This window comes from Micromonospora sp. C31 (assembly GCF_018070575.1).
Taxonomy (GTDB): Bacteria; Actinomycetota; Actinomycetes; order Mycobacteriales; family Micromonosporaceae; genus Micromonospora.
Genome location: NZ_JAGPXN010000007.1, coordinates 169,749 through 227,419, shown reverse-complemented (window position 1 = coordinate 227,419; position 57,671 = coordinate 169,749). Strand labels below are relative to the sequence as shown.

Here is a 57,671-nt window from a genome sequence, read left to right as displayed (position 1 = left end):
AGAGGGCGCCGTAGACGAGGTACATGGCGGCCGAGGGGTAGAAACCGCCGCGCAGCAGCAGCGGCACGCCGACCGCGTCGACGGCGATCCAGATGAGCCAGAAGTCCACCCAGCCGCGCGCCATGCCGTAGGTGGCGAGCAGGCTGCCGGTGAGGATCCAGGCGTCCGGCAGCGGCCCCCAGGAGCCGAGTGCGGCGAGCACCGGGTACGCCGCGGCGGTGCCGACCACGGCCGCGACCAGCAGGCCCAGCCGTTCCCGGCCGGTTGCCCAGCGGGGCGCCACCGCGACCCCGTCGCCGTCGCCGCCCCGGCGGCGGTGGCGCGACCAGCGCCACCAGCCGTAGACGCTGACCGAGAAGAAGAAGACCTGCCGGCCGGCCTGCCCGTAGAGGTCGTGCGCCTGCGGCGTGGCGAAGACGCCGCCCAGGAAGACGGTGAGCAGCAACGCGTTGCCGACCATGCCGACGGGCCAGGCCCAGACCAGCCGGCGTAGACCGAACACCGCCGACGCCAGCCCGAAGCCGTTGCCGACGATCTCGCGGACCAGCACCGGCGAGCCGGCGATGCTCACCTGCGCGTCGAGCAGCCATCCCAGCGGGCCCATCAGGCCACCCCGCCCGTCGCGGCGGTGCCCGGCAGCCCGGCGACCGGTGGGCCGGCGTCGGGGCGGGCGGGATCGGCCAGCCGGGCGCCGAGCAGCCGCTCGACGTACTTGGCGAGCACGTCCACCTCGAGGTTGACCGGGTCGCCGACGCGGCGGGTGCCGAGGGTGGTCAGCTTCAGCGTGGTGGGGATCAGACCGACCGCGAACCAGTCCGGGCCGACCGCGGCGACGGTCAGCGAGACGCCGTCGACCGTGATCGAGCCCTTCTCCACCACGTACCGGGACATCGCGGCGGGCAGCCGGAACCGGAAGGTCTCCCACTGCGCGGCCGGCTCCCGGGCGACGACCTCGCCGACGCCGTCGACGTGCCCCTGCACGAGGTGCCCGCCGAGGCGGCTGCCCAGCGCGGCGGCCCGCTCCAGGTTGACCGGGTCGCCGGCGCCCAGCACGCCCAGCGCGGAGCGGCGCAGGGTCTCGCCCATCACGTCGGCGGTGAAGGTCCCGTCGGAGACGTCGACCACGGTCAGGCAGACGCCGTTGACCGCGATCGAGTCGCCGTGCCGGGCGTCCGAGGTGACCAGCGGGCCGCGGATCGCGACCAGCGCCGAGTCACCCGCCGTCGGCGTGATCCGGACGACCTCGCCCAACTCCTCGACGATGCCGGTGAACATGTCAGCCCTCCCTCTTCCGGGGCAGCGCGGTGATCCGCAGGTCGGGTCCGACCTGCGTGACGTCGACGTACTCCAGGTCGATGGCCTCGGCGATGGTGGTCACACCGGCGTCGACCAGGGCGGTCGGGCCGGCGCCGAGCAGCCGGGGCGCGACGTAGCCGACGATCTTGTCGACCAGGCCGGCGGCCAGGAAGGCGCCGGCCAGCTTCGGGCCGCCCTCCAGCAGCACGGCCCGGACCCCGCGCCCGTGCAGCGCGGCAAGCAGCGCCGGCAGGTCGACGCGGCCGTCGGGCCCGGCGCCGACCTCCGCGGCGGTCGCGATCCAGGTGCGGGCCGCGCCGTCGCGGACCCGGGCGTCGGCCGGCGTACGCCCCTCGGTGTCCACCACCACCCGCAGCGGCTGCCGGATGGCGAGCGTGCCGTCGCGCAGGTTGCGGGCGGTGAGCCGGGGGTCGTCGGCGAGGACCGTGCCCACCCCGGCGAGGACCGCGTCGACGGTGCCGCGCAGCGCGTGCACGTCCATCCGGGCGGCCTCGGAGGTGATCCACATGCTGGTGCCGTCGGCCGCCGCGGACCTGCCGTCCAGCGTCGCGGCGAACTTCCAGATGACGTACGGCCAGCCGCGGCGCATGGAGGTGAGCCAGGCGATGTTGCCGGCCTCGGCCTCAGCCTCGCGTACGCCCGTGTCGACCTGGACCCCGGCGGCGCGCAGCGTGGCGGCGCCCCCGGTGGCGAGCGGGTTGGGGTCGGGCACGGCGATGACGACCCGGGCGACGCCGGCCCGCACCAGCGCGGTGCTGCAGGGGCCGGTGCGGCCGGTGTGGTCGCAGGGCTCCAGGGTGACCACGGCGGTGCCGCCGCGGGCCCGCTCCCCGGCCTGGGCGAGCGCGACGATCTCGGCGTGCGGCCCGCCGGCGTAGGCGTGGAACCCCTCACCGACGACCTGCCCGTCGGCGTCGAGCAGCACGCAGCCGACCACCGGGTTGGGGCTGGTCGTGCCGAGACCGCGCGCGGCGAGTTCCACCGCGCGACGCATCGCCTCGTCGACGGAGACGCCGGCCATGCCCTGCCCTCTCACTCGCCGGTCGACGCGCGGGCGGTCACGGGAGACAACGGCATGGGGCCGCGGGCGTGCGGCGGCGGAGATCCGGGTACGGCGGGGCCGCCCCGGGAGGCGCGCACGGCACGCTGAACTCAGCGGCCGGGCAGGCCCGTCCGTCCCGCGCGCTGTCTCCCATCCGGACTGTCTGGGGGCGGGGGTTGCCCGCTCCCAACCGTCGGCCCCGGATTCTCACCAGGTCCACCGGGCGGCACGAGGCCGACCGGGTCGCGGGCTTACCACGGTCACGCCGTGGATCACCGCCGGTTCGGAATTACACCGAGTCCCGCCAGCGCGTGGTGGGTACACGGGAAGTGTTACACGCCGCACGGGGGTTCGTGCCACCCGGGCGGGCTAGTTCACAGCAGGAGCGCACGAATCAGGTAACGCCGCGCCGCCGGTCCACCGCCACGTACGAGCCGGGCTGGCTCTTGGCCACCGTCTTCATCTCGGAGGCGACGGCGATCGCCTCCAGCGGGTCGGTGAAGCGCTTGCCGGAGTCGGAGAGGCTCACGCCGATCGAGAGGGTGACCAGGGCGGCTCGCCGGATGTTGCCCCGCCGGTCCTTCAGCTCCACGTAGCCGCGGGCGGCGTCGACGGGGTCGTAGAGCGAGTCGGCGGCCTTCTCGAAGTCGGCAGAGACCCGGGAGGTGAGTGGCCGGACCTGCTCCGGGGCGCAGACGATGACGAAGTCGTCCCCGCCGACGTGCCCCAGGAAGGCCGGTGGCAGCCCCACCGAGACCACCGCCCGGTGCAGGCTGCGGGCCAGGGCCGAGATGAAGTCGTCGCCGCGGACGAAGCCGTAGCGGTCGTTGACGCTCTTGAACCGGTCGATGTCGATGTAGCCGACGGCGTAGTCGACCCCGCTGCGGACCCGGTCGGAGATCTCCCGGCGGATCCGGCTGTTGCCGGGCAGCCCGGTCAGCGGTGAGACCTCGCGGAACTCCTTGTTGCGGCGCAGCGTGGAGCTGACCCGGGCGACCAGCTCGGCGGTGTCGAAGGGCTTGACCAGGTAGTCGTCGGCGCCGGCGCTGAGCCCGTGCACCTTGTCCACCGTCATGCCCTTGGCGGTCAGCATGATCACCGGCAGGGCCGAGGTCATCGGGTCGGCCCGCAGCCGCCGGGTCAGTTCCAACCCGTCGATGCGGGGCATCATCAGGTCCACCACCGCCAGATCGGGGCGCTGGCGCTCGATGACCTCGAGCGCCTCCTGCCCGTCACTGGCGTGGATCACCTCGAAGCCGTGCAGGCGGAGGTTGAACTCGACGAAACGCGCGATGTCCTCGTCGTCGTCGACGACGAGGATCACGTCCTGGCGGTCGCCGGCAGGTTCCACCTCAGGCCCCGGGGGCGGCGCGTTCCGCGAGTGCCCGCAGCTTCCGTACGGCCTCGGCGGGGTCGTCGGCGCCGTAGACGGCGGTGCCGGCGACGAACGCGTCGGCCCCCGCCTCGGACGCCTGTGCGATGGTGTCGGCGGCGATGCCCCCGTCGACCTCGATGCGCAGTTCGAGGTGGCCGGCGTCGACGTGCCGGCGGGCCGTACGCACCTTGTCGAGCAGTTGCGGGACGAACCGCTGCCCGCCGAAGCCGGCCTTGATCGTCATGATCAGCAGCGTGTCGAAGCTCGGCAGCAGTTCCAGGTAGGGCTCGATCGGGGTGTCCCGGTCGATCGCCAGCCCGGCCTTGGCGCCGGCCGAGCGCAGGTCCTTGGCCAGGGCCACCGGGTCGTCGCACGCCTCGGCGTGGAACGTCACGTTGTACGCCCCGGCGTCGGCGTAACCGGGGGCCCAGCGGCGCGGGTCCTCGATCATCAGGTGCACGTCGAAGGGCAGCTCGGTGGCGGCCCGCAGGCTCTGCACCACGGGCAGCCCGATGGTCAGGTTGGGCACGAAGTGGTTGTCCATGACATCCACGTGCAGCCAGTCCGCGGCGTTCTCGACGGCGCGGACCTCCTCGGCGAGGCGGGCGAAATCGGCGGCGAGGATGCTGGGCGCGACGATCGGCGGCGGTACGGTCACCGGGCCAGTGTACGAACGCGCCCGACGGCCACCCACAGCGCGCCACCAACCGGGACACCCGGTGACCCGAAGGTGACCAGTGGTGCAGAATTGGCCCTCCCGGCGTGGCGGAACCGGACGAAGGGCCATCCGTGACTGGCCGAACGACCGAAATGCGGCAAGACACCAGTTCGCCCGTGAGGTGCTCGGCGGCGACTGGCACGCCGCCCGCATCACCCTCACCGTCGCGCTGCCCGCCACCTCCGCGTGGCATGCGGGCGCCCGCTGGTTCCGCTGCGACCTGAGCGAGACCGGCAGCATCGACAACACCCGGCCGGTGAACCGCACGGGCAGCCTGCGGAGCGCGATGATCGGCGATTCCCCGCTGCTGCCCAACAACAGCGACCTGCCGTACCGGGCCGGCTCGATCTTCTATCCCGTCGCAGCGGGAGTGGCAGGAGGGTGACCGGGGGGTGCGGTGTTTCCTGTGGAGCGACGACCGGAGGTTGACCCGCTCCATGCGGGGCGCCGGCCCGCAAGGGTTGCCCGCTAGCTGAGCGAGGGTGCCGTATGCTGCCGCACCGTGGCGTGTCCGGCCGCCTCCGCGCCGGTGTGACCGCCGCGCCGGCCGCCGTCGGGTGCGGCCCACGAACGGCGGGAGGTCGGGATGCGACGGTGGTGGACGGCGGCCACGGTGGGCGCGGTGGCGGCCCTGGCGCTCACCGGTTGCGCCACCCCGGCCGGCACCGACCGCGACCTGACCGACGACTGGCCGGCACCCGCCGCGCCGCAGGCGTTCGTCCCCGCCGCCGGGGTCTGCCACGCCGGCGTGCAGGACGTCGGCTACCTCACCGCCTACCGCCCCGTCGACTGCGCGCTGACGCACCGCACGGAGACCGTGCACGTCGGCACGCTGACCGGCGCGGGAGCCGACCGGGCCACGCCCCCGCCGGCCGGCTCGGCCGGCATGCGCGCCGCCCGCGCCGAGTGCGACACGAAGGTCAACGCGGTGCTCGGCGGCGACTGGCGCTCCGGCCGGCTCGGGCTGAACGTGGTGCTGCCGTCGCCGCAGGCGTGGGGCGGCGGGGCCCGCTGGTTCCGCTGCGACCTGAGCGAACAGACCAGCCTCGACGAGGCCGGCGCGAAGGACCGGACGGGCAGCCTGAAGGGCGCGCTGACCGGTGCCGCCCCGCTCGCCCACCGCTGCTTCAACCCCAGGACGCGGGCCGACGAGGTGCGCCAGATGGCGCCGGTGGCCTGCACCAGCAAGCACCGCGCCGAGTTCGTCGGCGTGTGGCAGGCCCCCGACACCGACTACGACGCCTTCGGCCGCGACACCCGCAAGGTGCACCGGGCGTGCCGCACGCTGATCGCGAGGTACGCCAGGGTGCCGGACAACGGCGAGCTGCAGTACCGGGCCGGCTCGATCTACTACCACCCCTTCGAGCGGGAGTGGCGCAACGGCAACCGGGGCGTGCAGTGCTTCCTGTGGGTCAGCGACCGCAACCTCACCAGGTCGGTGAAGGGCGCCGGCCCGAAGGGCCTGCCGGTCACCTGAGCCGGGGCGGCCACCACTGGGGGCCGCCCCGACCCGCCGCCCCTGGCCGGACCACCGGACGAGGTGGGTCGGGGCGACCAGGCGCCGCCCGCTCAGGTGCGGCGGAGCATCGCCAGGAACATCGCGTCGGTGCCGTGCCGGTGCGGCCACAGCTGCACCGTCGGCCCGTCGCCGAGACCGGGCATCCCCGCCGGCAGCAGCGGCCGGGCGTCGACGAAGTCGACCGGCACCCCGGAGCGGCGGGCCGCCTCGGTCACCGTCACGTGCGTCTCCACGGTGTGCGGGGAGCACGTCACGTAGGCGACCAGCCCGCCCGGGCGGGTCGCGCGCAGCGCCGCGGCCAGCAGCTCGCGCTGCAACCGGGTCAGCGGCGGCAGGTCCGAAGGCTGGCGTCGCCAGCGGGACTCCGGCCGGCGGCGCAGCGACCCCAGCCCCGTGCAGGGCGCGTCGACGAGCACCCGGTCGAAGTGCGCCTCCGGCAGCTTCGGGTCCGCGCCGACGGTCCGGCCGTCGGTGTGCAGCACGGTCACCGGCAGACCGCGGGTGGCCTGTTCGACCAGCCGGGCCCGGTGCTCGGAGACCTCGACCGCGGTCAGCCGCGCGTCCCGCTGGGCGGCGAGGGCGCCGAGCAGGCCGGACTTGCCGCCCGGGCCGGCGCAGAGATCCAGCCAGCGCCCGTCCGGGCCGTCGAGCGGAGCCTCCGCCAGGGCGTTGGCCACCAGTTGGGAGCCCTCGTCCTGCACGTGGGCCCGCCCCTGCGCGAGCGCCGGCAGGTCGCCGGGCGCCCCACCGGAGAGATAGACCGCGTACGGGGAGAAGGCCCCCGGTGCGCCGCCGGCCTCGTCGGCCAGCTCCGCCGGGTCGGCCAGTCCCGGCCGGGCGCACAGGTGCACCGGCGGGCGCTCGTTGTCCTCGATGAGCAGCCGGGTCGTCTCGCCGAGGTCGCCGCCGAGTGCCTCGGCGAAGGCCCGCACGATCCACTGCGGATGGCTGTACGCCAGGGCGAGGTGCCCGATCGGGTCGCTCTCGGCCGACGGGGCCAGCCTGGTCACCCAGGCGTCGGCGTCCCGGCCGGCGACCTCGCGCAGCACCGCGTTGGCGAAGCCCGTCGCGCCGACCCCCACCGACTTGACCAGGTCGACGGTCGACGAGACCGCGGCGTGCGCCGGCACCCGTGTGTGCAGCAGCTGGTAGGCCCCGAGCCGCAGCGCGTCGCGCACCGGCGGATCGATGCGCTGCACGTCGCGCCCGGCGGCGTCGCCGAGGATCGCGTCGAGGGTGCCGAGGTGGCGCAGCGTGCCGTAGGTCAGCTCGGTGGCGAAGGCGGCGTCCCGGCCGACCAGCCCCGCGTCGCGCAGGAGTGACGGGAGCACCAGGTTGGCGTACGCGTCGTCGCGGTGCACCGCCGCGACCGCCTCGTAGGCCACCTGGCGGGGCAGGTCCACAGTCGGGCGGGGCGGGGGGCGCCGGCCGCCGTCGCGGCGCTCGCCGCCGGCCCGGTCACCCCACTGGCCGCCCCGCGCCGGCCGTTCGCCGCGCTGGCCGCCCGAGGGACGCTGGTCGCGCCCGCCGAACCGGTCGCCGCCGGAGCGCTCGGCACCGAACCGGTCGCCGCCGGAGCGTTCGCCACGTCGTTCGCCGGCGAAGCGGTCGGTCGAGGGTCGTTCCGTTGGCCCGGTCACGCGAGTTCCTCCCCCGCGGCGACCCGGACGCCGCGCGCCCAGTCGGTCGCCGGCATCGCCCGCTTGCCCGCCGCCCGGACCTCGCCGAGCCGCACCGGGGTCGTGGCCGTGCCGGCCAGCACCCGGGACTTCTCCACCAGCAGCTCGCCCGGCTTCAGCTCCGGGCCGTCGGGCGCCGGGGTGACCGGGCCCAGCTTCACGCGCTCGCTGCGGAACGTCGTCCACGCCCCGGGTGCCGGGGTGCAGGCCCGCACCCGCCGGTCTACCGCGAAGGCGGGGTCGGACCAGCGCACCCTCGCGTCCTCCACGGTCAGCTTCGGCGCCAGCGACACCCCGTCGGCGGGCTGCGGCTCGGCCCGGGCGGTGCCGTCGTCGATGGCGTCGAGAACGGCCACCAGCAGGCCGGTGCCGGAGTGGGCCAGCCGCTCCAGCAGGTCGCCGGACGTGTCGGCGGGCCGGATCTCGTCGGTGAGGGTGCCGTAGACCGGGCCGGTGTCCAGCCCTTCCTCCAGTTGGAACACGCTCGCCCCGGTCAGCTCGTCGCCGTGCAGCACGGCGTGCTGCACGGGTGCGGCCCCGCGCCAGGCGGGCAGCAGCGAGAAGTGCAGGTTGATCCACCCGTGGCGGGGGATCTCCAGGGCGGCCGGCGGCACCAGCGCGCCGTAGGCGACCACGGGCACGCAGTCGGGGGCCAGCTCGCGCAGCCGGTCCTGGAACTCCGGCTCGCGTGGCCGGGCGGGGGTGAGCACCTCGATCCCGTGCTCGTCGGCCCACGCCCCCACCGGGGAACGGGCCAGCCCGCGACCGCGCCCCGCGGGCGCGTCCGGCCGGGTGACCACGGCGAGGAGTTCGTGCCGGGAGGCCGCCACGGCGGCCAGGGCGGGAACGGCGACGGCCGGCGTGCCGGCGAAGATCACACGCACGGGCTCACCTACCCAGACCGAAAGGGCTGCCGACGGCGTGCGGGCTGAGCTTGACCGTCGGCGGGGCCGCCGCGTCGTACCACTCCGCCTGGCGGATCGCCTTCATCGCCTCCTTGCGCCCGGCCGGGTCCAGCCGGTCCACGAAGAGCACCCCGTCGAGGTGGTCGGTCTCGTGCTGCACGCAGCGCGCCATGAGCCCCGTGCCGACGATCTGCATCGGGTCGCCGTAGCCGTTGAAGCCCTTGGCGACCACGTTCTGCCGGCGCCTGGTGTCGAAGTAGAGGCCGGGGATGGACAGGCAGCCCTCGGGGCCGTCCTGCTCCTCGGCGTCGGGAAACTCCAGCACCGGGTTGACCAGGTGGCCGACCACGTCGTCGACGTCGAAGGTGAACACCCGAAGACCCACACCGAGCTGCGGCGCGGCCAGGCCGGCGCCGCTCCGCTCACGCATCGTGTCGGTCAGGTCGGCGATGAGCTTGCGCAGCTCGACGTCGAAGTCGACCACCGGATCGGCCGGCGTGCGCAGCACCGGATCCCCGAACAGACGGATGGGCTGGACGGTCACTCGGCATGGCTCCTTCGGCGGGCGGGCTGGTGCCGTACCAGTCTACGGAGTGCCGCCGGCCGCCCCGGCCGGCGTACCGCGACGCGGCGCGGACGGTGGGGTGTCGATGGTCACCCGCAGCCCCGGGTAGCCGCGCCGGGCCAGCCGGACCCGGCGCCGCGGCGGACGGCCGGGGCCAGCCCGGGCAGCGCCGGCCGACCGCGTCGCTGTCCGGGGCGGCGCGGTACGGGCGGGCTCAGACGCCGGTGCCCGGCTCCCCGGCCAGGACCGCGTCGCCGCCGAGCAGGGCGTGCTCGGGCAGCGGCAGCTCGATGGAGTGGGCGGCCTCCCAGTCGTGGATCAGGCCGGGTCGCGCCTGGGCGGCGAAGTAGTCCACGGCGCTCATCCCGCCGACCACCGGCTCGTTCACCTCGGCGACGAGCTGCGCCGGCACCAGGTGGAAGCCGCTCTGCAGGGCGGCGCTGAGACGGCGGTGCCCGTCGACGACGAAGAAGTACTCCCCGGTGTAGCCGATCCGCAGCGGCTCCAGTGCCTCGTCGCCACCGGCGGCCACCTCGCCGACGAACTCCGAGCCCCACAGGTCGCGCAGGCCGGTGACGTCCTCGGTCGGATAGACGCGGGCCGGGTCGAGCAGCAGCAGCGGCGGCGCGTCGCGCAGCACGTCCGCGCACAGCCGGCCCTCGTACGCGTCGACGATGCGCTCGATGACCTCGGCGGCCGAGGCACGGGTGGTGTCGCAGACCAGGTCGTAGTTGCGCAGTCGGGCCTTGTCCACGCCGTAGCGGACGATGAACCGGCCCCGCTCGCTCTCGCTGCGCTCCCGCAGCTTGGCCTTGGCCTCCTCCATGGAGGCGTAGCTCTCGGCCGGGCCGGAGGGGCGGGCCAGCACCCGCCGGGCCGCCTCGCCCGGCTCGGTGATCATGTGCACCTTGAGCGCGTCGGTGAAGAAGTGCCAGGCCAGCCGGGAGTCCATGACGAGCCGCTCGCCCGAGGCCGCGATGTCGCGCTGGAGCTGGTCGACGTAGCCGTCGACGGCCTGGTCCAGCTCGGCGTGCAGGTTGAGCTGGAGCGCGGTCATCTGCCGCTCCTGCGCCATCTGGCGGTAGAGGTCGCCGACACTGACCCGGCGCAGGCCGAGGCGCTCGGCGATCTCCACGGAGACGGTGCTCTTGCCGCTGCCGAGGTCACCATTGAAGACGATCGACTGACGAACGGTCACGACTGGTCCACCTCTGATCACCGGCTGTTATGACATCATCGACATCGCGCCGAGTCGACGCGCTCCCGCCACCGTCGCGCGATCCGGCCACGACCCCAGCTCGGCGCGGCTGGTGCCGCGCCGCGACCTGGAGCCGTCGTACGCCCGGGCATGACGGGCGATGCTATCACCCGCGCCCCGTCGCACCGCCGGACACGGCGTGCGACGACGGGCCAGGTCGGGCGGTGCGAGCGGCACCGTGGCGACCGGGTCGTCGGTCAGAAGAGAGCCAGCGGGTCGACCTGGAGACGGACCGGGTCGGCGGCCTTACGGGCGGCGCGCACCCCGGCCGCCGAGTGCAGCGCGCCGGCCAGCGCGGCGGCCCGGGCCCGGGGCACCCGGACCAGCATCCGCTCCCGGTCCCCGTCGGCCGGCACCGGCCCGAGCAGCTCGGCCTCCGCCGGTAGCCGGGCCTCGGCCAGCAGGTCGGCCACCGCGGCGGGCAGGCCGGTCACGCTGGCCATCCGCACCGCCGGCGGGAAGCCCAGCTCCCGCCGCTCGGCCAGCTCCCGGGCGGCGAACCAGCCGGCGTCCCAGCGCAGCAGCGCCTGCACGGGGGCGAGCGCCCCGTCGGCGACCACCACGACCCGACCGCCGGCGGCGGCGGGGCGGGCCAGCGCGGCGGCCGTCAGCCAGCGGCGCAGCGCCTCCTCCCCCGCCCGCAGGTCGGCCCGGGTGAGCAGGGCCCACGAGTCGAGCAGCAGCACCGCCCCGAAGCCGCCCTCGGCGACCGGCTCGGCACCGGGGGTGGCGATGACGAGGCCCGCGCCGCCCGGGACCACGGCCAGCACCTCCTCCCGCCCGGAGGTGCGCACCGGCACGCCCGGGAAGGCCCGGCCCAGTTCCTCGGCGGTGCGCCGGGCGCCGGTGACGGAGGCGCGCAGCCGCCGCCCACCGCACTCCGGGCAGGCGTACGCGGCGGTGACCCGCCCGCACCAGCGGCACGCGGGAGTGCCCTCGGCCGACGGCAGCGCGAGCGGCCCGGCGCAGTGCGGGCACCGCGCCGGGGTGCGGCACTCGGCGCAGGCCACCGAGGGCAGGTAGCCGCGGCGGGGCACCTGGACCAGCACCGGCAGGTCCGCGCGCAGCGCCTCCCGGGCGGTGGTCCAGGCCAGGCTGGGCAGCCGGGCGGTGGCCGCACCGGGGTCCCGGGCCAGCTGTGGGTCGTCGCCGGTGGGCGCGATCGCGGGCATCCGGGCACGCAGGGTCGCCCGGTCGGCCACCACCTCGCGGGCCCAGCCGGTCTCCACCAGCAGCTGCGCCTCGGCGGTACGGGTGTACCCGCCCACGATCGCGGCGGCGTCGCCGAGCTGGGCGCGGGTGAGCAGCACCTCCCGGGCGTGCGGATAGGGCGCCCGGAGCTCGGCGTGCAGGTCGTCGCCGTCGTCCCAGATCGCCACCAGCCCGAGGCGGGCGACCGGGGCGAACATCGCGGCCCGGGTGCCCACGACCACCGCCACGTCACCGCGCCGGGCGGCGAGGAAGGCCCGGTAGCGCCGGGCGGGACCGAGCGCGGCGGAGAGGCAGACGTGCCGTCCCGGGCCCAGGGCGTCGTGCAGGGCGGCGTCGAGGCGGTCCAGGTCGCGGTTGTCGGCGACGACCACCACCGCGCCCCGGCCGCCGGCCACGGTGGCGGCGACGGCCTCGGCGTACCGCGCGGGCCAGTCCTCCCCGGGCAGCGCCGACCAGACCGCCCGGGGGGCCCGCCCGTCGGCGAGCGCCCGGAGCAGCGCCGGCCCGGCCGGGTAGTCCCGCCAGGCATCGGGACCGGGCCCGGCCGACGGGGCGGCACCGGCCGGGGCGGGCCGCGGTGGGTCCTGGTCCGGGGTCTCCCCCGCGGGTGCGGCGACGCCCGACCCGCCGGGATCACCCTCCGGCACGGCGGGGCCCAGGTCCGGCACGCGTTCGTCCGGCACGGCGGGGCGTTCGTCTCCGGCGGCGGCGCGGGCGCGGACGTCCTTCTCCACCCGGGCGTGCCGGGGCGGGACGGCGAGGCGGAGCACGTCGGCGAGGCTGCCGGCGTAGCGGTCCGCGACCGTCCGGGCCAGCCGGGCGACCTCCGGCGCGAGCACCGGCTCGGGCGAGACGACCTTCTCCAGGTACGCCAGCCGACCGGTGTGCCCCGAGTCGTCGGCCCGCTCCAGCAACCAGCCGTCGACGAGCTGCCCCGCGAAGCGGACCTTCACGCGCACGCCCGGGACGGCGTCGGCGTCCAGCCCGGCCGGGACGAGGTAGTCGAAGGGGCGGTCCAGGTGGGCCAGGGGAACGTCGACGCAGACACGAGCGACCGGCGACCCGTCCGCGGGTCGCCGGTCGCTGCGCCTGGTGCCGGTCAGGCTCCCGCGGCCGACTTGAGGTCGGCGGCCCGGTCGGTGCTCTCCCAGGTCAGGTCCGGCAGCTCCCGGCCGAAGTGGCCGTAGGCGGCGGTCTGCTGGTAGATCGGGCGGAGCAGGTTGAGGTCGCGGATGATGGCAGCCGGACGCAGGTCGAAGACCTCGGAGACGGCCTTCTCGATCGAGGCGACCGGCACGGTCTCGGTGCCGAACGTCTCGACGAAGAGGCTGACCGGGTGGGCCTTGCCGATCGCGTACGCGACCTGGACCTCGCACCGCTCGGCCAGGCCGGCGGCGACGACGTTCTTGGCCACCCAACGCGTCGCGTACGCCGCCGAGCGGTCCACCTTCGACGGGTCCTTGCCGGAGAACGCGCCGCCACCGTGGCGGGCGTAGCCGCCGTAGGTGTCGACGATGATCTTGCGGCCGGTCAGGCCGGCGTCGCCCATCGGCCCGCCGATCTCGAACCGGCCGGTCGGGTTGACCAGCAGCCGGTAGCCCTCGGTGTCGAGACCGAGGCTCTCCAGCTCCGGGCCGATGACGTGCTCGCGCACGTCGGGGGTGAGCAGCGACTCCAGCGAGATGTCGGCGGCGTGCTGGCTGGAGACCACCACCGTGTTGAGCCGGACGGGGCGCAGCCCCTCGTACTCGATGGTGACCTGGGTCTTGCCGTCGGGACGCAGGTACGGGATCGTGCCGTCCTTGCGCACCTGGGAGAGCCGCCGGGCCAGCCGGTGCGCCAGGGCGATCGGCAGCGGCATCAGCTCCGGCGTCTCCGAGCAGGCGAAGCCGAACATCATGCCCTGGTCGCCGGCGCCCTGTGCGTCCAGCGCGCTCTCCGACGCCCCGGTACGCAACTCGAAGGCGTTGTCGACGCCCTGCGCGATGTCCTCGGACTGGGCGCCGATGGAGACGCTGACGCCGCACGAGGCGCCGTCGAAGCCCTTCTTCGACGAGTCGTAGCCGATGTCGAGGATGGTCCGGCGGACGATGGTCGGGATGTCGGCGTACGCCTTGGTGGTCACCTCGCCCGCGATGTGCACCTGGCCGGTGGTGATCAGGGTCTCCACGGCCACGCGGCTGCGCGGGTCCTCGGCGAGCAGGGCATCGAGGATACCGTCGCTGATCTGGTCAGCGATCTTGTCCGGGTGGCCTTCCGTGACCGATTCGGAAGTGAAGAGGCGGCGTGTCACGGCACTCCTAAATTGTGGAAGTCGTTCCGCGGCAGTGTAGTCATCCGCGGCAGAGCCTGGCCCCTTCGGTCGTGCCCGGTTCCAGCCGTCAGGAACGGCCGGGCAACCGGGCCACCACGAGGTCCCAGACGCCGTCGGCGAGGTCCTCCTTGGACCGCTCGGGCATCCGGCTGACCGAACCGTCCGCGCCGATGACCGTCGCCGCGTTGGTCTCGGCGCCGAAGACCTTGTCGGGCCCGACCTCGTTGATCACGACGAGGTCCGCCCGCTTGCGGGCGAGCTTGGCCCGGCCGTTGGCCTCGGCGTCGCCCGTCTCCGCGGCGAACACCACCAGCACCTGCTCCGGGCGACGGCGCCGGCCCAGCTCGGCCGCGATGTCCGGGTTGGTGACGAGCTCGATGGTGGGTGCGCTGCCGTCGTCCGACTTCTTGATTTTGCCAGGCGCGTAGGTCGCGGGGCGGAAATCGGCCGGAGCCGCCGCCATCACCACCGCGTCGGCCTCGGCGGCCGCCGCCAGCGTGGCGTCGCGCAGCTCGCCGGTGGTGCCGACCCGGACCAGGTCGACGCCGGCGGGATCGGGCAGCGAGACGTTGGCCGAGATCAGGGTGACCCGGGCGCCCCGGGCCACCGCGCAGCGGGCGAAGGCGTAGCCCTGCTTGCCCGAGGAGCGGTTGCCCAGGAAGCGGACGGGGTCGAGCGGCTCGCGGGTGCCGCCGGCGGTCACCACCACGTGTCGCCCGGCCAGGTCGGCGGGGGCCGCGACGCCCCGCGCGAGGGCCCGGCGGGCGACCGCGAAGATCTCCGCCGGGTCGGGCAGCCGGCCCTTGCCGGTGTCGGCGCCGGTGAGCCGCCCGACGGCGGGCTCGACGACGCGTACGCCCCGGGAGCGCAGGGTCGCGACGTTGGCGACGGTGGCCGGGTGCTCCCACATCTCGGTGTGCATGGCCGGGGCCAGCACGACGGGGCAGCGGGCGGTCAGCAGCGTGTTGGTGAGCAGGTCGTCGGCGAGGCCGTGGGCGGCCTTGGCCAGCAGGTCGGCGGTGGCCGGCGCGACCAACACCAGGTCGGCCTGCTGACCGAGCCGGACGTGCGGCACCTCGTGCACGTCCGACCAGACGTCGTCGGCGACGGGCTGGCCGGAGAGCGCCGCCCAGGTCGGGGCCCCGACGAAGCGCAACGCCGACGCGGTCGGCACGACCCGGACCTGGTGGCCCGACTCGGTGAGGAGCCGCAGCAGCTCGCACGCCTTGTAGGCGGCGATGCCGCCGCCGACCCCGAGGACGATCCGGGGGGACATCGACGCGCGGCGGATTACGGCTGGTCGGTCGGCTCGGCGGTGAGCAGGCCCGCGTTGATCTCGCGCATGGCGATGGAGAGCGGCTTCTCCTGCGGGGTGGTCTCGACCAGGGGGCCGACGTATTCCAGCAGCCCCTCGCCGAGCTGGCTGTAGTAGGCGTTGACCTGGCGGGCGCGCTTGGCGGCGAAGATCACCAGCGCGTACTTCGAGGTCGTCTTCTCGAGAAGCTCGTCGATCGGCGGGTTGGTGATGCCTTCGGGGTTTGCGATGGATCCCACGAATTAACCTCTGCGTCTATCGCACCGCACGCGGCGGTGCTGGCGGTCCACCGCGCACGCGCGGTGGCGCCGGAGCCAGGAAAGAAGAACCGGACAAGCCTACCAGCTCGTCGACGACCCGCCCGGTCAGGTCGTGCGCGAGGGTGTGTTCGAAGCCGGCCGGCGTGGCCTGCGCGGGAACGTTCCCCGGCGGGTGCAGCAGCACCAGCCGGGCGTCGGGCAGCACCGCCCGGGCCAGCAGCGCGCCGGCGAGGTCGAGGCCGATCAGCACGGGTTGCCCGGCGGCGAGCCGGGACCGCAGCGGTTCGAGGGGAGTGCCGCGCCGGTGGGGCCCGGCCCGGCTCCACTCCAGCAGTTCCCCGGCGGCGACCATCCGGTCGAACTCGGCGGGGGCCAGGAAGAGCCGGTCGACGCCGTCCAGCTCGCGTTCCCGGCGCGGGCGCGTGGTGGCCGGCACCGGGACCCAGATGGACGGAGAACGCGCCCGGACGCGCTCGACGACACTCTCCGTGCCGGAGCCCGAAGGCCCCGTCAGGACAGTGAGCCGAGCCGCCGGGCGCGCCTCGTCATCCGTGCTCACTGCTTGTTTCTACACGCAGCCAGCCTCAGTTGGCGGCGAACTCTCCAAGCAGTGCCTTGCGCTGCTGCTCGCCGAGGCCACGCAGGCGCCGGCTGTCGGCGATCTTGAGCTTCTCCATGATCTGGGTGGCCCGGATCTTGCCGATACCCGGCATCGCCTGCAGCACGGCGGAGACCTTGAGCTTGCCGACGACGTCGTCGGACTCGGCACGCTCGAGGACGGCTCCGAGGGTGGTCTTGCCCTGCTTGAGCTGCTCCTTCAGCTCAGCACGGGCCTTGCGGATCTCCGCGGCCTTCTCCAGCGCGGCAGCGCGCTGTTCCGGGGTCAGTGACGGGAGCGGCACCAGTTCTCCTCAGGTCCCTATCGCGACGGGCGGGACGCACCGCCGCATCTGTGAAACGTGGTGTCGCTGTGAACCAAGGGGTCCGTGGTTCCCAGCGCGGGGAAAACTAGCGTTCGACGGCGCATTCGGCAACGTGGACGCGCGATGATCTTTACAAAGGTGACCGAGCCGTCAGTCAGTCACCAGTGGCGAGGACGGCCCGACAGGCGGTCAGGGCCCGCTCGGCGGCGGCCCGCAGCGCGTCCGGATCCGGGCCCGCGCCCAGCACCTCCCGCGAGTACGAGGGCAGCACCGCGGGCAGGGCGGAGCCGAACACGACGCGCAGATCCGCCGCCGTGGCGCCCTGCGCGCCGAGGCCCGGGGCGAGCAGCGGACCGTTCACGGCGGAGAGGTCGTGACCGGTGTCACCGATGGTCGCCCCGACCACCAGCCCGACGCTGCCGAGCGGCTGGGCACCCGCGTTGAGCTGGGAAATCTCGTCGATGACGGCCTGCGCGACGGTGCGCCCGTCGGCGGTGCGGGCGCGCTGCACGGCGGCGCCCTCGGGGTTGGAGGTGAGCGCCAGCACGAAGACCCCGCCGCCGTGCTCGGCGGCCAGATCGAACATCGGCGCGAGCGCGCCGACACCGAGGAACGGGCTCGCGGTCACCGCGTCCACATGGACCGGGCTGGATGGGTCGAGGTACGCCGAGGCGTACGCGGCGACGGTCGAGCCGATGTCACCGCGCTTGACGTCGAGCAGAACGAGCGAGCCGGCCTCGCGTAACTGTCGGATAGTTGACTCAAGAATCGCGATACCTTTCGAGCCGAACCGCTCGAAAAAGGCCGACTGGGGCTTCACCACCGCGACCCGGTCACCAAGGGCTTCCGTGACCGTCCGGGCGAAGCGGTCAAGCCCGCTGATGTCGTCGTCGAGCCCCCAGCGGGCCAGCAGCCCCGGGTGCGGGTCGATGCCGACGCAGAGCGGCCCCCGCTCCGTGACGGCCCGGTGCAGGCGGGCGCCAAAGCTCTCCATCCGGTTCTCTCCCTCTCCTCGGCGCCCGGGGCCTCCGCCGCCGGGACACGTCTCTGCGTCGCGGGCCGTCCACGCCGTCCGCGTACGGCCGCCGGAGCGCGACCGGCGGCTCAGCCGGCCCGCACCGCGGCGGCGACCCCCGCGGCGATCCGGGCCAGGTCGGCGTCGTCGGTGACGTACGGCGGCATGGTGTAGACCAGGTCGCGGAACGGCCGCAGCCAGACCCCCTCGGCGACCGCGGCGGCGGTGGCGGCGCCCAGGTCCACCTCGCGGTCGAGCTGGACCACGCCGATCGCGCCCAGCACCCGCACGTCGAGCACCCCCGGCGCTCCACGCAACGGCTCCAGGCCGGCCCGCAGGCCCGCCTGCACCCTCGCCACCTGCCCCGCCCAGTCCCCCGCCCGCAGCAGGCCGAGGGAGGCGTTGGCGACCGCACAGGCCAGCGGGTTGCCCATGAACGTCGGGCCGTGCGCCAGCACGCCGCCGGCGGAGATGCCCCGGGCGACCTGCGCCGTGCAGAGCGTGGCGGCCAGCGTCAGGTACCCGCCGGTGAGCGCCTTGCCCACGCACATCACGTCGGGAGCCACCCCGGCGTGCTCGGCGGCGAACATGGCGCCCGTGCGCCCGAAACCGGTGGCGATCTCGTCGAAGATCAGCAGCACGCCGTGCGCCCGGGTCACCTCGCGCAGCACCCGCAGGTAGTGCGGATGGTGGAAGCGCATCCCGCCGGCGCCCTGGACCACCGGCTCCACGACGACCGCGGCCAGCTCGTGGGCGTGCCGCTCGACCGCCTCGACCATTGTCGCCACGTAGGCCGGATCCGGCGGGGTGTCGAACCCGCCGGGCGGCACGGGAGCGAAGACCTGCCGGGGCAGCACGTCGCCCCAGAGGTGGTGCATGCCGCCCTCGGGGTCGCAGACGCTCATCGGGTGGAACGTGTCGCCGTGGTAGCCGCCCCGCCAGGTGCCCAACCGGCGGCGCTCCGGCCGGCCCGTGGCCCGCTGGTACTGCAGGCACATCTTGATCGCGACCTCGACGCCGACCGAGCCGGAGTCGGCCAGGAAGACGTGCTCCAGCCCGTCCGGGGCCAACTCGACCAGCGTGGCCGCCAGGCGCACCGCCGGCTCGTGGGTGAGCCCGCCGAACATCACGTGGCTCATCCGGCCGAGCTGGTCGGTCACCGCCGCGTCGAGCACCGGGTGCCGGTAGCCGTGGATCGCCGCCCACCACGACGACATCCCGTCGACCAGCTCCCGGCCGTCGGCCAGCCGCAGCCGTACGCCCTCGGCGCCTTTCACCAGGTAGGGCGCGCTGGCCGGCGGCAGGGCCGCGTACGGGTGCCAGACGTGCGCCCGGTCGGCCGCCAGGATCTGCTCGGGGGTCACCCGCCCGTCCTCGCGGCGCGCACGGCGGCACGGACCAGGGCCGGGCCACGGTAGATGAAGCCGGTGTAGAGCTGCACCAGGGCGGCGCCGGCGTCGAACATCCGGGCCGCGGCGTCCGGGTCCACGATCCCCCCGACGCCGATCACCGGCAGCCGACCACCGGTCTCGCGGTGCACGAAGGCGACCACCTCGCGGGCGCGGTCGGCGAGCGGGCGACCCGACAGGCCGCCGGTCTGCGCGCCGCGCGCCCGGTCCGCCGGGGCCAGGCCGTCGCGGGCCAGCGTGGTGTTGGTGGCGATCACCCCGGCGGCGCCCCGGGCCAGGCAGACCTCCAGCAGCTCGGCGATCGCCGGCTCGGTGAGGTCCGGGGCGATCTTCACCAGCACCGGCTTCTCCCCCACCAGCGCCGCCAGGATGGCGTCCAGGTGCGCCCGGTCCTGCAGCGAGCGCAGGCCCGGGGTGTTCGGCGAGGAGACGTTGACCGCGAAGTAGTCGCCGTGCGCGCGCAGCGCCCGGTACGAGGCGAGGTAGTCCTGCACCGCCTCGTCCAGCGGGGTCACCTTCGACTTGCCCAGCGAGATGCCCAGCGGCACGCCGATCGGGCGGGGCAGCGCCGCGAGCCGGGCCGCGAGGGCCTCGGCGCCGGCGTTGTTGAAGCCCATCCGGTTCACCACGGCCTCGCTGCCGGGCAGCCGGAACAGCCGGGGCCGGGGATTACCCGGCTGTGGGTGCGCGGTGACCGTGCCGACCTCGACGAAGCCGAAGCCCAGCGCCGGCCAGGCCGGCAGGGCCACGCCGTCCTTGTCCATCCCGGCGGCGAGCCCGACCGGGTTGGGAAACTCCACGCCGAACACCGTGCGCGGCGCCCGCACGGCGTACCGGGCCCGCAACACCCCCAGCGCCGCCGGCCGGCGGGAGAGTCCCGCCAGCCGCCGCAGCGTCCACTCGTGCGCGGCCTCGGCATCCCCGCCGCCGATCCGAAACAACCCCGGCCGGACCACCCGCTCGAACATCACGACCGACCACCCCCGTTGATCATGAAGTTATCGCCGCGACACGCCGTGCCGGCCGACAACAACTTCATGATCAACGCGTACGGGTGCGGGTACGGGTGCGGGTGCGGGTGCGGGTGCGGGTGGGGGTGGGGGTGGGGGGTCATTCGGCGGCTCGGAGGGCGGCGTGCAGCTCCTGGAGCGGGCGGACCTGCATGTCGCCCCGGATGCGCGCCTCGATGCCCATCACCGCCGCCGCCGCGCCCGGCACCGTGGTGATGCACGGGATGTCCGCCGTCACGGCGGCGCTGCGGATCTCGTAGCCGTCCGAGCGGGCGCTCGCGCCCGAGCCCTGCGGAGTGTTGATCACCAGCGCCACGTCGCCGCCGAGGATCAGCGACACCGCGTCCTCGCCCCCGCCGGACTCGTAGTGCTTGCGGATCTGCTCGCAGGCGATGCCGTGCCGGCGCAGCACCTCCGCCGTGCCCGTGGTGGCCACGATCTCGAACCCGAGGTCGGCCAGGCGCTTGATCGGGAAGATCATGCCGCGCTTGTCCCGGTTGGCGACCGAGACGAAGATCTTCCCGCCGGTCGGCAGCGACCCGTACGCGGCCGACTGCGACTTGGCGAAGGCGTGCCCGAAGGCGACGTCGATGCCCATCACCTCACCGGTGGACTTCATCTCCGGGCCGAGCAGCGAGTCCACGCCCTTGCCGGTGGGGGTGCGGAACCGTTTGAACGGCAGCACCGCCTCCTTGACCGCGATCGGGGCGCCCGCCGGCAGCGAGCCGCCGTCCCCGGTCGCCGGGAGCAGCCCCTCGGCGCGCAGCTCGGCGATGGTGGCGCCCAGCGCGATCCGGGCCGCCGCCTTCGCCAGCGGCACCGCCGTGGCCTTGGAGACGAAGGGCACCGTCCGGGACGCGCGCGGGTTCGCCTCCAGCACGTAGAGCATGTCGTCCTTCAGCGCGTACTGCACGTTGAGCAGGCCACGCACGCCGACGCCCCGGGCGATCGCCTCGGTGTAGCGGCGCACCTGGGCCACGTGCGAACTCGCCAGCGTGATCGGCGGCAGCGCGCAGGACGAGTCGCCGGAGTGGATGCCGGCCTCCTCGATGTGCTCCATCACCCCGCCGAGGTAGACCTCGCCGTCGGCGTCGCAGAGCGCGTCCACGTCGATCTCGATGGCGTCGTCGAGGAAGCGGTCGACCAGCACCGGGTGGTCCGGGGAGATCTCGGTGGCCCGCCCGATGTAGTCGCGCAGCGTCGCGTCGTCGTAGACGATCTCCATGCCCCGCCCGCCCAGCACGTACGACGGTCGGACCAGCACCGGGTAGCCGATCTCGTCGGCGATGGCCTTCGCCTCGTCGTACGAGGTGGCCATGCCGTGTGCCGGGGCGCGCAGCCCGGCCCGGGCCAGCACCGCCCCGAACGCGCCCCGCTCCTCGGCCAGGTGGATCGACTCCGGGGAGGTGCCGACGACCGGCACGCCCGCGTCCTTCAGCCGCTGCGCCAGGCCCAGCGGGGTCTGCCCGCCGAGCTGGACGATCACCCCGACCACACCGGGCCCGCCGGCCGCCCGGCCGGACGAGTCCTCGGCGTGCCAGACCTCCAGCACGTCCTCGAAGGTGAGCGGTTCGAAGTAGAGCCGGTCGGCGGTGTCGTAGTCGGTGGAGACCGTCTCCGGGTTGCAGTTGACCATCACGGTCTCGTAGCCGGAGCCCGCCGCCCCGCCGAGGGGCGCGCTGCGCAGCGCCTGTACCGCGTGCACGCAGGAGTAGTCGAACTCGATGCCCTGACCGATCCGGTTCGGCCCGGAACCCAGGATCATCACCTTCGGCCGGGCCGACGGCACGACCTCCGTCTCCTGGTCGTACGTCGAGTAGTGGTAGGGCGTGGTCGCCTCGAACTCGGCGGCACACGTGTCCACCGTCTTGTAGACCGGTCGGATGCCGAGGCGGTGCCGCAGCGTCCGTACGCCGTCCTCGGCGGCCAGCTCCGGGCGTAGCGCGGCCAGCTGCCGGTCCGACAGGCCGGCCCGCTTGGCCCGGCGCAGCAGCTCGGCGTCGAGCACCGGCGCGTCCACGATCTCGGCGCGCAGCTCGACGAGGGCGGCGATCTGGTCCAGGAACCAGGGGTCGATCCCGCCCGACGCGGCGGTCACCTCGGCGATCGACGCGCCGAGGCGCAGCGCCCGCTCGACGGTGTAGAGCCGGCCGTCGTGCGGCATCCGCAGCGCGGCGAGGGTGTCCTCCTTCGTCGTGCCGGCCGGGTCGGCGCCCGTCGCGGCAGCGACGACCTCGTCCGGGACGGTCCAGAATCCGGCCGCCTTCGTCTCCATCGAGCGCATCGCCTTGTTCAGCGCCTCGCTGAAGTTGCGGCCCAGGCTCATCGCCTCGCCGACGGACTTCATCGTGGTGGTCAGCTCCGGGTCCGCGCCCGGGAACTTCTCGAACGCGAACCGGGGGATCTTCACCACCACGTAGTCCAGGGCCGGCTCGAACGCCGCCGGGGTCTTCAGGGTGATGTCGTTGGGGATCTCGTCGAGGGTGTAGCCGATGGCCAGCTTCGCGGCGATCTTCGCGATCGGGAAGCCGGTGGCCTTCGAGGCCAGCGCCGACGACCGGGACACCCGGGGGTTCATCTCGATCACCACGATCCGGCCGTCGGCCGGATTGACGGCGAACTGGATGTTGCAGCCGCCGGTGTCCACCCCGACCTCGCGCAGCACCGCGATGCCCAGGTCGCGCAGCCGCTGGTACTCACGGTCGGTGAGCGTCATGGCCGGGGCGACCGTGACGCTGTCGCCGGTGTGCACGCCCATCGGGTCCACGTTCTCGATCGAGCAGACCACCACGACGTTGTCGTGCCGGTCACGCATCAGTTCGAGCTCGTACTCCTTCCAGCCGAGCACGCTCTCCTCGATGAGCACCTCGTGCACCGGGCTGGCGGCCAACCCGTCACCGGCGATGCGGGCCAGGTCCTCCGGGGTGTGCGCCATGCCGGAGCCGAGGCCGCCCATCGTGAACGACGGGCGGATCACCACCGGCAGGCCCAGCTCGGCGACCGTCGCCTCGACCTCCGCCATCGAGTGGCAGACCCGGGAGCGCGGCACCAGGCCCGCCGGGTCGTCGAGCCTCAGGCGTACGCCCGCCTTGGCGACGATGTCCTTGAACAGCTGCCGGTCCTCGCCGCGGTTGATCGCCTCGATGTTGGCGCCGATCAGCTCCACGCCGTACTTCTCCAGCACGCCCGCCTCGTGCAGGGCGACGGCGGTGTTCAGCGCGGTCTGCCCGCCGAGGGTGGGCAGGATCGCGTCGGGGCGCTCCTTGGCGATCACCAGTTCGACGAACTCCGGGGTGATCGGCTCCACGTACGTGGCGTCGGCGAACTCCGGGTCCGTCATGATCGTCGCCGGGTTCGAGTTGACCAGGCTGACCCGGATCCCCTCGCTGCGCAGCACCCGGCAGGCCTGGGTGCCGGAGTAGTCGAACTCGCAGGCCTGCCCGATCACGATCGGCCCGGAGCCGATGACCAGGATGTGCTTCAGATCGGTCCGCTTAGGCATGTGTGCGCCCCTCGCTGTGGGTCCGGCCCTCGATGAGCTCGGCGAAGCGGTCGAAGAGGTAGTCCGCGTCGTGCGGACCGGCCGCCGCCTCCGGGTGGTACTGGACGGTGAAGGCGGGCACGTCCTTCGCCCGCAGCCCCTCGACCACGTTGTCATTGAGGCAGACGTGACTGACCTGGACGCCGCCGAACTCGGTCTCGATCACCGCATCGGGTACGACCGCCCCGTGGCGTGCGCCGGGTACCTCGACCGCGCCCGGGTCCTGCCCGCGACCCGGCCAGGCGACCGCGAAGCCGTGGTTGTGGCTGGTCACCTCGACCTTGCCGGTGACCCGGTCGAGCACCGGCTGGTTGATCCCCCGGTGGCCGTAGCCGAGCTTGTACGTGCCGAAGCCCAGCGCCCGGCCGAGGATCTGGCTGCCGAAGCAGATGCCGAACAGCGGCACCTCGCGGCGCAGCACCTCCCGCGCCAGGGCCACCGGCCCGTCGGCGGTGGCCGGGTCGCCCGGCCCGGGCGAGAGGAAGACCGCGTCCGCGCCGGTGGCGAGCAGGTCGTCGACGGTGGAGCCGGCCGGCAGCACGTGGGTGGTGACCCCCCGGGCGGCGAGCCGGCGCGGGACGTTGCGCTTGATGCCCAGGTCCAGCGCGGCGACCGTGAAGCGGTGCTCGCCGGAGGCCGCCACCACGTACGGCTGCGCCGTGGTGACCTCGGTCGACAGGTCCGCGCCGACCATCTCGGGGGCCTGCCGCACCCGGGCCAGCAACGCCCGGGGGTCGGTCTCGACGCTGGAGATGCCGACCCGCATCGCGCCGCGCTCGCGCAGGTGCCGGGTCAGCGCCCGGGTGTCCACGCCGCTGACGCCGACGACGCCCTCGGCGGACAGCCGCTCCTCCAGCCCGCCCGTGGCCCGCCAGTTCGAGCCGACGCGGGCCGGGTCGCGGACCACGTAGCCGGCGACCCAGATCCGGCCCGACTCGTCGTCGGAGTCGTTGACGCCGGTGTTGCCGATGTGCGGGGCGGTCTGCACCACCACCTGACGGTGGTAGGACGGGTCGGTCAGCGTCTCCTGGTAGCCGGTCATGCCGGTGTTGAAGACCGCCTCGCCGAAGGTCTCCCCGACGCTGCCGTACGCCTCGCCGTGGAACGTGCGCCCGTCCTCCAGGACGAGGATCGCGGGCCTCCGCTTGGTCATAGAACTGCCTTTCCGTCCAGGACCGTCGGCTCGCCGCGCAGGAAGGTCGCCACGATGCGACCCGGCAGCGTCATGCGGGCGTACGGGGTGTTGCGACTACGGCTGGCCAGCTCCGCCGGCTCGATGGTGCGGCGGGCGGCCGGGTCGACCAGGGTCAGGTTCGCCGGCACCCCGGGCGCCGGGTCGACACCGTGCCCCTCCAGCCCGGCGATCCGGGCCGGGGCGCGCGACATCCGCTCGGCGATCAGGTCCCACTGCGGGCCGAGCACGTCGAGGGCGATCGACAGCGCCGTCTCCAGGCCGAGCATGCCCGGCCGGGCGTACGCCCACTCGCACTCCTTGTCCTCCACCGCGTGCGGGGCGTGGTCGGTGGCGACCACGTCGATCACGCCGTCGACCAGGGCCGCCCGCAGCGCGGCGATGTCGGTCGCGGTACGCAACGGCGGGTTGACCTTGTAGACCGGGTCGTAGGTCTCGGCCCGGGAGTCGGTCAGCAGCAGGTGGTGCGGGGTGACCTCGGCGGTGACCCGTACCCCCCGGGCCTTGGCGTGGCGCAGCACCTCGACGCTGCCGGCGGTGGAGACGTGGCACACGTGCAGGCGGCTGCCCACGTGCTCGGCGAGCAGCACGTCCCGGGCGATGATCGCCTCCTCGGCGACCGCCGGCCAGCCGGTCAGGCCGAGGCGGGTCGAGACCTCGCCCTCGTGCATCTGCGCGCCCTCGGTGAGCCGGGGCTCCTCGGCGTGCTGGGCGATGATCCCGTCGAACGCCTTCACGTACTCCAGCGCCCGGCGCATCAGCCTCGGGTCGGCCACGCAGTGCCCGTCGTCGGAGAAGATCCGCACCCGGGCCGCCGAGTCGGCCATCGCGCCCAACTCGGCGAGGTGCTCGCCGGCCAGGCCGACGGTGACCGCGCCGATCGGCTGCACGTCCACCAGCCCGGCCTCCCGGCCCAGCCGCCAGACCTGCTCGACCACGCCGGCGGTGTCGGCGACCGGCGAGGTGTTGGCCATCGCGCAGACCGCGGTGTAGCCGCCGAGCGCCGCCGCCCGGGACCCCGACTCGACGGTCTCGGCGTCCTCCCGGCCGGGCTCGCGCAGGTGGGTGTGCAGGTCGACCAGGCCGGGCAGGGCGACCAGCCCGGTGCCGTCGACGACGGTCGCCTCCGGCGCGTCCAGCCCGGCGCCGACGGCCGCGACGACGCCGTCGCGGATCAGCACGTCGGTCGGCGCGGCGCCGACGACGCTGACGTTGGAGATCAGGTACGAGCTCACCGGTTGTTCCCCCCGAGCAGCAGGTAGAGGACGGCCATCCGCACGGAGACCCCGTTGGCGACCTGTTCGACGATGGTGGAGCGGGGCGAGTCGGCGACCTCGGGCGTGATCTCCATCCCCCGGTTCATCGGCCCGGGGTGCATGACGATCGCGTGCTCGGGCAGCCGGCGCATCCGCGGGCCGTCCAGGCCGTAGCGGCGGGCGTACTCGCGGGCGGACGGGAAGTAGGAGTCGTTCATCCGCTCGCGCTGCACCCGCAGCATCATCACGACGTCCGACTGCGGCAGCACCGCGTCGAGGTCGTAGGAGACGTCGGTGCCGGGCGCGAGGGCCTGCGCGATGTGGACGGGGATCAGCGTCGGCGGCCCGACCAGGGTCACCTTGGCGCCGAGCGTGGACAGCAGCAGGACGTTGGAGCGGGCCACCCGGCTGTGCAGGACGTCGCCGACCACCGCGACCGACAGGCCGGCCAGCCGGCCCAGCCGGGAGCGCATCGTGTACGCGTCGAGCAGCGCCTGGGTGGGGTGCTCGTGGGTGCCGTCGCCGGCGTTGACCACCGACCCGTCGACCCAGTCGGCGAGCCGGTGCGGGGCGCCCGAGGCGGGGTGCCGGACGACCACCGCGTCGGCCCCCATCGCCTGCAGGGTCAGCGCGGTGTCCTTCAGGCTCTCGCCCTTGGTCACGCTGGAGCCCTTGGCCGAAAAGTTGATCACATCGGCGCTGAGCCGCTTCGCCGCCGCCTCGAACGAGATCCGGGTCCGGGTGGAGTCCTCGTAGAAGAGGTTGACCACGGTGCGCCCGCGCAACGCGGGCAGCTTCTTGACCTCCCGGCCGGCGACGGTGGCCATCTCGGCGGCCGTGTCCAGGATCTCCGTGGCGGTGGCGGCGTCCAGGTCGGCGCCGGAGAGCAGGTGCCGGATCATGCGGGGGTCCCCCCGTACAACTTGACCTCGTCGGTGCCGTCGGTCTCCGCGAGGGTGACCTTCACGCTCTCCGCCAGGGACGTCGGGATGTTCTTGCCCACGTAGTCGGCGCGGATCGGCAGCTCGCGGTGGCCCCGGTCGACCAGGACGGCGAGTTGGACGGACGCCGGCCGCCCGACGTCGTTGAGCGCGTCGAGCGCGGCCCGCACCGTGCGACCGGAGAAGAGCACGTCGTCGACGAGGACGACCCGCCTGCCGTCGATGCCGCCGGGCGGCACCTGGGTCGGCCCGACCGCGCGGGTGGCGTGCCGGCGCAGGTCGTCGCGGTGAAGGGTGATGTCGAGCACGCCGACCGGGACGGTCACGTCCTCGAAGGTGCTGATCCGGGCGGCGAGCCGCTTCGCGAGCGGGGCGCCCCGGGTGGGGATGCCCAGCAGCACCGTGTTCTCGGCGCCCTGGGTCTTCTCCAGGATCTGGTGGGCGATGCGGTCGACCACGCGCTGGACGTCGGCGCTGGCGAGGATCACCTTCACCGAGGGTTGTCGTGGCGGCGGTGACTGCGCAGCCGGTGGGTAGGCCACGGCGGACCTCCTTCCCCGCCTCACGGGACGGGTCGTTAAAGGACGTCGGATGCCGGTACCGGGTCGCGAGCGGCTCGGTACCGGGGCTTCACGCCACGTTACCAGTGGTCACCGCGCTGACCGTCGTCGGCCACTGACCCCCTGGTCAGCTCGGCGAAAAGGGGACAACTCCCCCGGTGATCCCAACGGTAAGGTCACGACCACTTGACCAGTTGTGCCAATCCCCGTACCGTCACGCTCCGTAGCGATCGCTGGGAGAACCCCGAGCAGCACTGGGAGTGTTTAATGCCCTCTGAATACGCCAAGTCTCTGGGCGCCCGTCTGCGCTCCATCCGCCAGCAGCAGGGCCTCTCCCTGCAGGGTGTGGAGGAGAAGTCGAACGGGCGGTGGAAGGCGGTGGTGGTCGGCTCCTACGAGCGCGGCGACCGCGCCGTCACGGTGTCGCGCCTGGCGGAGCTGGCCGACTTCTACCGTGTGCCCGTCTCGGAGCTGCTGCCCGACGGCAGCGGGGTTCGCCACGAGCCCACCAGCAAGATCGTGCTCGACCTGGAGCGCCTCTACGACGAGGCCTCCGAGGACCTGGCCTACGTCGCCCGGTACGCGCGCGCCATCCAGCAGCAGCGTGGCGACTACAACGGCCGCGTGCTCTCCATCCGCGCCGACGACCTGCGTGCGCTCGCGATCGTCTACGACGCCTCGCCGTCCGGCCTGATCGAGCGGCTCACCGAGCACGGTGTGCTGGTCGCCGACCCGCGGGCGTTCTTCGCCAGCTGAACCGACCGCGAAAGGGGCCCGTGCCGTCGGCACGGGCCCCTTTCGTCGTACGTGTCGCGTTTCCGCCCGCCGTCACCGGAGGGGTGTGACGCACGTCGGGTGTGACGTGCGCCGCGTCAGCGGGTGGCGTACTCGGCGATGCGGCCGAGGATGCCGTTGAGGAAGCGCGGCGAGTCGTCGGTCGACATCTGCCGGGCCAGCTCGACGGCCTCGCTGATGGCGACCGCGTCGTCGATCTCGTCGACGTAGAGCAGTTCGTAGACCGCGATCCGGGCGAGATTGCGGTCGACCGCCGGCATCCGGTCCAGCGTCCACCCCTCGGCGTAGCTCGCGATCACCTCGTCGATCCGGTCGAGGTGGGCGGCGACGCCCTCGACGAGGCTCACCGCGTATCCCAGGTGCTCGGGTCGGGGCTTCTCGATCCGCTCGATGTAGCCGGCGAGCACCTCGACCGGCGGACGGTCCCGCAGGTCGGCCTCGAAGAGCACGTCCAGCGCCCGCTTGCGCGCCTTGCGGCGCGCCGGCATCTGCTGCTTGGGACCCTCGGCCATCAGGCGCGGCCGAGGTAACGGCCGTCGCGGGTGTCGACCTTGATCTTCTCTCCGGTGGTGATGAAGAGCGGCACCTGCACGGTCGCGCCGGTCTCGACGGTGGCCGGCTTGTTGCCGCCGGTCGACCGGTCGCCCTGCAGGCCCGGCTCGGTGTAGGTGACCTCCAGCACGACGCTGGTCGGCAGCTCGATGTAGAGCGGGACGCTCTCGTGGATGGCCACGGTCGCCTCAGCCTCGGGCAGCAGGTAGTTCGCCGCGTCGCCGACGGTGGCGCCGAGCACGTTGATCTGGTCGAACGTCTCCAGATCCATGAAGACGTAGTCCTCGCCGTCGGCGTAGAGGTACTGCATGGTGCGCTTGTCCACGGTCGCGGTCTCGACCTTGGTGCCCGCGTTGAAGGTCTTGTCGACCACCTTGCCGGACAGCACGTTCTTCAGCGTGGTACGCACGAACGCACCACCCTTACCGGGCTTGACGTGCTGGAACTCGACGACGGCCCAAAGCTCTCCGTCGAGGTTGAGTACCAGGCCGTTCTTCAGGTCGTTGGTGGTGGCCATTTCCTGCCTTGATCATCAATTGGCGGACAGACCTGGCAAGTCTACTAGTAGCGCCGAACGCCGCTGCCCGGCGCTGCCCGCGCACCGCCCCGTCCAATGCCGCCCGACACCGCCCGCCCGTCCCGCCGCCCCCGCCACCCTCGGCCACCCCGCCTGCCACCCGCCCCGCTCCGGCCCGCTCCGGGCCATTGCGCCACTGCGCCACCTCGCCACCTCGCCGCCTCGCCGCCTCGCCGCCTCGCCGCCTCGCCCACGATGCTCCTCGCCGCCGCCCCCGGCGTTGCCCGCGTTTGGGCGACAGCGCGGAATCCAGCCGTAACACGAACCGGCGCCCCGACCTGACCGTCAACGACGCCCCTTGGCGACAGCGCCCACCGGCACGTCACCCTACGCACACACCAATGGCCTCGGTGAGCATCACCCGCGCCTCCTTTGCTCTGCAGCCACAAACGCACCACTCACCGACGGTCACGCCTGCTCCCGGCGGCGATTCAAACGTCGGCAGAGAAACCCCAGGTCGGACCGCCGGTGCGAATATGGCTGCAGAGCAAAGCGTCCGATAGGCAGCGAGGGAAGGCCGCCAGGCCGATGACGTACCGTGACGACATCAGAACATCACTCTCCGTAACGCCGTGATCGTGGGCGGAGGGCCGACCCATGTCAGGGCGATCGTCGCGGCCACGGCGCGGACAGGAGGAGGCATTCGCCTGGGCGCGGGCAACGGTCGCGCCCAGGGTGGGCTGTCTCTCGGCCGCAGGCGCCACGGTCGGCCCGCCGCCCGAGGCCGGTTGGGGCCCACGCGACGGCTGGGTCGGGCGACGCGGGTCGGGCGACGCGGGTGGGGCGGCGCGGGTGGGCGGCGCGGGTGGGGCGTCAGCGGCTCCGAGCGGCCAGGTGGTGCAGGGCCAGGCGGTAGCCGTCGACGCCGAGGCCACAGATCACCCCGGTCGCCACCGCCGACACCACGGAATGGTGCCGGAACTCCTCGCGCGCGTGGATGTTGGAGATGTGCACCTCGACCAGCGGCCCGCGCAGCATGGCGCAGGCGTCGCGGACCGCGTACGAGTAGTGCGACCAGGCGGCGGGGTTGAGCACCACGGCGGCACCCTCGTCCGCGGCGGTGTGCAGCCAGGCCAGCAGCTCGTGCTCGGCATCGGTCTGCCGGACCGTCACGTCCAGGCCGAGTTCCCGCCCGGTCGACTCGCAGAGCGTAACCAGCTCCGCGTAGCTTCCCGCCCCGTAGACGTCCGGCTGCCGGGTGCCGAGCCGGCCGAGGTTCGGGCCGTTGAGCACGTGGACCTTCACGCGGCCACCTCCCGGTAGGCCGCCGCCAGCAGTTCGTCGTCCGGCCCCTCCAGGATCGCGGGCCGGGCCAGCCCGTCCAGCACCACGAACCGTAGCTGGCTGCCCCGGGTCTTCTTGTCCACCCGCATCGTGGCCAGCAGTCCCGGCCAGGCCTCGGCCGGGTAGCTGGTGGGCAGGCCGAGCGCCGCCATGGCCGTCCGGTGCCGCTGCGCGGTGGGGGCGTCGAGCCGGCCGGCCAACCGGGCCAGCTCACCGGCGTAGACGACGCCGACCGACACCGCGTGACCGTGCCGCCAGCGGTAGCCCTCCGCCTTCTCGATGGCGTGGGCCAGGGTGTGGCCGTAGTTGAGCACCTCACGCACCCCCGACTCCCGCAGGTCGCCCGAGACCACGTCGGACTTCACCCGGATCGCCCGCTCGATCAGCTCGCGGGTCACCGGACCCGCCGGGTCGGTGACCGCCGCCCGGTCCCGCTCCACCAGATCGAGGATCACCGGGTCGGCGATGAAGCCGCACTTGACCACCTCGGCCAGGCCGGCGGCGAGGTCGGCCGGCGGGAGGCTGTCCAGCGTCGCCAGGTCGGCGAGGACGCCGACCGGTGGGTGGAACGCCCCGACCAGGTTCTTGCCGGCGGCGGTGTTGATCCCGGTCTTGCCGCCCACCGCGGCGTCGACCATGCCCAGCAGCGAGGTGGCCACCGGCACCCAGCGCACCCCACGAAGCCAGCAGGCCGCGACGAAGCCGGCCAGGTCGGTCACCGCGCCGCCGCCGACGCCGACCACCGCGTCGGTACGGGTGAAACCGGCCTCGCCCAGCCGGTCCCAGCAGGTCGCCGCGACGTCGATGCGCTTGCCCGCCTCCGCGTCCGGCACCTCGATCGGCAGCGGCGTGACGCCGGCCGCGCGCAGCCGCCCGCCGATCGCGTCGGCCAGTCCCTTCAGCGGGTGCGCGTGCAGCACGGCCACCCGGGTCGCGTCCGGCAGCAGTCCCGGCAGCGCGTCGAGCAGGTCGCGTCCCACCAGCACGTCGTACGGGCGCTCGCCGCCGACCGGGATCCGGGTCACCTCGTCCATCGCCGGCAGCCTAGTGCAGCCGCCCTGTCGCTGGCGGGAACTGTCCACTTCGTGGCCACCCGATCGCGTGCCGGGCAGGGCCACGGGGTCGCCCCTCGAAAGGATCACCCGGGCACCCGGGCCGCCCAGGCGGGCGTACGCGGCGACCTCGGCGCGCGGGGCCTCGGGGCGTACGACGGTGGACGGCCAGCCCAGCCACGCCGCATGCCGGTCCAGCCTCGCAACGGAGCGCGCGACGGTGTGGCGGCTCAGCGCTCGAGGAGCGTGGCGATCTCGGCGGCGATCTCCGCCGGGGACCGACCGTCGGTGACGACCGTGGCGGTGGCCACCTCGGCGTAGAGCGGGCGGCGCTGGTCCAGCAGGTACTTCAGCGTCGCCCGTGGGTTTATCGCCAGCAGTGGGCGGCCCGCGCCGAGCCCGACCCGCTTCACCGCGTCGGACAACTCGACGGAGAGGTACACCACCGGGCGCCCGACCAGTGCGGCGCGGTTCTCCTCGGCGAGGACCGCACCGCCGCCGAGGGCGAGCACGCCCCCGCACGAGGCCAGCGCCGCCGCCACCGCCGCCCGTTCGAGCGTACGGAAGTGGTCCTCGCCCTCGTCGATGAAGATCTCGGGGATGGGCTTGCCGGCCAGCCGCACGATGTCGAGGTCGGTGTCGCGGAACTCCACACCGAGCAGCTCCGCCAACGCCAGCCCGACCGTGGTCTTGCCGGAGCCGGGCGCCCCGACCAGCACGCAGACCGGCGCCATCAGCGGCACCCCCGGCCGGCCACGCGCCCCGCCGGCCGTCGCGCGGTCACCGGATCACCAGCGCGTCGAGGTAGCCGGCCAGGTTGCGGCGGATCTCCGCGACCGAGTCGCCGCCGAACTTCTCGGTGGCGGCCTCGGCCAGCACCAGCGCCACCATCGCCTCGGCGACGACGGCGGCGGCGGGCACGGCGCAGACGTCCGAGCGCTGGTTGATCGCGGTGGCCGGCTCGCCGGTGGTGACGTCCACCGTGGCCAGGGCCCGGTTCAGCGAGGAGATCGGCTTCATGGCGGCCTTCACCCGCAGCGGCTCGCCGGTGGTGATGCCGCCCTCCAGCCCACCGGCCCGGTCGGTGACCCGACGCACGCCGGTGGCGGTGGGGATGATCTCGTCGTGCGCCTCGGAGCCCCGGGAGCGCGCCTGCTGCCAGCCGTCGCCGATCTCCACGCCCTTGATGGCCTGGATCGACATCAGGGCGGTCGCGAGCCGGGCGTCGAGCTTGCGGTCCCACTGAACGTGGCTGCCCAGGCCCGGCGGCACCCCGTACGCCAGCACCTCGACCACGCCGCCGAGGGTGTCGGCGGCCTTCTTCGCGGCGTCGACCTCGGCGACCATCCGGGCGCTGGCCTCGGAATCGAGGCAGCGCAGCGGGTCGGCGTCGACGCGGGCGGCGTCGGCGGGCGTCGGGCGCAGGCCGGGCTTGACGGCGACCGGGCCCAGCTCCACCACGTGGGAGACGATCTCGATGCCGAGGGCCTGCCGGAGCAGCGCCTTGGCGACCGTGCCGACGGCGACCCGGGCGGCGGTCTCCCGCGCGCTGGCCCGTTCCAGGATCGGCCGGGCGTCGGTGTGGCCGTACTTCTGCATGCCGGCCAGGTCGGCGTGACCCGGTCGGGGGCGGGTCAGCGGCGCGTTGCGGGCCTGGCTGGCGAGTTCCTCCGGGTCGACGGGGTCGGCGGCCATGACGGTGCGCCACTTGGGCCACTCGGAGTTGCCGACGCGGATCGCGACCGGGCTGCCGATGCTCACCCCGTGCCGGAGCCCACCGATGATCTCGACCTCGTCCTGCTCGAACGACATCCGCGCGCCCCGGCCGTAGCCGAGCCGACGCCGGGCCAGCTCACCGGCGATCTCCCCGGTGGTCACCTCGACGCCGGCGGGTACGCCCTCCAGCATCGCGACGAGGGCGGGACCGTGCGATTCCCCTGCAGTCAACCAGCGCAACACAGCGGTCAGTCTGTCACGCCCGGTGCCCGCCGCCGTGCGGTGCCCGTCGCGTCCCGCCCTGCGGACGCGACGTCCCGGCGGGAAACCGTAGGATCAGCCGGTCCGCCGGGAAGTCTGGTCGGCAGTGACGTCGTCGACCCCGATCCCTGGGAGCCCTGGTGCTGCTCTTCGCATTCGCCGCCGCCCTGCTGCTGGCGGTCCTGCTCTCCAGCCTGGCCCACCGCACGATCCTGTCCACCGCCGTGCTCTTCCTGCTCGTCGGTTTCGTGCTGGGTCCGGAGACCACTGGCGTGCTGGACATCACCGCCGACTCGCCGATCGTGGCGACGCTGGCCGAGCTGGCCCTGTTCACCGTGCTCTTCACCGACGGCATGCGGGTGGGCTGGGCCGATCTGCGCTCGGCGTGGCGGCTGCCCGGTCGGGCGCTGGGCTGGGGCCTGCCGCTGACGCTGCTGATCACCTCGCTGCTGGCGCACTTCGTCGTCGGGCTGGACTGGCCGGAGTCGCTGCTGCTCGGGGCGGTCCTCGCACCCACGGACCCGGTGTTCGCCTCGGCGCTGGTCGGCAACGACCGGGTGCCCGGCCGGCTGCGGCACCTGCTCAACGTCGAGTCCGGGATCAACGACGGTCTGGCGCTGCCCTTCGTCATCCTGTTCCTGGCCGTCGCGGCCGGCTCGGACGACCTGCACCTGGACGAGCTGGGCCTGGAACTGCTGCTGGGGTTGGTGATCGGGGTCGGGGTGCCGTGGTTGGCGCTGCGGCTGGAGAGGACCCGCTTCTTCTCCGCCTCCACCCAGTACGAGCCGCTGAACGGCGTGGCGATCGGCCTGCTGGTGCTGGCCCTGGGCCTGGTCACCCACGCCAACCTGTTCCTCGCGGCGTTCGCCGCCGGCATCACCGTGGCCACCTTCGGCGAGCGGCAGCGGGAGAGCTTCGAGCACTTCGGCGAGCTGATCGCCGAGGTGTTCAAGCTGGCCGCGCTGTTGGTCTTCGGCGCGCTCATCTCGATCGAGTTCCTCGGCGAGATCTCCTGGCCCGGCTGGGTGTTCGCGGTGCTCGCCATCGTGGTGGCCCGCCCGGTGGCGCTGGCCGTCTCGTTCCTCGGCTCCCGGCTGAGCCGTACCGAGCAGTTCGCCGCGATGTGGTTCGGACCGAAGGGCTTCGCCTCGGTGGTCTACGGCCTGCTGGTGCTCCAGGCCGGCATTCCGGCCGGTGACGAGATCTTCCACCTGGTGGCGCTCACCATCGTGCTGTCGATCCTGGCGCACTCCTCCACCGACATCGTGATCGCCCGGATCTTCGATCCGGCCACGACCCCGGCCTGGTACGAGAGGCTGCGACAGGCCTCCGCCGATCGCCGGGGGCGTGGGCGCGACCGCCGGGTGAGCGGCGACCCCGACCCGGACCGCCGCTAGGTCCCGCGTCCGGGGCCCGGCCGGTCCTCGCCGGCCGCAGCCCCGGACGGCGCGGGCTCAGATGCCCCGGCCGCGCTTGTGCAGGGTGCGCAGCACCGCGTCGGCGCGGACCATCCGCCCGGCCACGGCGAGGGCCAGGTACGCCCTCGGCTCGCGCGGGTTGCGCCGGATGGTGTGCCGGGCCCAGCGCATCGCGCCCCGCCGGTCGCCGGACGCGGCACGGGCGAAGGCGATCTGCCCGGTGACCCTCGCCTCGCCGGCGGGCTGGGTGCCGAACTCGGGATAGCGCTCCAGCAGCCACTGCAACGCCTCGGAGATGGTGTCCCAGCGCTGCGCGAAGTAGGACCGCTTGTGCCAGCGCACCAGCACGTACGGCGTGCGCAGGTTGACCAGCGGCGCGCTGCGGGCGGCCCGCAGCAGGAACTCGTAGTCCTCCGCGTAGCTGCCCGGGATCTCCTCGTCGACCAGCCCGAACCCGTCGCGCAGCGCGGCGGCGCGGATCAGGAAGGTCGACGGGTGCAGCTCCGTCATCCGGTCGCGCAGCAGGTCGGCCAGCGTGACGGAGTCCTTCGGCAGCACCCGGTCGACGGTGTGCCCGTCGTAGCTGACCCGGATGCCGCAGCTGACGAACTCCGCCTCGGGGTGGGCGGTCAGCGCCTCGACCTGGGCCCGCAGCTTGCCGGGCAGCCACTCGTCGTCGTCGTCGCAGAACGCGACGAGGTCACCGGTGGCGGCCAGGACGCCGCTGTTGCGGGCACCGGCCAGGCCGGGAGCGCGCCCGTTGCGGATCACCCGGACCAGCCCGTCCGGGCGGGACAACTCGGCCAGCGAGGCGTCCGGCTCGGACTGGTCGTAGACCACCACCACCTCGATCGGGCCGGGGTGGTCCTGGTCGAGGATGGCGCGCACGGCGGCCCGGAGCAGCTCCGGACGGTCCCGGGTGGGCACCACCGCGCTCACGCTCGGGTTTTCGGTCATCGCCGCTCTCCGTTCCGGCCCGACCGTGCCCACGGCCGCCACCTCGTCCGCTGCCGTCGTCCGGTCGACGCGGCCACCAGGTCCTCCACGATCCGGCCCACCTGCTCGACCGCCGCGCGACGCGCCTCGGACGCGTCCGGGTCGGCCGCGACGGCGTACCGGGACGGGTCGGCGAGGCCGGCGGTGAGCGCCTCGAACAGCGCCTCGCGGGTCTCGGCGAGCGCCACCATGCCGGCCGTGCCGAGGCGGCGGGCGAACAGTTGCTGGTGGTCGTCGACGTGCTCGCCCCGGGTCGGGTCCCGGGGCACGACGATCGGCAGGTGACCGTGCCGGCGGGCCTCCAGGATGGTGGCCGGGCCGCCGTGGCAGACCACGAGGTCGGCCTCGGCCATCGCGGTCTGGAGCGCGTCGTGGCCGAGGAAGGGCACCGCCCCGGGCAGCCCGGGGGCCCGGGTGTGTCCGTGCTGGACGGTCAGCCCGACCTCCCCGGCGACGGCCGGATGCCATTGCTCGATCCAGCCGACCACCCGGTCGAACGGGTGCTTGTCGGTGCCGACGGCGACCAGCAGCCGGGCCCGGGCGAGTTCGCCGGGGTCGCGCGGGCGGGGCACGCGGCCGGCGGGCGCCGGGCGGGGCCGGCCCGGTACGACCCGGTGCGCGGGGGCGGTTCCGGTGCTCTCGGCGTTCACAGCAGGGTCCCCACGACGGTGGCCTCCGGGTACTGCCGGCGCTGCTCGTCCCACTGCACGAGCATCGCGGAGAGGAACGGCCGGCAGAGCCGGGCGGTCAGGGTCGGGGTGTCGATGCGGTCGTACACCTCGATGTAGACGGTCGGCACGCGCCGGAGCCGGGCCAGCACCACGAACGGGACGGCCACCCCGGCGCCGGTGGTCACCACGGCGGCGACCCGGCGCGAGCGCAGCACCCGCCAGGCGAGGACGGCGTTGCGCAGCAGGTTCGGCACGTTGCGGGTGGTCGGGTGGTGCGCCGGGACCAGTTCCTCGCCGGCGAGCAGCGAGAGCGCCTCGGGTGTGTCGAAGGTGACCCAGCACCGTCGCCAGCGTTCGTACCACGGGCGCAGCGCGAGCAGTTGGGCCAGGTGGCCGCCGCTGGAGCCCACCAGGAGCAGGACCCCGGGCTCGCCGGCTTCCTCGGTTGTCGTTCCCACGCGACTCCCCACAAGTTCGCTTGGACGTTCGGTGGTCGCCACGCGACAGCAGATCACACGTCCCCGGCTGGTGAAATAGGGCGACCGCTATGTCGTTTCTCGATGACGTCCAGCAGGGCGGGATGCAGCGCCGCGTTCCAGCCGGCGCCCGCGTCGGCCAGCCGCCAGGTGCGCAGCCACATCTCCAGCAGGTAGGCGTCGGCCACCAGCCGCCCGGTCGCCGGTGCGAGACCGAGTTCCGCGCCGTACCGCTCAAGGTGGGCGTCGACGGCCCGCGCCGCCGCGGCGGCCGGCTCGCCGCGCAGCACCAGGGCCCGCTGGAACGCGTCGTGCGCCAGGTCGAAGCCGAGCGGCACGTCCGGCCCGCTGTGCTCCCAGTCCCAGGCGACGAGGCGGCCGGCGTGTACGCCGAGGTTCCAGGGCACCCAGTCGCCGTGCCAGTGCCCGAACTCGACGGCCGTGCCGCCGTGCCGGTCGGTCAGGGCGGCCACGGCGGCGACCGCCCGGGCCCCGTCCGGCGTGCCGGTAGCGGCGCATTCGGCCTCGGCGGCGAGCCGGCCCAGGAATGCCGACGCCGCCAACGGGCGCGGCGGCGCCGGCGGGCGGCCCCGGCGGGCCACCGCCAGCAGCGCCGCGATCCGCGGCGGTTCGCCGGCCGACACCCCCCGCACGTCCGGCGGCAGCGGTTCGACCAGCGCGACCACCTGCCCGGCGGCGGTGGTCTCGGCCAGCAGGCGGGGCGCCGCCGGATGGTCGGGCGCCCCGGTCACCGCCGGCAGCTCGCGCAGGGCCGCCGCCTCGTTGGTCACCAGCGCCCGGGTGGCGCCGTTCCAGCCGATCTTCGCGTACCCGAGGGCGCGGCCGTCCGGGGCGAACAGTTGCAGGGTGGGCTTGTGGTTCGGGTCCGGCGGGCGGACCCCGCAGGCCGCGAGCACCGACGGCACGCCGAGTGCGGCACCCAGCCGCCCGGCCAGCAGCGCCTCGTCGGCCGCGACCGGATCGGGCAGCGACACCGTCAGCCGGGGGAACGGGGCCAGGTCCACCGCGCCGACGCGCGCCAGCACGCCGAGCGCGGCCCGCACCGCCCGCACCTTCGGCGGGCGCAGCGCGTTGTACGCCAGCAGCGAGGCGGCCGTGGCCCGGGGCGCGCCGAGCGGCAGCAGGAACCGGGCCCGGTCGAGCGACGGGACGACCGCGTACCGGGCGACGGCGCGGTGTCCCGGCGGCGGCGGGGCGCCCACGGTCAGGGCGACCCGCTCGTCGCCGAACACCGCCCGGGTGACCCAGCCGAGCCCGTCGGTACGCGACCGGGGGTCGGTGGCGGCGGTGGTCCGCGCCGTCACGGGGCGCGGTCCGGCCAGTCGAGCGCCAGCCCCAGCCGCTGCCGCAACGCGTCGTTGTACGGGCGGTAGTACTCGGTCAGCTCGGCGCGCACGGCCGGCTCCAACGGCGCCGAGCGGCGGTCGTTGTAGACCTTGAAGTCGGGCAAATCGTGCGGGGGCAGGCCGAGGAAGTCCAGCGTGCGCCGGTAGGTCGACCGGGCGTCGCGGTAGAGGTCCTCGCTGGGCAGGAAGAGGATCTGCTCCCGGTCGAAGCGCTCCAGCCACGGCTCCAGATGCTCCAGGTAGCGTCCCCGGGCCCGGTAGGTGTACCAGTCGTACGGCTCGCTGAAGTACTCCGGCTCGGCGACCAGCCGTTCCCGCTCCCCCGCCGTGCGTTCCTCCTCGGCGGCCAGCGCGGCGGCGAAGTCGAGCGGCTCGATGCCGTGCGTGCGCCGCTCCTTCCAGTGCGAGTACGCCCGCTCCACCGGGTCGCGCAGCAGCACGATCAGCCGCACCGACGGCATCAGCGCGGCGACCCGCTGCGCCGCCAGGGGGTGGAACATGTACAGCGGCGCCGCCTCGCCGACCCGCACCGGCCCGTTGTGCCGCTTCTCCAGAGCCTCCCGGTGGCGCTGGGTCGGGAAGTGCGAGCGGTACCAGGCCTCGCCGCGCCCCCAGTGCTCCTCGAAGTAGTGCGAGGACTTCGTGTTCCAGGCCGGGAAGAGCCGGGGCACCAGCGGGTGCTGAATGAGGTAGTTCCACAGCGAGGTGGTGCCGCCCCGCTTGGTGCCGATGATGAGGAAGTCCGGCAGCGGTCGCCGGTCGCTGGTCCGTACCCCGTAGTCGACGAGTGACTCCCGCACCCGCTCCGTCACCTGGGTCGGTACGAGCTGCTTCACCCGGTCTCGGATGGACGGCACGACGAACCTCACCTGCCCTTCGTTTCCTCCGGGACGGGCCCGGTGGCGGCCGGGGCCGCCTCCTGCCGCCCACGGACCTGCACCATGGTCACCCGGATGCGGCGTCGCACCCGGGGCAACGTCAACAAGCCGACGCAGCCGGCGGCCAGCACGCCCAGGGCCACGGCCAGGCCGCCGATCCCCCGGCCGGCGACGAGCACCCCGACCGCCGCCGCGGCCCCGACCCCGGCGACGGTGGCCGCCGCGGCCCGCAGCATCGCCGCGTCGACCAGCGGCTGGCCGACCACGACCCGGGCGCAACCGACCGCCGTGAGGTTCTCGGTGGCGATGCCGAGCGCCCAGGCCAGCGCCGCGCCGGTCGCACCGTGCGCCGGGATCAGCCACAGGCCGAGGGAGACGGTGACCAGCAGCCCGGCCAGCGTCGCGGCCAGGTGCAGCCCGCTGCGCCCGCCCATCAGCAGCAGGCTCTGCACGTTGCCCACCCCGGTGTTGACCAGCATCGCCAGCGCGAGCACGGTCATCGCGGGGACGCCGGCGGTGAACTCGGGCCCGAAGAGCTGCAGGAAGGCCGACCCGAAGACGGCGAGCAGCAGGTAGACCGGCCAGGACAGCACCAGCCCCCAGGTGGTCAACTGCCGGTGCACGGCTGCCGCCGCGGCCCGGTCACCCCGCCCGAGCAGGCGCGACAGCTGCGGCGACACCGCCACCCGGAGCCCCTGCATGGCCAACTGGCCGGCGAGGATGTAGCGTCCCACCGCGCCGAAGACGCCGGCGTCGGCCGGCCCGGCGAGCACCGACGTGAGCAGCACGCCCACCCACATGTTGCCGGCGTCGATGGCCGCCGACGCCGCCCGGGGCAGCGCGAAGCGCCAGAACGCCGACCAGTCGCCCGGCGCGGGCCGCAGCGCCGCGCCCCGACCGACGCCGAGCGGGCCGGCCACCAGCGGCAGGCAGGCCAGCAGGGCCAGCGCCGCCGGCACCAGCCAGCCGGTCATGCCGGCCAGCAGGCCCCCGCCGGCCAGGATCGTCGCACCGACCAGCACGGGCCGGGCCACCGGCAGCAGGAAGAACTGCACCCCGACGTACGCCCGGATCGGGCGTACGCAGCGCAGCGCGGCGAGCAGCAGCGTCATCGCCACCACCACCGGCACCGCGGCGAAGCTGACCGTCAGCAGGGCCGCGCCGTCGACGTCGGAGCCGCCCACCAGTCGCGGGGCGAGCGCGTCGGCGGCGAGCACCCCGCCCACGGCGACGGCGACCGCCACCAGCAGCGGCGGGACCAGCGCCACCGGGAACACCCGGGCGGCGTCGCCCCGCGTGCCGAGCCGCCGGCGCGGCAGCGCCCACATCAGCCCGGTCTCCGCGCCGAGGGTGCACACGGCGGTGGCGACGGTGACCACCCCGATCGCGGCGAAGAACGCCCCGGAGCCGACCGTGCCGTAGCCGCGGGTGATGACGACCGCGAGCAGGAAGCCGAAGAGCCCGCTGGTGGCCGCGCCGACCAACCCGGCGACGCCGCTGCGGGCGCTGCGCCGGGTCTCCGTGTCGTCGGCGGGCGGCGCTCCGCCCGGGCCCGGAGCGGCGGGCGCGTGGGGGCCGGACGGCGGGCGGGTGGCGGCGGTCATGCGGGCACCGCTTCCGGGCGCAGGGGCCGGGGGCGGTGGAGCCGGGCGTTGGTCTCCCGTTCGGTGAGCGCCATCGCGAAGGCGACCGCGAAGAAGGCGACCGCGAGGTTCTGGTTGGCCATGCCGTAGAAGGGGATCTGCACCAGGCAGACGACCGGTACCACGGCCAGCCACTGCCCGGCGGCGGACGTGGCCCGGGCGCAGATCAGCGCGGCGACCACGAACCAGGCGAGGAAGCACAGCAGCGCGGGGACGCCGTGGCTGAACAGCACCATCCACAGCTGCCCCTGGGTGCCGATCGGCGCCTGGGCGCTGACGGTGTCGACGTTCACCGGCGCGCCGTAGCCGAGCCAGGGCGACTCCCGTACCCGCCGGATCACCTCCAGGTAGAGCGAGAGCCGGTCGGTGTTGGTGTCGCTGGCCTCGACCCGGTTGCCGATGAGCTGGGTGACCGGGATGACCAGGGTGGTGAGACCGCCGATGACCACCACCCCGACGATCGACGCGGCCACCCGGACGTTGCCGCGCAGGGCGGCCCGGACGCCGAGCACCGCCAGCCCGGTGCCGAGGCTGAGGAACATCGCCCGGTTGAGCGTGAGGAAGGCCGGCGCCAGCGACAGCGGCAGCGACGCCAGCAGCGCCCAGCGCAGCACCCCGCGCCGGCGCAGCATGGTGAAGGCCACCACGCAGGGCAGCGTCATCGCGTACGCGCTGCCGTAGTTGTTGGTGTAGGCGAACGGCGCGGCCGGCCGGTAGATCGGGTTCAACGACCGGGCGCTGTATTCCGCGGTGGTGAGGTGGACCATGTCCTGGATGAAGGGGGTGCCGGCCACCCCGCCCGGCAGCAGCACCTCCACCGGGGTGGTCAACTCGAACCGGGGCGCCAGCACGCCCAGCCAGCCCAGCGTGACCAGCGCGAACCAGAAGGCGCAGAGCGGAACGAGCACCGCGGCCTGGTCCGGGCGCTCCCGGGCGACCGCGTAGACGTAGACGCCGACCACGAGCGCGGTGAGGTAGAAGGCGAGTCGCAGGGCGAACGTCAGCAGCGAGGCCGGCGTCTGCAACTGGGTGGCGCTGACGACCACCACGGCCAGGAACAGCAGCCAGATCCCGGCGGCCGGGGGCAGCGGCACCCGGCCCCGGATGACCAGCAGCGCGAACAGCAACGCCCCGAGCAGAGGCCACCCGAGGTAGAACGCGCCGGCCAGCCACCACACGGGCACCATGCCGAACATCAACGCCAGCGGCCAGAGCGGCAGCCGCGGCGGGGCCGGCGGCAGCGGCAGCGGCGCGGGACCGCCCGGGTCACCGGCCGGTTCGGTCGTAGCCGGGGCGCGGGTGACCGGCACGGATCAGCCCCGGCCGCTGCGCGTCAACACGAAGCCCAGCGGGGTGACCCCGGCCGCCCGCAGTCGCTCCACGAGCCGGCGCAGGTCGCCCTGCCGGGTGCGGTCCTGTTCGACCACCACGACCGCGGTGCCCTGCCGGGCGACGGCGACCCCACGCTCGTCGGACTCGGCCGGCGGCGCGTTGAACAGCACCAGGCTGTGGTCGGCGCCCTGCCGCCAGGTGCCGAACCGGACGCTGCCCGCGCCCACGGAGACCGGGTCGTTGCTGGACACCTTGCCGTTTCCACCGGTCGCCGTCGAGGTGACCCGGGGCAGGGTCAGCGTGGCGTCCGGGTCGGTGGACGGGCGGGCGCCGATCGGGTGCGGCGACGGGCGGCGGGCCGCGGCCGGCTCCGTCTTGCCGTCGCTGTTGCTCTCCGTCGTCGAGCCGGCCGGCCGGGGCTTCGGCACGAGCGGGCGGGACGGATCCGCCGCGGCGGGCAGCCGTTCCCGGTCGCCGAGCACGGTGGTGCGCAGTCGCTCGGCGCGTCCGCTGTCGTCGGCGACGAAGACCTCCCGGCCGACGGCCGCCAGCGCCACCGCCAGGCCGGCGGTGATTGCCGTGGGGTCCTCCTCCCGGGCGGTCAGCAACGACACCCGGGCGGGTTGGCGCACCCGCTCGGCGATGGCCATCGCCACGTACCGGATGTCGGCGTCGACCGCCTCCCGGCCGCCGCGCCACCGGCGGCTGCGCACCGTGCCGAGCAGCGGCAGCCCGGTGGCGTCCCGGCCGTCGTCGACCGACCGGATCCGCCGGTCCATCGACTCCCAGGCGTACGCCAGCACCACGCCGAGCAGCGTCCCGCCGAGCAGGCCGGCGAGCAGGTAGAGCGGGCGGTTGCCGGCGGAGGAGGCCAGGGCCCGCTCGGCGGTCTGGGTGACCCAGCCGGGGTTGACGTCGACGGCGGCGATCTCGGTTCGCGCGGCGTTGAGCTGGGTGAGCTGGTTGTTGATCCCGGTGAGCTCGGTCACCGCGGCGTCGACGGCGCCCTGCCGGACGCTGTTGACCCGCTTCTGGAGGGCGGCCTGCTGGGCGGCGACCTTGGCGATGCTCTCGTCGTACGAGCGCAGCATCTCCTCGCGCTGCTTCTCGTACATCGTCCGGCGCACGTCGAGGTAGGCCTCAGCGGCGAGGTTGACGCCCTCGACGGCCTGCTCGGCGCTGGGGGCCTGGTAGACGAAGCGCAGGATCTGCCCGCCGGTGGGCACCTCGACCTCGAGGGCGTCGCGCACCTCGCGCGGGTCCAGCCCGCCCGCGTCGGCCAGCCGCTGCACCACGTCGGTGCCCGTGGCGATGCCGCTCTCCACGTTCATGTTCACCGCCCGGTCGGCGGCGGCGCCGCTGGGCGTGAACGCGTCGGTGACGACGGGGCGGACCGCCACGACCGCGCTGGCGGTGACGGCGGCGGGGACGAGCACCACGTAGCCGATCGCGGCGAGCAGGCCGACGGCGGCGACGGCCCCGACGAGGCGGACGCGGTGCAGCGGAACACGGAGCAGGTCGGTCAGCGTGACCGTACGGCCCGGTGTGCCGCCACCGGCGGGGACGTCCGTGGGCCAGGAAGCGGGGGAAGCGTCAGTCATGGAACTTCTTCACCGTCTGTTGTGGATTTCCGGCGACCACGACCCGCGGCGGCACGTCCGTACGGACCACCGTGGCGGCACCCACGACACTGTCCCGGCCGATCCGCACGCCCTTCATCACCAGGGCGTGCGCCCCGACCCACACGTTGTCCTCGATCGTGATCGGGGCGCGGGTGGCCGCGACGGGCGGGTCGTGCCGCTGCTCGGGAGGCAGGTTGTGGAAGTCGTTGTCCAGCAGCTCGCAGTCCGAGAGCAGGCACCGGTCGCCGATCGTGACCGACGTCCAGGTGCCGATCCAGGTGGCGTTCAACAGGCAGTCGGCGCCGACCCGCACCTCGCCGGGACCGGCGAAGCGGACCAGCTTGTTGATCCGCGTGCGGTCACCGATGCTCACCCGTACGCCCCGGCGCAACCGGATCCGGCCGCGGATCTCCACGCCCCGACCCAGCGTCAGCCGGGGATAGCGCAGCGTGTACCAGCCGCGCTTGACCGCGAAGACGACCCGCACCGCGAGCCCTCTGCGGTTGCCACCGGCGCCGACCAACGACCCTCCCCACGTCGTGCGGGCCGGCGACGGCTGATCCGTCGCCGGCCCAACGTGAACAATCTACCGATGTTCCGTTACGAACAGTCGACCGTCACTGCACGGAGAAGAAGGTCGACGGCGTCGACCACGTCACACCGGCGGTCGCCGGGACCACCGTCGCCGTCGTTCCGTCGACCGCCGGGGCGGCCGTCGGGTCGAACGGCACGCTGCGCAGCGTTCCGTCGATGGCACCGTACACGATCCGGCCGGCGACCCAGGCCATGCCCCGCACGGTCGACCAGGTCACCCCGGTGGTGGGCAGCGCGAACTCGGTGGCACCGAGGTAGTTGCCGTCGATCTCGAAGTAGCGGTAGTAGAGGCCGCCGGCACCCGTGCGGGTGTAGTAGAGGCGACCGTCGAGATAGAAGGCGCCGGTCATCAGGGCCGGGTTGAACCAGTCGTTGTAGCCGGACGCCTCCCACGGCGCGCCGATCGCGCCGCCGTTGAACAACGAGATGTCGATCCGGCTGCCGGTGAGGGTGCCGGCGACGGCGTGCGACCAGTAGATCCGGTCGTCCACCCGCCAGGTCGCGCCGGCCGCCGTGTAGTTGGGCTGGCTGACCGGGGTCGGGGTGCCCAGGCTGGCGCCGTCGAACGGCACCTTGGCCAACTCGCCCGCGCCGGTGCCGACGTAGAGGTTGCCTTCGGTGGCGGTCGGCGCGTTCTTCGGGGTGATGGTGCGCCCGCCGGTCAGCGGGAACATGCCGAGCCGGCCGTGGTACTCGTTGCCCATGCCGTCGGAGTTGTGACCGAAGTAGAGGCCGTCGCTGCCGCGCCAGAGCACCGGCACCGACGAGCCCCAGTTGCTGGTGCCGGCCGGCATCGACGCGCTGCCGCTGCGGCGGGGGTTCCAGTTGACCGGCATGCCGGTGGCGGGGGTGACGGCGGCGATGCCGAGCCGGTCGATCGCACCGTTGCCGGCGCGGTCGCTGGCGTTGGGGTTGTTCAGCCAGCGGAAGTGCCCGCCGAGGTAGATGACGTTGTCGGCGACCTCGACGGAGGTGATGGTGTCGTTGCCGGTGTAGTCGACCCAGGTGCCGAGCTGTCCGGTGCCCCGGGCCGCGGTCTCGAAGCGCACCAGCGCGTCGCAGTACGCGGTTGGCCAGCCCGAGCCGCCGTTGGTGCCGACGACGAACCAGCTGCCGTCGCCGCCGAACTTGACGTCCTGCACGTAGTGCACGAAGGTCGCCGGCGACGCGCACGGCGGCACGAACTTCTCCGTGCTCCAGTCCAGCACCGTCGGCGTGCCCGAGAGGTCGACCAGCGCCATCTGGTTGCGCGGCAGGTCGTTGACGAGGGTGAAGTTGCCGCCGACGGCCAGGGTGCCGCCGTCCGGGGAGACGTCGATCGTCCACACGTACGACGTGGTGCCGTGGCGCCCGACCGTCGCGTCGACGGTGAAGGTCGGATCGATCGCGCCGGTCGTGGCGTCGAGCCGGCCGAGGCCGGCGTGCGCGGTGCCGTTGAGCCAGTTGAACGCACCGGCCACGTAGAGCCAGTTGCCGTGCAGCGCCAGGTCGCGCACCGTGCCGCCGTCGGAGCGGCCGACCCAGCTGTCGACGGTCTCGCCGGTGGCGGGATCTAGCGCCACCAGGTTCTTGCGGGAGACGCCGTTGACGTTCTTGAAGGTGCCGCCGACGATCAGCGTGCCGCCGGGCCCGGCGACGAGGGTGTTGACGGCGCCGTCCAGCACCGGCAGGAAGCTGGTGGAGATGGTGCCGGTGGCCCGGTCGTACGCGAAGAGGTAACGCTGGGTGGTCCACGCCGCGCTGGCGGTCTGCCGGATCTGGGTGAAGCTGCCGCCGACGAACACCGTGGAGCCGACCTGCGCGAAGGCGCGGGTCTCGCCGTCCCTGGCGTGCGGTGTGGTGTCGGCCGGGTTGGCCGAGACCAGGGTCGCCGGTTCGGGAGCCGGCACCAGGGCGGCGGAGGTCCCGGTGGGGACGGCCAGCACGGCGGCGGCGGTCACGAGCGCGACCACCCCCGCCCGGGTGCGGAGTCCGGCGGATCGCCGAGAGAGCGGGATGTCGGGCACGCTACGCCTCCATGTCGGGAGAGAACCCGCGTAGCGTGCCTGGTCGACCGCGGCCGGCGATATCCGCCGATTGGGCGGTCAGTGCATCGGCAACATGACACCGCACACAGCAAGTCGGATGTCCGACTCAGCGCTCACGGTGCGTCAGATTGTGAACGTCGTGTGTCAGCGGGCGCCCCCGGTGGGCTGCCGCAGATAGCTGTCGCGCCCGGCGCGGGCGAAGCCCGCCACCGACGACGCGTCGTGGTTCATGGTCATGTCGCAGGTGCTGGACTTGCGGGTCATCCCCGGGGAGTTGAAGTAGATCGCCGCCTTGATCTTCGGGTGCGCCTTCAGCGCCGCCGGGAACTCCTCGAACCAGCGCCGCTTCGCGTCCGGGTCGGCCGCGTCGAAGTTGGTGCCGAACTCCGCGAGCATCCGCGGCTTGCCGACCCCGAGACGGTGCTCGTCCAGCCAGCGGTAGAAGCCGCCGATGGTGGTGGCCGGGCTCTTCCAGACCTTGCTGCCGTTGCAGACGTGGAAGTTGTACGGGTCGTAGCCGACCCAGTCGACGTACCGGTCGCCGGGATAGAGGTCGGCGTAGCGGTCGTAGTGCCCCGACCAGCCCATCATCGTCCACACCCACACCGCGTTGTCGGCGCCCGCCTTGGCGAACCGGTCGTGCACGTGCCGCCAGGCGCGGACGAAGTCGGCGTCGCCGCCCTTGGCCGGCTCGTCCTCCGGCTCGTGGTCGAAGCCCATGAACACCGGTACGCCGGTGTCGCGGATCCGGCCGGCGACCGCGTCGATGGTGGCGTCGTGCCGCCCGCTGTAGACGTCCTGCCAGGTCAGCACCGTGCCGGAGGAGAAGATCCGCGACTCCCAGGCGAAGAACATGAGCCGTCCCTCGCGCATCTGCTGCCGCTGGTAGGAGTCCGGGAAGGCGCCGTTGCTGCCGGCGTTGGAGAAGTCGTGGTAGCGGTGCACGATGTCGAACTTCCGCCCGACCTGCGCCTCCACCTCGGCGACCGCCGCGCCGTGGTCCCAGCCGTCACCGGCGCTGGACGGGGAGTACATCCCCCACCAGGCGCCGCAGGAGGGCACCAGCCTGCTCGACACCTCGCCGCACCGGTCCGTCCCGCCCGACGGGCTCGGCGACGGTCTCGGGCTGGCGCGGGTGGGGCTGGCGCTGGGCGTGGGCCGCGGCGCGGGGCTCGGCGCGACCGTCCGGCTCGGCGACGGCGCGGCGCTGGTCACCACCGGGGTGGGCCGGGTGCCGACGTCGTAGCGGATCTCCAGGCGGGGGCGCAGGTCGGGGTTGCGGTTCTCCGTGGACGCCCAGTAGATCCTGGTCTCCAGGCCCGTCTGCGCCAGCGAGACCGTCCAGGTGCCGTTGCCCTTCACCAGGGCCGAGACGTCCCACTCGTTGAAGCCCTTCGCCACGCCGGAGACGGTGTCCAGCACCGCTCCCGGCAGCGCCGGCGTCGGCCGGGCCGCGCGGGCGTCCACCACGCTGGAGTGCGCGGTCACCGTCGCCGGGAACTCCTGCCACGCGTGCACCCGCAGCGTGGCCCGCACGTTGACCGCCGTCGCCGGCAGGGTGGTCACGGCGAACTGGACGACGGCCTCCCGGCCGCCCCGGGGGTTGCCGTCGCAGCGGGTCGCGCAGGTCGCCAGCGTCGTCTTCGCCCCGTTGTCGCCGTCCTGCGGCACCATCGTCGCCGTGGTGTCGGCGGTCGCCCGGATCGACAGGTCGTCGGCGGCCAGCAGCGGCATCGTGGTGGCCACGATGCCGGCCACCACCGTGGCGCCGGCCACGCCGAGGACGACGGCCTTGCGTCGCGGGCCGGGGTGCCGGGTGAGGCGGTGCAGTCCGTGCCGAGCCAAGGTGAACTCCCTGTGTGTCGGGCGGTGACGGTCAGCAGCGTAACCACGGCCACGGCGTGACGTGGGGACGACAGCCGGACCTAAGCGCGTCTTAACCGTCGTCTAAGGATGCCCTGGACGGGCCACAGGGGACACATCCGCACCACGTCGAACGCGACAGCCTCGGCACCCCACCGGGCCTGCGGGTCGGCAGCACACCGACGATGCCCACGTCCTCGACGGTCTCGGCTCCGTCGTCAAGGCCGACGGCACCCTCGCCCAAAGCCGCACCTCCGACCCCTGACGGCAACACCCGACCGCCAGCGAAACCGGCCTGGGCCAGACCGACATCGTCCGCTACGCAGGTTCGTCCCGTCACGTCACCGGGGCCGGCCATACCGGTCCGTGCCCCAGCCGCGGTCCACGCGGTCAGCCGCCTCATCGCGTACCTCGCCGGACCGTTGTCACTGTCGCCGCCGCGCCCCGACCGCCGGCGGTCGGGGCAGGCGTACGCCCGGATCCGGCGCCGCGGTCGTGCGGGCGCGTCGGCTCTCTTGACCGCCAGCCCGCTCCTTTACTATGGTACTAGGAAAGCAGCAAGGAGCTACCGTGTTCGTCTTCCGGCTCGACACCCACTCCGGCGTGCCGCCGTACCTGCAACTCGTCCAGCAGGTCCGCCAGGCGGTGCTGTTGGGCTTTCTCCAACCCGGTGACCGCCTCCCGCTCATCCGCGAGGTGGTCGAGGACCTGGCGATCAATCCGAACACCGTCGCCAAGGCGTACCGGCAGATGGAGCAGGAGAACCTGGTCACCGGCCGGCCCGGCCAGGGCACGTTCGTCAACGAACAGCAGTCGGCCGCGATGTCGCCGTCGACGTACACGTCGCTGCGCCGCGGCCTGACGACCTGGCTGCGCCGCGCCTACGCGGCCGGCCTCGACGAGCAGGCGGTGGACGCGCTCTTCACCTCCGTCCACCAGCAGACGAGGAATGAGGAAGTGGCGTGACAGCGACCGAGTTCGCGCTGCGCACCGACGGGCTGGGCAAGCGGTACCGGAAGGGCTGGGCGCTGCGCGACTGCACCCTGGCCCTGCCGGCGGGCGGCGTGATCGCCCTGGTCGGGCCGAACGGCGCGGGCAAGACCACGCTGCTGCGCATGGTCGTCGGGTTGCTGGCACCGAGCACCGGCACGGTGGAGGTCCTCGGCCACGACGTCACCGCCAGCACCCCGCAAACTCTGTCCCGGGTCGGGTTCCTGGCCCAGGACCACCCGCTGTACAAGCGCTTCACCGTCGCCGAGATGCTCCGCTTCGGTCGGGCCTGCAACCTGCGGTTCGACCAGGGGCTGGCCGAGCGCCGGCTGGCGAAGCTGGGCATCCCGCTCGACCGCAGGGCCGGTACGCTCTCCGGCGGGCAGCAGGCCCAGGTCGCGTTGGCTCTGGCCCTGGCGAAGCGGCCGGACCTGCTCGTCCTCGACGAGCCGGTGGCCAGCCTCGACCCGCTGGCCCGGCACGAGTTCCTCCAGGTCCTCATGGGCGCGGTGGCCGAGGGCGGGGTGACCGTCCTGTTCTCCTCCCACGTCGTGCACGAGCTGGAGCGCGTCTGCGACCACCTGGTCGTGCTCAACCGCGGCCGGGTCACGCTCACCGGTGACATCGACACCCTCCTCGCCGAGCACCGGCTGCTCGTCGGCCCGCGCACGGCCACCGACCCCGACCGGGCCGGCGCCGTCGTGGCGGCCGTCCACAGCGACCGGCACACGACCCTGCTGGTACGCGACGGCGCGCTCCCGGCCGCGCCCGGGTGGCAGGCCCGGCCGGTCGCGCTGGAGGACCTGGTGCTGGCGTACCTGCGCCGGCCCTCCGAGCCGAGCACCGCGGTCACGTCGGGGGTGGCGGCGTGACGTGGTTGATCTGGCGCCAGCACCGGACCGAGGTCTGCGTCCTGGGTCTGCTTGTCGGCATTTTCGGCATCGCCCTGCTCGTGCTCGGGACGCAGGCCCACGACCTGTTCCCCGGCGGTCCCGCCAGGTGTGCGGGCGAGGCCGGTGTCAACGAGGCCTGCGCGGCCTCCTTCCGCCGGCTCGACGAGCAGTACGGGTACGTCGAGAACCTCCTGGCGGCCTTCTATCTGGTCCCCGTCGTCATCGGTGCGTTCCTCGGTGCGCCGCTGCTCGCGCGCGAACTGGAGGACGGCACCTGGCAGCTCGCCTGGACCCAGGCCGTGCCGCGGATGCGCTGGCTGGCCGCCAAGCTCGCCGCGCTGGCCGGCGTCACCGTCGCGCTCACCGGGACGTTCACCGCGGTGCTCACCTGGTTCCGTCAGCCATTCGACGCGTGGGAAGGGCGGTTCCAGTACGACGCCTTCGACGTGCAGGGACTTGTTCCGGTGGCGTACGCGCTGTTCGCGTTCGGCGTCGCCACCGCCGCCGGGGCGATCCTGCGGCGCAGCCTGCCCGCGTTCGGCGTCGCGTTCGGGGCGTTCCTCGCCGCCCGGATGCCGGTGGCGCTGTTGGCCCGTCCCGCGTACGCCACCCCGCTCACCACCACGGAGCCGGTCGCCGTCGGCGGCTCGACGGACCAGGCGGGGCCCGTGCCCAGCTTCGCTGACTGGACGATCGAACACGGCTACGCAGACGCCACCGGGCGCAGGCTGAGCTCGACCGAGTACCACGAGCTGGAGGACGCCGCCAACCGGGCCGGCACCAACCTCAACCAGTTCCTGCACGCGCGGGACATCCAGCAGTTCGGGGTCTACCACCCGGCCGACCGGTTCTGGACGTTCCAGCTCATCGAGGCGGCCCTGTTCGTCGCCGTCGCGGCGGTCCTGATCGGTGTGGTGGTGTGGCGGGTACGGCGCCGCATGATCTAGCTTGATCTGACCTACGGTGAGCGTGTGGGTCCCCGGCCTGTCATGCCAACAGCCCCTGGTGACGCGGCACCACGACGCTGAACCGCACGGCCTCTCCCCGTCGCGGAGTCATCGGTGGCTGTGGTTCGTTCGACCGACCGTCAGCTCGCGCGGGCGGCGGCGAGCGCGGCGGCCATCGCCGCGCGGGGCGCCGTGACGCCCGTGAAGTGCTCGAACTGGCCCACCGCCTGGGCCAGGAGCAGGTCGAGCCCGGAGACGATCCGACAGCCGGCCGCCTCCGCCGACGCGGCCAGCGGCGTCGGCCACGGGTCGTAGAGCGCGTCGAAGAGCACCGTCGCCGGCCGCCAGGCCACCGCGTCGGCGAGCGGATCCGCCCCGCCCTTCGGCACGGTGGAGACCACCAGGTCGGCGCGGCACCGGTCGGCGGCGTCGGCCCAGGGCGCACCCGTCATCGGCACGCCGACCGCGCGGGCCACCGGGCGCAGCTCGTCGACCGCCGCCGGGCGGCGGGCCACCACGGTCACCGCGCCGGCACCGAGCCGCCCCGCCGCCGCCACCGCCGCGCGGGCGGTGCCGCCCGCGCCCAGCACGGTCACCGTCGCGCCCGGGCGCACCCCGGCGTCGGTGAGCACCTCGACCATGCCGACCACGTCAGTGTTGTCGGCGTACCAGGAGCCGTCCGGTCGGCGTACCAGCGTGTTGGCGGCGCCGACGGCGGCGGCGACCGGCGAGACCTCGGCGGCCACCGCGAGCGCCGCTTCCTTGCCGGGCATGGTCACCGACAGCCCGGCCCACTCCGCGCCCAGGCCGGCGACCACGTCCGGCAGCTCCGCCGCCGCGCACTCGATCCGGGTGTACGACCACCCGGTCAGCCCGGCCGCCGCGTAGCCGGCGTTGTGGATCACCGGCGAGAGGGAGTGCGCGATCGGCGTGCCGAGCACCCCCGCCCGGCGTGCGGCCGTCATCAGATGATCCCGGCCTCCTTGGCCTTGGCCTCGTTCTTCAGGTGTTCCTCGTAGGTCTCGGCGAACTCGGAGTGCCCTTCCTTGTCGATCGCCACGAAGAAGAGCCACTTGCCGGGCGGCGGGTCCATCGCGCCCTCCATGGCCTGCTTGCCCGGGTTGTTGATCGGGGTGGGCACCAGGCCCTTCAGCTTTCGGTTGTACGGGTTCTTCGGGTTGTCCAGGTCGGCGGCCGTCATCTGCCCGGAGGTCTTGGTCTTCTGCCCGGTCAGCTCCAGGTAGTAGTTGACCGTGACGTCCATCTCCAGGCAGTTGCACGGGAAGTCGCCGAACACCCGGTTGTACGCCACCCGGGCGACCTTGCCCAGGTCGTCCTTGTTCCCCGCCTCGGCCTGCGCCAGCGACGCGACGATCAGCGCCTCGTACGGGCTGATGCCGCCGCGCTCCTTCTGCACCCGGTCGGCGAACTGCATCTCCTGGGTCACGCTGAGGAAGTTCTCGACCATCAGCTCGATGATGCTCTCGGCGGTCGCCTTCGGCGGGATCTCGTAGGTGTCCGGGTAGAGGAAGCCCTCGATCGACGGTTTGACCTTCTTGCCGTCGGTGCGCTTGAACCACCAGTCCGGCACGCCCCGCGCGATCGGGTCCTTGGCCGCCGCCTCGAAGTCCGTCACCGGGATCTTGGTCTCCGCGGAGAGCAGCTTGTAGACGTTCTTCGCCGTCCGGCCCTCCGGGATGGTGACCCCGTTGACGACCCGGTTCTTCAGGTCGAGCATCGCCGTGACGGCATTCTCGCCGCTCATCTGCTTGCGCAGCTTGTAGGTGCCAGGCTGGATGTTCTTGCTGCGGGCGTTGTCCTCGGCCGCCTCGATGAACGCCTTGGCGCTCTTCACCACGTCGGCGGCGACCAGCGCGTTGGCCATGTCGGCGAGCAGCGCGCCCTGCTTGATCTCGACGGTCACCTCGCCGGTGCCCGCGCCGTCGTAGTCGGGGGTCGTGAAGTAGCTCTGGACGCGGTCGAAGCCGTAGAAGGCGCCGCCGCCGATCGTGCCCAGCAGAACGAAGGCGAGCAGCAGGGCAAGGGCCGTCTTGCCCCGGCCGCCACCGCCACCGCCGGAGCCGCCCTTGCGCTTGCGCACCGCGCCGCGCCGGTGCTTGCCCTTCTCACCCCGGTCCTGCTCGTCGAACCCGAGGTCAAGATCGTCCATCATCGCGTCCGCCTCCGCTGCGCGTCCAGCCAGCTCTGCAGAATCTCCACCGCGGCAGCCTGGTCGACCACCGCACGTTGCCGTTTCCCTCGGACACCACGCTCGGCAAGCCTACGAGACGCCACGACCGTGGACATCCTCTCGTCGGTGAGCGCCACCGGAACGGGCGCTATTACATCAGCCAGTCGGTCAGCGTACGCCTTCACGTGTACGGCGGCCGGACCGTGCTTGCCGGCGAGATTGACCGGTAGGCCGACGACGACCTCCACCGCCTCGTGCTCGGCCACCAGCGCCCGGAGCGCGGCGACGTCGGCCGGCACCGCGTCCGCAGCCGCGGCGAGGTCGCGGGCGAGGGTCACCAGCGGGGTCGCCAGCACGCCGTGCGGGTCCGAGCGGGACACCCCCACCCGGACCTGCCCGACGTCCACCCCGAGCCGGACACCCCGGGACAACTCGCTCACGATCGGTGACTCCCCCTGAAACGGCGAACCAGGGCGGACCACGGGGGTCCGCCCTGGCGGCTAAGAGCACGCATCACGCGTCGGCGATCGCCTTCTCGACCGTGCGGAGCAGGTTCGGCGCCTCGGCGGCCGGCAGGCCGCCGCCCTGAGCGAGGTCGGGACTGCCGCCGCCGCGACCGGAGAAGGCCGCCTTGACCAGGTCGGACGCGGTCAGACCCCGGCTGCGCGCCGCCGGGTTCACCGCGACGACCAGCGACGCCTTGCCGTTCGCCCGGGCCGCCACCGCGACGACCGTCGGCCGGGCCGGATCGATCCTGCCCCGGATCTCCTGGGCGAGGGTCCGCACGTCGTTGCCGGCAGCGCCCTCCGGTGCCTCGGTGCCCACGTACGCGACCCCGCCCACCTCCTTGGCCTGCGCGGCGAGCGCCGCCGCGCCACCGAGCACGAGCTGGGCCCGCAGCTTCTCCAGCTCCTTCTCGGCGTCGCGCAGCTGCGTCACGGTCTGCTCGACCCGGTCGGCGACCTGGTCGTTGGGCACCCGGTACAGCTCGGCGAGGCGGGACACCAGCAGGTGCTCCCGGGCCAGGAAGTTGAAGGCGTCCATGCCGACCAGGGCCTCTACCCGGCGCACCCCGGAGCCGATCGACGACTCGTTGAGGATCTTCACCAGGCCGAGCTGGCCGGAGCGGGCGACGTGGGTGCCGCCGCACAGCTCGCGGGCGTAGTCGCCGACCTCGACGACCCGCACCTGTTCGCCGTACTTCTCGCCGAACAGCGCCATCGCGCCGATCCGTCGCGCCTCCTCCAGGGAGGTGATGAAGGCGTGCACCTCCAGGTCGGCCAGGAGCACCTCGTTGACCTGCTGCTCGACGTCGCGCAGCACGCTGGGCGCCACCCCGGTCGGGGTGTTGAAGTCGAAGCGCAGCCGCCCCGGGGCGTTCAGCGAACCGGCCTGGGTGGCGGACTCGCCGAGGAAGTTGCGCATCGTCTGGTGCACCAGGTGCGTCGCGGTGTGCGACCGGGAGATGGCCCGCCGGCGGGTGGTGTCGATCTCGGCGTAGCCGGTCTCCCCCGCCCGTACCTCGCCCCGCACCACCCGGGCGCGGTGCACGATCAGGCCGGGCACCGGCTGCTGCACGTCGAGCACCTCGACCTGGCCGCCGCCGACGGTGATCATGCCGAGGTCGGGCTGCTGCCCGCCGCCCTCGGCGTAGAACGGGGTGGCGTCGAGCACCAGCTCGATCGTGTCGCCCTCGACCGCCGCCCGGCGGGGGCCGTCGACGCCGAGCACCGCCCGCACCGTCGACTCCCGGGACACCTCGCCGTAGCCGGTGAACCGCACCGGGCCGCCCGAGTCGAGCACCGACCGGTACGCCGACAGGTCGGTGTGCCCGGTCTTGCGCGCCTGCGCGTCGGCCTTGGCGCGGGCCCGCTGGTCGGCCATCAGCCGGCGGAAGCCCTCGGCGTCGACCGCCAGGCCATGCTCGGCCGCGATCTCCAGGGTCAGGTCGATCGGGAAGCCGTACGTGTCGTGCAGCTGGAACGCCTTCTCACCCGACAGCGCCTGCTTGCCGGCGGTGCGGGTCTCGGTGATCGCCGTGTCCAGGATCGTGGTGCCGGCACGCAGGGTGGACAGGAAGGCGTCCTCCTCCGCGTACGCGTAGTCGGCGATCCGGTCGAAGTCGGCGGCCAGTTCCGGGTACGACGGGGACATGCAGTCGCGGGCCACCGGCAGCAGCTCGGGCAGCGCCCGCTCCTGCCAGCCCAGCAGCCGCACCGCCCGGATCGCCCGGCGCATGATGCGGCGCAGCACGTAGCCGCGCCCCTCGTTGCTCGGGGTCACCCCGTCGCCGATCAGCATCAGCGCGGTACGCACGTGGTCGGCGATCACCCGCAGCCGCACGTCGTCCGGGTGCGACTCGCTGGCGACCTGGCCGGACCGGGCGCCGTAGCGCTTGCCGGTCAGCTCGGCGGCCCTGGCGAGGATCGGCCGGACCTCGTCGATCTCGTAGAGGTTGTCGACGCCCTGGAGGATGGACGCCATCCGCTCCAGGCCCATGCCGGTGTCGATGTTCTTCGCCGGCAGGTCGCCGAGGATCGGGTAGTCCTGCTTGCCGGTGCCCGGACCGCGCTCGAACTGCATGAAGACGAGGTTCCAGAACTCCATGTAGCGGTCCTCGTCGACCGCCGGGCCGCCCTCGCTGCCGTACTCCGGACCACGGTCGTAGAACAGCTCGGAGCACGGGCCGCACGGGCCGGGGATGCCCATCGACCAGAAGTTGTCCGCCTTGCCCCGGCGGACGATCCGTTCGGCCGGCACCCCGACCGAACGCCAGATCTCGAACGCCTCGTCGTCGTCGAGGTAGACGGTGGGCCAGACCCGCTCCGGGTCGAGGCCGTACCCGCCCTGCTCCTGGGACTTGGTGACCAGGTCCCAGGCGAGCGGGATCGCCCCGTCCTTGAAGTAGTCACCGAAGGAGAAGTTGCCGTTCATCTGGAAGAACGTGCCGTGCCGGCTGGTCTTGCCGACCTCGTCGATGTCGGGCGTGCGGATGCACTTCTGCACGCTGACCGCCCGCCGGTAGGGCGGGGTCTGCTGCCCCAGGAAGTAGGGGACGAACTGCACCATGCCGGCGTTGACGAACAGCAGGTTCGGGTCGCTGATGGCGGGCAGCGGAGCGGACGGCACCACGGTGTGGCCGTTCGCCTCGAAGTGGGCGAGGTACCGCCGCTTGATCTCCGCCGTCTTCATCGCTGGTGTTCCTCCGGAAAGATCTCTCGGTCGCCGATGCGCGGGTCCTCCCGCAGCTCGGCGAACTGGTCGTCGAACGCCTCGCCCTGGGCGAACGCCTCGTGGATCTCCTGCTCGCGCTCGGCCATCGCGACCCGGACGTCCTCCACGAAGCTACGCAGCGACTCCGCCAGCCCGCCAGCGGATTCGGTCACCGTGCTGGCGATGCCGGCCGGGGTGTACGCCTGTGCGGTGCGGGTGGCCTTGCGGACCACCACCACACCGACGGCCAACCCGATGCCGAGCCAGAACAACCGCCTCATCTCCGAGCCCTTCCTGGTCGTGCCGGATCAGCGGTTGCCGCGCTTGGCGGCCCGCCGCTGCTGCTTGATGGTGTCGCGCACCTCACGCTCGGTCTCGGCGTGCCGCCGCGCGGACGCCGCCTTACGGACGCCGTAGCCGAAGGCGGCCACCTTGACCAACGGGTTGGCGGCGGCGGCGGAGACGACGGTCGCCAGGTTCGCCACGTTGGCGGTGACGTTCTGCGCGTGGCTGGTCATGGTGTCGACCTTGGCGAGCTGGAGATTGACCCCGTCCAGCGAGGTCTGCACCTGCTCCAGGGCGGTGTTGACGTTCCGGACCGTGGTGTTCACGTCACCGAGCAGCGGCGCGGTCCGGTCGTTGAGGTCGTTGATCATCCGGGTGGTGGCGTCCACGGTGTGCCGCAGCCGCAGGATGGGCAGCGTAAGGATCAACACCAGCATCGCGAACGCGATCGCCGCGATCAGCGCCGCGACCTCGAAAAAGCCCACGCCTGTCCTCCTCAAGCAGAGTTCCGGGAACCCGACGTCCCCGCAACGCGCGACCGTCCTACCCACACCGCCGCTCGGCGACCCGTGGAGGGTCGGGCGGGGGCTGGCGGTCCGCCAGCCCCAGACCCTACCGTCCGTGATGGAAACCGGCTCAGGACGGTGACGGTGTCGGTGTCGCGAGCGGATCCTCGGTGAGCGTCGGGAAGGGGTCCTCCCC

General features: G+C 73.6%; 54 protein-coding genes (2 of these 54 cut by a window edge). 7 read left to right on the top strand and 47 right to left on the bottom strand.

Features of this window, described 5'->3' with window-relative positions:
- The 5 genes from pnuC to rpe form a co-directional block, all read right to left on the bottom strand.
- Window positions 1-604: the 5' portion of a nicotinamide riboside transporter PnuC gene (gene pnuC / locus KBX06_RS12395; RefSeq protein WP_210834623.1), read on the bottom strand. Its footprint begins 95 nt before the window's first position; 604 of the gene's 699 nt are visible here — the first part of the coding sequence; it begins with the start codon at window positions 602-604; its stop codon lies off the left edge, out of view.
- Window positions 604-1,275, bottom strand: a complete 672-nt coding sequence (locus KBX06_RS12390; protein ID WP_210834622.1) for a riboflavin synthase — start codon at window positions 1,273-1,275, stop codon at window positions 604-606. The genes pnuC and KBX06_RS12390 overlap by 1 nt, the downstream gene beginning before the upstream one ends.
- Window position 1,276: 1 nt before the next feature.
- Window positions 1,277-2,338, bottom strand: a complete 1,062-nt coding sequence (gene ribD / locus KBX06_RS12385) for a bifunctional diaminohydroxyphosphoribosylaminopyrimidine deaminase/5-amino-6-(5-phosphoribosylamino)uracil reductase RibD (RefSeq protein WP_210834621.1) — start codon at window positions 2,336-2,338, stop codon at window positions 1,277-1,279.
- Window positions 2,339-2,753: 415 nt separating this feature from the next.
- Window positions 2,754-3,710: a response regulator gene (locus KBX06_RS12380; RefSeq protein ID WP_210834620.1), complete on the bottom strand. Its 957-nt coding sequence runs from the start codon at window positions 3,708-3,710 to the stop codon at window positions 2,754-2,756.
- Between the two features lies 1 nt (window position 3,711).
- Window positions 3,712-4,392 (bottom strand): ribulose-phosphate 3-epimerase, encoded by a 681-nt coding sequence (rpe, locus tag KBX06_RS12375; RefSeq protein ID WP_210834619.1) that lies wholly within the window; start codon window positions 4,390-4,392, stop codon window positions 3,712-3,714.
- Window positions 4,393-4,573: 181 nt separating this feature from the next.
- Between rpe and KBX06_RS27765 the strand changes: the two genes are divergently transcribed.
- The gene (locus KBX06_RS27765) at window positions 4,574-4,837 is read left to right on the top strand and encodes a septum formation family protein (protein WP_307854605.1); all 264 of its coding nucleotides are present in this window, start codon (window positions 4,574-4,576) and stop codon (window positions 4,835-4,837) included.
- A gap of 201 nt (window positions 4,838-5,038) precedes the next feature.
- Window positions 5,039-5,929: a septum formation family protein gene (locus KBX06_RS12365; RefSeq protein ID WP_210834618.1), complete on the top strand. Its 891-nt coding sequence runs from the start codon at window positions 5,039-5,041 to the stop codon at window positions 5,927-5,929.
- A 92-nt stretch (window positions 5,930-6,021) separates the two neighbouring features.
- Here KBX06_RS12365 and KBX06_RS12360 read toward each other — a convergent pair whose 3' ends face one another.
- From KBX06_RS12360 to pyrR, 18 genes are all read right to left on the bottom strand, one after another.
- The gene (locus KBX06_RS12360; RefSeq protein WP_210834617.1) at window positions 6,022-7,611 is read right to left on the bottom strand and encodes an RsmB/NOP family class I SAM-dependent RNA methyltransferase; all 1,590 of its coding nucleotides are present in this window, start codon (window positions 7,609-7,611) and stop codon (window positions 6,022-6,024) included.
- Window positions 7,608-8,534: a methionyl-tRNA formyltransferase gene (gene fmt, locus KBX06_RS12355; protein WP_210834616.1), complete on the bottom strand. Its 927-nt coding sequence runs from the start codon at window positions 8,532-8,534 to the stop codon at window positions 7,608-7,610. The genes KBX06_RS12360 and fmt overlap by 4 nt, the downstream gene beginning before the upstream one ends.
- 4 nt (window positions 8,535-8,538) lie before the next feature.
- On the bottom strand, window positions 8,539-9,099 hold the full coding sequence (def, locus tag KBX06_RS12350) for a peptide deformylase (protein ID WP_210834615.1): 561 nt from the start codon (window positions 9,097-9,099) through the stop codon (window positions 8,539-8,541).
- 235 nt (window positions 9,100-9,334) lie between these two features.
- Complete coding sequence (locus KBX06_RS12345) at window positions 9,335-10,318, bottom strand: AAA family ATPase (RefSeq protein ID WP_210834614.1); 984 nt, start codon at window positions 10,316-10,318, stop codon at window positions 9,335-9,337.
- A gap of 257 nt (window positions 10,319-10,575) precedes the next feature.
- Window positions 10,576-12,618 carry a primosomal protein N' gene (locus KBX06_RS12340; protein WP_247685783.1) on the bottom strand — a complete coding sequence of 681 codons (2,043 nt, stop codon included), beginning with the start codon at window positions 12,616-12,618 and terminating at the stop codon, window positions 10,576-10,578.
- Window positions 12,619-12,689: 71 nt separating this feature from the next.
- Window positions 12,690-13,883, bottom strand: coding sequence for a methionine adenosyltransferase (gene metK / locus KBX06_RS12335; RefSeq protein ID WP_210834613.1), 1,194 nt, complete (start codon window positions 13,881-13,883; stop codon window positions 12,690-12,692).
- 88 nt (window positions 13,884-13,971) lie between these two features.
- Window positions 13,972-15,180: a bifunctional phosphopantothenoylcysteine decarboxylase/phosphopantothenate--cysteine ligase CoaBC gene (coaBC, locus tag KBX06_RS12330; protein WP_210834612.1), complete on the bottom strand. Its 1,209-nt coding sequence runs from the start codon at window positions 15,178-15,180 to the stop codon at window positions 13,972-13,974.
- A 14-nt stretch (window positions 15,181-15,194) separates the two neighbouring features.
- Window positions 15,195-15,458 (bottom strand): DNA-directed RNA polymerase subunit omega, encoded by a 264-nt coding sequence (gene rpoZ, locus KBX06_RS12325; RefSeq protein ID WP_007075826.1) that lies wholly within the window; start codon window positions 15,456-15,458, stop codon window positions 15,195-15,197.
- 16 nt (window positions 15,459-15,474) lie between these two features.
- Entirely contained in the window at window positions 15,475-16,038 is a 564-nt protein-coding gene (locus tag KBX06_RS12320; protein ID WP_210834611.1) for a guanylate kinase, read from the bottom strand.
- 25 nt (window positions 16,039-16,063) lie between these two features.
- Window positions 16,064-16,381 carry an integration host factor, actinobacterial type gene (mihF, locus tag KBX06_RS12315; RefSeq protein WP_007458370.1) on the bottom strand — a complete coding sequence of 106 codons (318 nt, stop codon included), beginning with the start codon at window positions 16,379-16,381 and terminating at the stop codon, window positions 16,064-16,066.
- Between the two features lie 175 nt (window positions 16,382-16,556).
- Complete coding sequence (gene pyrF, locus KBX06_RS12310; protein ID WP_210834610.1) at window positions 16,557-17,396, bottom strand: orotidine-5'-phosphate decarboxylase; 840 nt, start codon at window positions 17,394-17,396, stop codon at window positions 16,557-16,559.
- A gap of 110 nt (window positions 17,397-17,506) precedes the next feature.
- On the bottom strand, window positions 17,507-18,781 hold the full coding sequence (locus KBX06_RS12305) for an adenosylmethionine--8-amino-7-oxononanoate transaminase (RefSeq protein ID WP_210834609.1): 1,275 nt from the start codon (window positions 18,779-18,781) through the stop codon (window positions 17,507-17,509).
- Window positions 18,778-19,797: a quinone-dependent dihydroorotate dehydrogenase gene (locus KBX06_RS12300; protein WP_210834608.1), complete on the bottom strand. Its 1,020-nt coding sequence runs from the start codon at window positions 19,795-19,797 to the stop codon at window positions 18,778-18,780. The genes KBX06_RS12305 and KBX06_RS12300 overlap by 4 nt, the downstream gene beginning before the upstream one ends.
- 139 nt (window positions 19,798-19,936) lie before the next feature.
- The gene (gene carB / locus KBX06_RS12295; protein WP_210834607.1) at window positions 19,937-23,338 is read right to left on the bottom strand and encodes a carbamoyl-phosphate synthase large subunit; all 3,402 of its coding nucleotides are present in this window, start codon (window positions 23,336-23,338) and stop codon (window positions 19,937-19,939) included.
- Complete coding sequence (carA, locus tag KBX06_RS12290; protein WP_210834606.1) at window positions 23,331-24,530, bottom strand: glutamine-hydrolyzing carbamoyl-phosphate synthase small subunit; 1,200 nt, start codon at window positions 24,528-24,530, stop codon at window positions 23,331-23,333. The genes carB and carA overlap by 8 nt, the downstream gene beginning before the upstream one ends.
- Window positions 24,527-25,804, bottom strand: a complete 1,278-nt coding sequence (locus KBX06_RS12285) for a dihydroorotase (RefSeq protein WP_210834605.1) — start codon at window positions 25,802-25,804, stop codon at window positions 24,527-24,529. The genes carA and KBX06_RS12285 overlap by 4 nt, the downstream gene beginning before the upstream one ends.
- Window positions 25,801-26,727, bottom strand: a complete 927-nt coding sequence (locus KBX06_RS12280; protein WP_210834604.1) for an aspartate carbamoyltransferase catalytic subunit — start codon at window positions 26,725-26,727, stop codon at window positions 25,801-25,803. The genes KBX06_RS12285 and KBX06_RS12280 overlap by 4 nt, the downstream gene beginning before the upstream one ends.
- Window positions 26,724-27,308: a bifunctional pyr operon transcriptional regulator/uracil phosphoribosyltransferase PyrR gene (pyrR, locus tag KBX06_RS12275; RefSeq protein ID WP_210834603.1), complete on the bottom strand. Its 585-nt coding sequence runs from the start codon at window positions 27,306-27,308 to the stop codon at window positions 26,724-26,726. Before pyrR ends, KBX06_RS12280 begins: the two co-directional genes overlap by 4 nt.
- Before the next feature lie 285 nt (window positions 27,309-27,593).
- On the opposite strand from pyrR, the gene KBX06_RS12270 reads away from it, so the two are divergent.
- Complete coding sequence (locus KBX06_RS12270; protein ID WP_013285505.1) at window positions 27,594-28,082, top strand: transcriptional regulator; 489 nt, start codon at window positions 27,594-27,596, stop codon at window positions 28,080-28,082.
- A gap of 116 nt (window positions 28,083-28,198) precedes the next feature.
- Here KBX06_RS12270 and nusB read toward each other — a convergent pair whose 3' ends face one another.
- From nusB to aroC, 6 genes are all read right to left on the bottom strand, one after another.
- A complete protein-coding gene (gene nusB / locus KBX06_RS12265) occupies window positions 28,199-28,609 on the bottom strand; it encodes a transcription antitermination factor NusB (protein ID WP_172896683.1) in 411 nt (136 codons plus the stop codon).
- Between the two features lie 23 nt (window positions 28,610-28,632).
- Window positions 28,633-29,190, bottom strand: a complete 558-nt coding sequence (gene efp, locus KBX06_RS12260) for an elongation factor P (RefSeq protein ID WP_210834602.1) — start codon at window positions 29,188-29,190, stop codon at window positions 28,633-28,635.
- 873 nt (window positions 29,191-30,063) lie between these two features.
- Entirely contained in the window at window positions 30,064-30,495 is a 432-nt protein-coding gene (gene aroQ, locus KBX06_RS12255) for a type II 3-dehydroquinate dehydratase (RefSeq protein ID WP_210834601.1), read from the bottom strand.
- Window positions 30,492-31,568, bottom strand: coding sequence for a 3-dehydroquinate synthase (aroB, locus tag KBX06_RS12250; protein ID WP_210834600.1), 1,077 nt, complete (start codon window positions 31,566-31,568; stop codon window positions 30,492-30,494). Before aroB ends, aroQ begins: the two co-directional genes overlap by 4 nt.
- A gap of 248 nt (window positions 31,569-31,816) precedes the next feature.
- Window positions 31,817-32,320 (bottom strand): shikimate kinase, encoded by a 504-nt coding sequence (locus KBX06_RS12245; protein ID WP_210834599.1) that lies wholly within the window; start codon window positions 32,318-32,320, stop codon window positions 31,817-31,819.
- Window positions 32,321-32,366: 46 nt separating this feature from the next.
- Window positions 32,367-33,545: a chorismate synthase gene (gene aroC / locus KBX06_RS12240; protein ID WP_210834598.1), complete on the bottom strand. Its 1,179-nt coding sequence runs from the start codon at window positions 33,543-33,545 to the stop codon at window positions 32,367-32,369.
- Between the two features lie 155 nt (window positions 33,546-33,700).
- Here aroC and KBX06_RS12235 point away from each other — a divergent pair, with 155 nt between their 5' ends.
- The gene (locus KBX06_RS12235; RefSeq protein ID WP_210834674.1) at window positions 33,701-34,960 is read left to right on the top strand and encodes a sodium:proton antiporter; all 1,260 of its coding nucleotides are present in this window, start codon (window positions 33,701-33,703) and stop codon (window positions 34,958-34,960) included.
- Window positions 34,961-35,017: 57 nt separating this feature from the next.
- On the opposite strand, the gene KBX06_RS12230 is transcribed toward KBX06_RS12235, so the two are convergent.
- The 11 genes from KBX06_RS12230 to KBX06_RS28360 all read right to left on the bottom strand — a co-directional run bounded on the left by KBX06_RS12230 (window position 35,018) and on the right by KBX06_RS28360 (window position 48,432).
- Window positions 35,018-35,938 (bottom strand): glycosyltransferase family 2 protein, encoded by a 921-nt coding sequence (locus tag KBX06_RS12230; RefSeq protein WP_210834597.1) that lies wholly within the window; start codon window positions 35,936-35,938, stop codon window positions 35,018-35,020.
- Window positions 35,935-36,549, bottom strand: a complete 615-nt coding sequence (locus tag KBX06_RS12225; RefSeq protein ID WP_307854608.1) for a glycosyltransferase — start codon at window positions 36,547-36,549, stop codon at window positions 35,935-35,937. Before KBX06_RS12225 ends, KBX06_RS12230 begins: the two co-directional genes overlap by 4 nt.
- Before the next feature lie 74 nt (window positions 36,550-36,623).
- Window positions 36,624-37,106, bottom strand: a complete 483-nt coding sequence (locus tag KBX06_RS12220) for a UDP-N-acetylglucosamine--LPS N-acetylglucosamine transferase (protein ID WP_210834595.1) — start codon at window positions 37,104-37,106, stop codon at window positions 36,624-36,626.
- A gap of 53 nt (window positions 37,107-37,159) precedes the next feature.
- Complete coding sequence (locus KBX06_RS12215; protein ID WP_210834594.1) at window positions 37,160-38,449, bottom strand: hypothetical protein; 1,290 nt, start codon at window positions 38,447-38,449, stop codon at window positions 37,160-37,162.
- Window positions 38,446-39,348 carry a sulfotransferase domain-containing protein gene (locus KBX06_RS12210; protein ID WP_210834593.1) on the bottom strand — a complete coding sequence of 301 codons (903 nt, stop codon included), beginning with the start codon at window positions 39,346-39,348 and terminating at the stop codon, window positions 38,446-38,448. The genes KBX06_RS12215 and KBX06_RS12210 overlap by 4 nt, the downstream gene beginning before the upstream one ends.
- 8 nt (window positions 39,349-39,356) lie before the next feature.
- On the bottom strand, window positions 39,357-40,973 hold the full coding sequence (locus tag KBX06_RS12205; protein WP_210834592.1) for a lipopolysaccharide biosynthesis protein: 1,617 nt from the start codon (window positions 40,971-40,973) through the stop codon (window positions 39,357-39,359).
- On the bottom strand, window positions 40,970-42,322 hold the full coding sequence (locus KBX06_RS12200; RefSeq protein WP_210834591.1) for an O-antigen ligase family protein: 1,353 nt from the start codon (window positions 42,320-42,322) through the stop codon (window positions 40,970-40,972). Before KBX06_RS12200 ends, KBX06_RS12205 begins: the two co-directional genes overlap by 4 nt.
- Window positions 42,323-42,325: 3 nt before the next feature.
- A complete protein-coding gene (locus tag KBX06_RS12195; protein ID WP_210834590.1) occupies window positions 42,326-43,945 on the bottom strand; it encodes a lipopolysaccharide biosynthesis protein in 1,620 nt (539 codons plus the stop codon).
- Entirely contained in the window at window positions 43,938-44,489 is a 552-nt protein-coding gene (locus KBX06_RS12190) for a DapH/DapD/GlmU-related protein (RefSeq protein WP_210834589.1), read from the bottom strand. The genes KBX06_RS12195 and KBX06_RS12190 overlap by 8 nt, the downstream gene beginning before the upstream one ends.
- Window positions 44,490-44,583: 94 nt before the next feature.
- The gene (locus KBX06_RS12185; RefSeq protein ID WP_210834672.1) at window positions 44,584-46,512 is read right to left on the bottom strand and encodes a hypothetical protein; all 1,929 of its coding nucleotides are present in this window, start codon (window positions 46,510-46,512) and stop codon (window positions 44,584-44,586) included.
- Between the two features lie 219 nt (window positions 46,513-46,731).
- Window positions 46,732-48,432: a glycosyl hydrolase gene (locus KBX06_RS28360; protein WP_210834588.1), complete on the bottom strand. Its 1,701-nt coding sequence runs from the start codon at window positions 48,430-48,432 to the stop codon at window positions 46,732-46,734.
- Window positions 48,433-49,020: 588 nt separating this feature from the next.
- On the opposite strand from KBX06_RS28360, the gene KBX06_RS12175 reads away from it, so the two are divergent.
- The 3 genes from KBX06_RS12175 to KBX06_RS12165 are packed head-to-tail and all read left to right on the top strand — an operon-like array spanning window position 49,021 to window position 51,280.
- Entirely contained in the window at window positions 49,021-49,416 is a 396-nt protein-coding gene (locus KBX06_RS12175; RefSeq protein WP_210834587.1) for a GntR family transcriptional regulator, read from the top strand.
- Entirely contained in the window at window positions 49,413-50,312 is a 900-nt protein-coding gene (locus tag KBX06_RS12170; protein WP_210834586.1) for an ABC transporter ATP-binding protein, read from the top strand. Before KBX06_RS12175 ends, KBX06_RS12170 begins: the two co-directional genes overlap by 4 nt.
- Window positions 50,309-51,280, top strand: a complete 972-nt coding sequence (locus tag KBX06_RS12165) for an ABC transporter permease subunit (protein WP_210834585.1) — start codon at window positions 50,309-50,311, stop codon at window positions 51,278-51,280. Before KBX06_RS12170 ends, KBX06_RS12165 begins: the two co-directional genes overlap by 4 nt.
- A 140-nt stretch (window positions 51,281-51,420) precedes the next feature.
- Here KBX06_RS12165 and KBX06_RS12160 read toward each other — a convergent pair whose 3' ends face one another.
- The 7 genes from KBX06_RS12160 to KBX06_RS12130 all read right to left on the bottom strand — a co-directional run.
- The gene (locus KBX06_RS12160; protein ID WP_210834584.1) at window positions 51,421-52,245 is read right to left on the bottom strand and encodes a shikimate dehydrogenase; all 825 of its coding nucleotides are present in this window, start codon (window positions 52,243-52,245) and stop codon (window positions 51,421-51,423) included.
- Entirely contained in the window at window positions 52,245-53,453 is a 1,209-nt protein-coding gene (gene mltG, locus KBX06_RS12155; RefSeq protein WP_210834583.1) for an endolytic transglycosylase MltG, read from the bottom strand. Before mltG ends, KBX06_RS12160 begins: the two co-directional genes overlap by 1 nt.
- Entirely contained in the window at window positions 53,450-53,911 is a 462-nt protein-coding gene (gene ruvX, locus KBX06_RS12150; RefSeq protein ID WP_210834582.1) for a Holliday junction resolvase RuvX, read from the bottom strand. The genes mltG and ruvX overlap by 4 nt, the downstream gene beginning before the upstream one ends.
- 73 nt (window positions 53,912-53,984) lie before the next feature.
- A complete protein-coding gene (alaS, locus tag KBX06_RS12145; protein ID WP_210834581.1) occupies window positions 53,985-56,663 on the bottom strand; it encodes an alanine--tRNA ligase in 2,679 nt (892 codons plus the stop codon).
- Entirely contained in the window at window positions 56,660-56,965 is a 306-nt protein-coding gene (locus tag KBX06_RS12140) for a hypothetical protein (RefSeq protein ID WP_210834580.1), read from the bottom strand. The genes alaS and KBX06_RS12140 overlap by 4 nt, the downstream gene beginning before the upstream one ends.
- Window positions 56,966-56,992: 27 nt before the next feature.
- Window positions 56,993-57,454 carry a DUF948 domain-containing protein gene (locus KBX06_RS12135; protein WP_210834579.1) on the bottom strand — a complete coding sequence of 154 codons (462 nt, stop codon included), beginning with the start codon at window positions 57,452-57,454 and terminating at the stop codon, window positions 56,993-56,995.
- Window positions 57,455-57,605: 151 nt separating this feature from the next.
- Window positions 57,606-57,671, bottom strand: partial view of a hypothetical protein gene (locus KBX06_RS12130; RefSeq protein ID WP_210834671.1) — the end only. The gene runs 558 nt beyond the window's last position; only the last 66 of its 624 coding nucleotides appear in the window; its start codon lies beyond the right edge, outside the window; its stop codon occupies window positions 57,606-57,608.

Excerpts from the sequence above, each read along its gene's own strand:
- carB (WP_210834607.1), bottom strand. The coding sequence starts at position 23,338 with ATGCCTAAGCGGACCGATCTGAAGCACATCCTGGTCATCGGCTCCGGG.
- pyrF (WP_210834610.1), bottom strand. The coding sequence starts at position 17,396 with ATGGAGAGCTTTGGCGCCCGCCTGCACCGGGCCGTCACGGAGCGGGGG.
- KBX06_RS12365 (WP_210834618.1), top strand. The coding sequence starts at position 5,039 with ATGCGACGGTGGTGGACGGCGGCCACGGTGGGCGCGGTGGCGGCCCTG.
- coaBC (WP_210834612.1), bottom strand. The coding sequence starts at position 15,180 with ATGTCCCCCCGGATCGTCCTCGGGGTCGGCGGCGGCATCGCCGCCTAC.
- KBX06_RS12160 (WP_210834584.1), bottom strand. The coding sequence starts at position 52,245 with ATGACGGCCGCACGCCGGGCGGGGGTGCTCGGCACGCCGATCGCGCAC.
- KBX06_RS12390 (WP_210834622.1), bottom strand. The coding sequence starts at position 1,275 with ATGTTCACCGGCATCGTCGAGGAGTTGGGCGAGGTCGTCCGGATCACG.
- ribD (WP_210834621.1), bottom strand. The coding sequence starts at position 2,338 with ATGGCCGGCGTCTCCGTCGACGAGGCGATGCGTCGCGCGGTGGAACTC.
- mltG (WP_210834583.1), bottom strand. The coding sequence starts at position 53,453 with ATGATGGACGATCTTGACCTCGGGTTCGACGAGCAGGACCGGGGTGAG.
- carA (WP_210834606.1), bottom strand. The coding sequence starts at position 24,530 with ATGACCAAGCGGAGGCCCGCGATCCTCGTCCTGGAGGACGGGCGCACG.
- KBX06_RS12205 (WP_210834592.1), bottom strand. The coding sequence starts at position 40,973 with ATGACCGCCGCCACCCGCCCGCCGTCCGGCCCCCACGCGCCCGCCGCT.
- KBX06_RS12140 (WP_210834580.1), bottom strand. The coding sequence starts at position 56,965 with ATGAGGCGGTTGTTCTGGCTCGGCATCGGGTTGGCCGTCGGTGTGGTG.
- alaS (WP_210834581.1), bottom strand. The coding sequence starts at position 56,663 with ATGAAGACGGCGGAGATCAAGCGGCGGTACCTCGCCCACTTCGAGGCG.
- efp (WP_210834602.1), bottom strand. The coding sequence starts at position 29,190 with ATGGCCACCACCAACGACCTGAAGAACGGCCTGGTACTCAACCTCGAC.
- KBX06_RS12280 (WP_210834604.1), bottom strand. The coding sequence starts at position 26,727 with ATGATCCGGCACCTGCTCTCCGGCGCCGACCTGGACGCCGCCACCGCC.
- KBX06_RS12245 (WP_210834599.1), bottom strand. The coding sequence starts at position 32,320 with ATGGCGCCGGTCTGCGTGCTGGTCGGGGCGCCCGGCTCCGGCAAGACC.
- aroB (WP_210834600.1), bottom strand. The coding sequence starts at position 31,568 with ATGGACGAGGTGACCCGGATCCCGGTCGGCGGCGAGCGCCCGTACGAC.
- KBX06_RS12270 (WP_013285505.1), top strand. The coding sequence starts at position 27,594 with ATGCCCTCTGAATACGCCAAGTCTCTGGGCGCCCGTCTGCGCTCCATC.
- KBX06_RS12195 (WP_210834590.1), bottom strand. The coding sequence starts at position 43,945 with ATGACTGACGCTTCCCCCGCTTCCTGGCCCACGGACGTCCCCGCCGGT.
- nusB (WP_172896683.1), bottom strand. The coding sequence starts at position 28,609 with ATGCCGGCGCGCCGCAAGGCGCGCAAGCGGGCGCTGGACGTGCTCTTC.
- KBX06_RS12230 (WP_210834597.1), bottom strand. The coding sequence starts at position 35,938 with ATGACCGAAAACCCGAGCGTGAGCGCGGTGGTGCCCACCCGGGACCGT.